This window comes from Bacillus sp. FSL K6-3176 (assembly GCF_038003325.1).
In the GTDB taxonomy this organism is placed as follows: domain Bacteria; phylum Bacillota; class Bacilli; order Bacillales; family Bacillaceae; genus Bacillus; species Bacillus altitudinis.
The window spans coordinates 1,380,335-1,437,266 of sequence record NZ_JBBOOX010000001.1; the positions used below are offsets into that span (position 1 = coordinate 1,380,335).

General features: G+C 40.3%; 65 protein-coding genes (2 of these 65 cut by a window edge). 47 read left to right on the forward strand and 18 right to left on the reverse strand.

Annotated elements, in window-relative coordinates; translation table 11 throughout:
• Window positions 1-231: the 5' end (the start) of an AraC family transcriptional regulator gene (locus tag MHB38_RS07150; protein WP_202734526.1), read on the reverse strand. The gene continues 666 nt to the left of window position 1, outside the view; 231 of the gene's 897 nt are visible here — the first part of the coding sequence; it begins with the start codon at window positions 229-231; the stop codon falls past the left edge of the window.
• 113 nt (window positions 232-344) lie between these two features.
• Between MHB38_RS07150 and MHB38_RS07155 the strand changes: the two genes are divergently transcribed.
• A complete protein-coding gene (locus tag MHB38_RS07155; RefSeq protein WP_046343420.1) occupies window positions 345-1,277 on the forward strand; it encodes a DMT family transporter in 933 nt (310 codons plus the stop codon).
• 169 nt (window positions 1,278-1,446) lie between these two features.
• On the opposite strand, the gene MHB38_RS07160 is transcribed toward MHB38_RS07155, so the two are convergent.
• Window positions 1,447-1,662 carry a hypothetical protein gene (locus tag MHB38_RS07160; RefSeq protein ID WP_008348016.1) on the reverse strand — a complete coding sequence of 72 codons (216 nt, stop codon included), beginning with the start codon at window positions 1,660-1,662 and terminating at the stop codon, window positions 1,447-1,449.
• Window positions 1,663-1,827: 165 nt separating this feature from the next.
• Here MHB38_RS07160 and MHB38_RS07165 point away from each other — a divergent pair, with 165 nt between their 5' ends.
• Window positions 1,828-2,004 carry a hypothetical protein gene (locus MHB38_RS07165; RefSeq protein ID WP_189337190.1) on the forward strand — a complete coding sequence of 59 codons (177 nt, stop codon included), beginning with the start codon at window positions 1,828-1,830 and terminating at the stop codon, window positions 2,002-2,004.
• Between the two features lie 227 nt (window positions 2,005-2,231).
• Here MHB38_RS07165 and MHB38_RS07170 read toward each other — a convergent pair whose 3' ends face one another.
• From MHB38_RS07170 to MHB38_RS07180, 3 genes are all read right to left on the reverse strand, one after another.
• Window positions 2,232-3,509 carry an MFS transporter gene (locus MHB38_RS07170; RefSeq protein WP_017367146.1) on the reverse strand — a complete coding sequence of 426 codons (1,278 nt, stop codon included), beginning with the start codon at window positions 3,507-3,509 and terminating at the stop codon, window positions 2,232-2,234.
• Window positions 3,510-3,582: 73 nt separating this feature from the next.
• Complete coding sequence (locus MHB38_RS07175; RefSeq protein ID WP_008348009.1) at window positions 3,583-4,080, reverse strand: L,D-transpeptidase family protein; 498 nt, start codon at window positions 4,078-4,080, stop codon at window positions 3,583-3,585.
• 156 nt (window positions 4,081-4,236) lie between these two features.
• Window positions 4,237-5,094 carry a metallophosphoesterase gene (locus MHB38_RS07180; RefSeq protein ID WP_017359422.1) on the reverse strand — a complete coding sequence of 286 codons (858 nt, stop codon included), beginning with the start codon at window positions 5,092-5,094 and terminating at the stop codon, window positions 4,237-4,239.
• 138 nt (window positions 5,095-5,232) lie between these two features.
• Between MHB38_RS07180 and fadH the strand changes: the two genes are divergently transcribed.
• The 15 genes from fadH (at window position 5,233) to MHB38_RS07255 (ending at window position 16,292) form a co-directional block, all read left to right on the forward strand.
• Entirely contained in the window at window positions 5,233-5,997 is a 765-nt protein-coding gene (fadH, locus tag MHB38_RS07185; protein ID WP_046527698.1) for a 2,4-dienoyl-CoA reductase, read from the forward strand.
• Window positions 5,998-6,061: 64 nt separating this feature from the next.
• Window positions 6,062-7,282: an EAL domain-containing protein gene (locus tag MHB38_RS07190; RefSeq protein WP_076822023.1), complete on the forward strand. Its 1,221-nt coding sequence runs from the start codon at window positions 6,062-6,064 to the stop codon at window positions 7,280-7,282.
• Window positions 7,283-7,543: 261 nt separating this feature from the next.
• Window positions 7,544-8,440 (forward strand): manganese catalase family protein, encoded by an 897-nt coding sequence (locus MHB38_RS07195; RefSeq protein ID WP_007498675.1) that lies wholly within the window; start codon window positions 7,544-7,546, stop codon window positions 8,438-8,440.
• A 184-nt stretch (window positions 8,441-8,624) separates the two neighbouring features.
• A complete protein-coding gene (locus tag MHB38_RS07200; protein WP_003212254.1) occupies window positions 8,625-8,867 on the forward strand; it encodes a YkuJ family protein in 243 nt (80 codons plus the stop codon).
• Between the two features lie 139 nt (window positions 8,868-9,006).
• Complete coding sequence (locus MHB38_RS07205) at window positions 9,007-9,522, forward strand: ribonuclease H-like YkuK family protein (protein WP_008348001.1); 516 nt, start codon at window positions 9,007-9,009, stop codon at window positions 9,520-9,522.
• A gap of 149 nt (window positions 9,523-9,671) precedes the next feature.
• Window positions 9,672-9,863 (forward strand): antirepressor AbbA, encoded by a 192-nt coding sequence (abbA, locus tag MHB38_RS07210; protein WP_008347999.1) that lies wholly within the window; start codon window positions 9,672-9,674, stop codon window positions 9,861-9,863.
• Between the two features lie 146 nt (window positions 9,864-10,009).
• Window positions 10,010-10,453: a cyclic-di-AMP-binding protein CbpB gene (gene cbpB, locus MHB38_RS07215; RefSeq protein ID WP_007498671.1), complete on the forward strand. Its 444-nt coding sequence runs from the start codon at window positions 10,010-10,012 to the stop codon at window positions 10,451-10,453.
• A gap of 96 nt (window positions 10,454-10,549) precedes the next feature.
• Window positions 10,550-11,431, forward strand: a complete 882-nt coding sequence (locus MHB38_RS07220) for a LysR family transcriptional regulator (protein ID WP_007498669.1) — start codon at window positions 10,550-10,552, stop codon at window positions 11,429-11,431.
• A 93-nt stretch (window positions 11,432-11,524) separates the two neighbouring features.
• A complete protein-coding gene (locus MHB38_RS07225) occupies window positions 11,525-11,932 on the forward strand; it encodes a DUF4275 family protein (protein ID WP_017359420.1) in 408 nt (135 codons plus the stop codon).
• Between the two features lie 199 nt (window positions 11,933-12,131).
• Complete coding sequence (locus MHB38_RS07230; RefSeq protein ID WP_017367153.1) at window positions 12,132-12,608, forward strand: flavodoxin; 477 nt, start codon at window positions 12,132-12,134, stop codon at window positions 12,606-12,608.
• Window positions 12,598-13,491 carry a WD40/YVTN/BNR-like repeat-containing protein gene (locus MHB38_RS07235; protein WP_008347991.1) on the forward strand — a complete coding sequence of 298 codons (894 nt, stop codon included), beginning with the start codon at window positions 12,598-12,600 and terminating at the stop codon, window positions 13,489-13,491. The genes MHB38_RS07230 and MHB38_RS07235 overlap by 11 nt, the downstream gene beginning before the upstream one ends.
• Before the next feature lie 16 nt (window positions 13,492-13,507).
• On the forward strand, window positions 13,508-13,966 hold the full coding sequence (locus MHB38_RS07240; RefSeq protein WP_008347989.1) for a flavodoxin: 459 nt from the start codon (window positions 13,508-13,510) through the stop codon (window positions 13,964-13,966).
• Between the two features lie 109 nt (window positions 13,967-14,075).
• Complete coding sequence (dapD, locus tag MHB38_RS07245) at window positions 14,076-14,786, forward strand: 2,3,4,5-tetrahydropyridine-2,6-dicarboxylate N-acetyltransferase (protein ID WP_008347987.1); 711 nt, start codon at window positions 14,076-14,078, stop codon at window positions 14,784-14,786.
• A gap of 34 nt (window positions 14,787-14,820) precedes the next feature.
• Entirely contained in the window at window positions 14,821-15,999 is a 1,179-nt protein-coding gene (locus MHB38_RS07250) for an N-acetyldiaminopimelate deacetylase (protein WP_051005660.1), read from the forward strand.
• 50 nt (window positions 16,000-16,049) lie between these two features.
• Window positions 16,050-16,292 carry a YkuS family protein gene (locus MHB38_RS07255; RefSeq protein ID WP_003211408.1) on the forward strand — a complete coding sequence of 81 codons (243 nt, stop codon included), beginning with the start codon at window positions 16,050-16,052 and terminating at the stop codon, window positions 16,290-16,292.
• Between the two features lie 24 nt (window positions 16,293-16,316).
• On the opposite strand, the gene MHB38_RS07260 is transcribed toward MHB38_RS07255, so the two are convergent.
• Window positions 16,317-17,126, reverse strand: coding sequence for a mechanosensitive ion channel family protein (locus tag MHB38_RS07260; RefSeq protein WP_079919867.1), 810 nt, complete (start codon window positions 17,124-17,126; stop codon window positions 16,317-16,319).
• A gap of 271 nt (window positions 17,127-17,397) precedes the next feature.
• Between MHB38_RS07260 and ahpA the strand changes: the two genes are divergently transcribed.
• The 3 genes from ahpA (at window position 17,398) to MHB38_RS07275 (ending at window position 19,737) form a co-directional block, all read left to right on the forward strand.
• Complete coding sequence (ahpA, locus tag MHB38_RS07265) at window positions 17,398-17,940, forward strand: biofilm-specific peroxidase AhpA (protein WP_007498654.1); 543 nt, start codon at window positions 17,398-17,400, stop codon at window positions 17,938-17,940.
• A 275-nt stretch (window positions 17,941-18,215) separates the two neighbouring features.
• Window positions 18,216-18,674, forward strand: coding sequence for a TlpA disulfide reductase family protein (locus MHB38_RS07270; protein WP_008345174.1), 459 nt, complete (start codon window positions 18,216-18,218; stop codon window positions 18,672-18,674).
• Between the two features lie 481 nt (window positions 18,675-19,155).
• Window positions 19,156-19,737, forward strand: coding sequence for a Rok-like winged helix domain-containing protein (locus MHB38_RS07275; protein WP_007498648.1), 582 nt, complete (start codon window positions 19,156-19,158; stop codon window positions 19,735-19,737).
• 62 nt (window positions 19,738-19,799) lie between these two features.
• Here MHB38_RS07275 and MHB38_RS07280 read toward each other — a convergent pair whose 3' ends face one another.
• Window positions 19,800-20,717 carry a hypothetical protein gene (locus tag MHB38_RS07280; protein WP_008345172.1) on the reverse strand — a complete coding sequence of 306 codons (918 nt, stop codon included), beginning with the start codon at window positions 20,715-20,717 and terminating at the stop codon, window positions 19,800-19,802.
• An 83-nt stretch (window positions 20,718-20,800) separates the two neighbouring features.
• Here MHB38_RS07280 and MHB38_RS07285 point away from each other — a divergent pair, with 83 nt between their 5' ends.
• Genes MHB38_RS07285 through moaD form a run of 6 tightly spaced genes read left to right on the forward strand, consistent with a single transcriptional unit; the run spans window position 20,801 to window position 24,931 of the window.
• Complete coding sequence (locus MHB38_RS07285; protein WP_207209281.1) at window positions 20,801-21,382, forward strand: molybdenum cofactor guanylyltransferase; 582 nt, start codon at window positions 20,801-20,803, stop codon at window positions 21,380-21,382.
• Between the two features lie 29 nt (window positions 21,383-21,411).
• Entirely contained in the window at window positions 21,412-22,428 is a 1,017-nt protein-coding gene (locus MHB38_RS07290; protein WP_341002993.1) for a MoeB/ThiF family adenylyltransferase, read from the forward strand.
• Between the two features lie 9 nt (window positions 22,429-22,437).
• Window positions 22,438-23,712, forward strand: coding sequence for a molybdopterin molybdotransferase MoeA (locus tag MHB38_RS07295; protein WP_203144297.1), 1,275 nt, complete (start codon window positions 22,438-22,440; stop codon window positions 23,710-23,712).
• Window positions 23,694-24,221: a molybdopterin-guanine dinucleotide biosynthesis protein B gene (gene mobB / locus MHB38_RS07300; RefSeq protein ID WP_129548265.1), complete on the forward strand. Its 528-nt coding sequence runs from the start codon at window positions 23,694-23,696 to the stop codon at window positions 24,219-24,221. The genes MHB38_RS07295 and mobB overlap by 19 nt, the downstream gene beginning before the upstream one ends.
• Window positions 24,214-24,705: a molybdenum cofactor biosynthesis protein MoaE gene (locus MHB38_RS07305; RefSeq protein ID WP_008345161.1), complete on the forward strand. Its 492-nt coding sequence runs from the start codon at window positions 24,214-24,216 to the stop codon at window positions 24,703-24,705. Before mobB ends, MHB38_RS07305 begins: the two co-directional genes overlap by 8 nt.
• The gene (gene moaD, locus MHB38_RS07310; RefSeq protein WP_008345159.1) at window positions 24,698-24,931 is read left to right on the forward strand and encodes a molybdopterin converting factor subunit 1; all 234 of its coding nucleotides are present in this window, start codon (window positions 24,698-24,700) and stop codon (window positions 24,929-24,931) included. Before MHB38_RS07305 ends, moaD begins: the two co-directional genes overlap by 8 nt.
• 47 nt (window positions 24,932-24,978) lie before the next feature.
• Here the strand turns inward: moaD and MHB38_RS07315 are convergent, their stop codons facing one another.
• Window positions 24,979-25,356, reverse strand: a complete 378-nt coding sequence (locus MHB38_RS07315) for a Rok-like winged helix domain-containing protein (RefSeq protein ID WP_008345156.1) — start codon at window positions 25,354-25,356, stop codon at window positions 24,979-24,981.
• 518 nt (window positions 25,357-25,874) lie between these two features.
• On the opposite strand from MHB38_RS07315, the gene MHB38_RS07320 reads away from it, so the two are divergent.
• The 8 genes from MHB38_RS07320 (at window position 25,875) to lepB (ending at window position 34,188) form a co-directional block, all read left to right on the forward strand.
• Window positions 25,875-26,495 carry a YIP1 family protein gene (locus MHB38_RS07320; RefSeq protein WP_341002997.1) on the forward strand — a complete coding sequence of 207 codons (621 nt, stop codon included), beginning with the start codon at window positions 25,875-25,877 and terminating at the stop codon, window positions 26,493-26,495.
• 20 nt (window positions 26,496-26,515) lie between these two features.
• The gene (locus MHB38_RS07325) at window positions 26,516-27,622 is read left to right on the forward strand and encodes an efflux RND transporter periplasmic adaptor subunit (protein WP_116306807.1); all 1,107 of its coding nucleotides are present in this window, start codon (window positions 26,516-26,518) and stop codon (window positions 27,620-27,622) included.
• On the forward strand, window positions 27,619-28,320 hold the full coding sequence (locus MHB38_RS07330; protein ID WP_017367165.1) for an ABC transporter ATP-binding protein: 702 nt from the start codon (window positions 27,619-27,621) through the stop codon (window positions 28,318-28,320). The genes MHB38_RS07325 and MHB38_RS07330 overlap by 4 nt, the downstream gene beginning before the upstream one ends.
• Window positions 28,307-29,500 (forward strand): ABC transporter permease, encoded by a 1,194-nt coding sequence (locus MHB38_RS07335; protein ID WP_202734521.1) that lies wholly within the window; start codon window positions 28,307-28,309, stop codon window positions 29,498-29,500. The genes MHB38_RS07330 and MHB38_RS07335 overlap by 14 nt, the downstream gene beginning before the upstream one ends.
• Window positions 29,501-29,835: 335 nt before the next feature.
• Window positions 29,836-30,591 (forward strand): DeoR/GlpR family DNA-binding transcription regulator, encoded by a 756-nt coding sequence (locus MHB38_RS07340; RefSeq protein ID WP_024719553.1) that lies wholly within the window; start codon window positions 29,836-29,838, stop codon window positions 30,589-30,591.
• On the forward strand, window positions 30,588-31,499 hold the full coding sequence (pfkB, locus tag MHB38_RS07345; protein WP_046343437.1) for a 1-phosphofructokinase: 912 nt from the start codon (window positions 30,588-30,590) through the stop codon (window positions 31,497-31,499). The genes MHB38_RS07340 and pfkB overlap by 4 nt, the downstream gene beginning before the upstream one ends.
• Before the next feature lie 13 nt (window positions 31,500-31,512).
• On the forward strand, window positions 31,513-33,405 hold the full coding sequence (locus tag MHB38_RS07350) for a PTS fructose transporter subunit IIABC (protein ID WP_008345139.1): 1,893 nt from the start codon (window positions 31,513-31,515) through the stop codon (window positions 33,403-33,405).
• A 210-nt stretch (window positions 33,406-33,615) separates the two neighbouring features.
• Entirely contained in the window at window positions 33,616-34,188 is a 573-nt protein-coding gene (lepB, locus tag MHB38_RS07355; protein ID WP_202734706.1) for a signal peptidase I, read from the forward strand.
• A 64-nt stretch (window positions 34,189-34,252) separates the two neighbouring features.
• Here lepB and MHB38_RS07360 read toward each other — a convergent pair whose 3' ends face one another.
• Window positions 34,253-34,528 (reverse strand): hypothetical protein, encoded by a 276-nt coding sequence (locus MHB38_RS07360; protein ID WP_008345136.1) that lies wholly within the window; start codon window positions 34,526-34,528, stop codon window positions 34,253-34,255.
• Window positions 34,529-34,672: 144 nt separating this feature from the next.
• Here MHB38_RS07360 and MHB38_RS07365 point away from each other — a divergent pair, with 144 nt between their 5' ends.
• Window positions 34,673-36,292 carry an ABC-F family ATP-binding cassette domain-containing protein gene (locus MHB38_RS07365; RefSeq protein WP_046343439.1) on the forward strand — a complete coding sequence of 540 codons (1,620 nt, stop codon included), beginning with the start codon at window positions 34,673-34,675 and terminating at the stop codon, window positions 36,290-36,292.
• Between the two features lie 40 nt (window positions 36,293-36,332).
• On the opposite strand, the gene MHB38_RS07370 is transcribed toward MHB38_RS07365, so the two are convergent.
• The 3 genes from MHB38_RS07370 to mreBH all read right to left on the reverse strand — a co-directional run bounded on the left by MHB38_RS07370 (window position 36,333) and on the right by mreBH (window position 38,885).
• Complete coding sequence (locus tag MHB38_RS07370; protein ID WP_202734519.1) at window positions 36,333-37,565, reverse strand: aminopeptidase; 1,233 nt, start codon at window positions 37,563-37,565, stop codon at window positions 36,333-36,335.
• A 106-nt stretch (window positions 37,566-37,671) separates the two neighbouring features.
• Window positions 37,672-37,803: a protein YkpC gene (locus MHB38_RS07375; protein WP_003210922.1), complete on the reverse strand. Its 132-nt coding sequence runs from the start codon at window positions 37,801-37,803 to the stop codon at window positions 37,672-37,674.
• A gap of 74 nt (window positions 37,804-37,877) precedes the next feature.
• On the reverse strand, window positions 37,878-38,885 hold the full coding sequence (gene mreBH, locus MHB38_RS07380; RefSeq protein WP_017359401.1) for a rod-share determining protein MreBH: 1,008 nt from the start codon (window positions 38,883-38,885) through the stop codon (window positions 37,878-37,880).
• Window positions 38,886-39,161: 276 nt separating this feature from the next.
• On the opposite strand from mreBH, the gene MHB38_RS07385 reads away from it, so the two are divergent.
• From MHB38_RS07385 to ade, 5 genes are all read left to right on the forward strand, one after another.
• Window positions 39,162-39,440 carry an AbrB/MazE/SpoVT family DNA-binding domain-containing protein gene (locus tag MHB38_RS07385; RefSeq protein WP_017359400.1) on the forward strand — a complete coding sequence of 93 codons (279 nt, stop codon included), beginning with the start codon at window positions 39,162-39,164 and terminating at the stop codon, window positions 39,438-39,440.
• 144 nt (window positions 39,441-39,584) lie between these two features.
• Window positions 39,585-40,874 carry an ATP-binding protein gene (locus MHB38_RS07390; RefSeq protein WP_270108144.1) on the forward strand — a complete coding sequence of 430 codons (1,290 nt, stop codon included), beginning with the start codon at window positions 39,585-39,587 and terminating at the stop codon, window positions 40,872-40,874.
• 27 nt (window positions 40,875-40,901) lie between these two features.
• Complete coding sequence (locus MHB38_RS07395; RefSeq protein WP_060781034.1) at window positions 40,902-41,744, forward strand: gamma-glutamylcyclotransferase; 843 nt, start codon at window positions 40,902-40,904, stop codon at window positions 41,742-41,744.
• 37 nt (window positions 41,745-41,781) lie between these two features.
• A complete protein-coding gene (locus MHB38_RS07400) occupies window positions 41,782-42,450 on the forward strand; it encodes a potassium channel family protein (protein ID WP_008345123.1) in 669 nt (222 codons plus the stop codon).
• Window positions 42,451-42,712: 262 nt separating this feature from the next.
• On the forward strand, window positions 42,713-44,443 hold the full coding sequence (ade, locus tag MHB38_RS07405; RefSeq protein ID WP_050827229.1) for an adenine deaminase: 1,731 nt from the start codon (window positions 42,713-42,715) through the stop codon (window positions 44,441-44,443).
• A gap of 98 nt (window positions 44,444-44,541) precedes the next feature.
• Here the strand turns inward: ade and rnjA are convergent, their stop codons facing one another.
• Both rnjA and MHB38_RS07415 read right to left on the reverse strand, forming a co-directional pair.
• Window positions 44,542-46,209 (reverse strand): ribonuclease J1, encoded by a 1,668-nt coding sequence (gene rnjA / locus MHB38_RS07410; RefSeq protein WP_008345116.1) that lies wholly within the window; start codon window positions 46,207-46,209, stop codon window positions 44,542-44,544.
• A gap of 5 nt (window positions 46,210-46,214) precedes the next feature.
• Window positions 46,215-46,424, reverse strand: coding sequence for a DNA-dependent RNA polymerase subunit epsilon (locus MHB38_RS07415; protein ID WP_008345114.1), 210 nt, complete (start codon window positions 46,422-46,424; stop codon window positions 46,215-46,217).
• A gap of 394 nt (window positions 46,425-46,818) precedes the next feature.
• Here MHB38_RS07415 and MHB38_RS07420 point away from each other — a divergent pair, with 394 nt between their 5' ends.
• A complete protein-coding gene (locus MHB38_RS07420; RefSeq protein WP_008345112.1) occupies window positions 46,819-47,598 on the forward strand; it encodes a Cof-type HAD-IIB family hydrolase in 780 nt (259 codons plus the stop codon).
• Between the two features lie 38 nt (window positions 47,599-47,636).
• On the opposite strand, the gene def is transcribed toward MHB38_RS07420, so the two are convergent.
• Window positions 47,637-48,194: a peptide deformylase gene (gene def, locus MHB38_RS07425; protein WP_008345111.1), complete on the reverse strand. Its 558-nt coding sequence runs from the start codon at window positions 48,192-48,194 to the stop codon at window positions 47,637-47,639.
• Between the two features lie 112 nt (window positions 48,195-48,306).
• Window positions 48,307-48,486: a YjcZ family sporulation protein gene (locus MHB38_RS07430; RefSeq protein ID WP_026050085.1), complete on the reverse strand. Its 180-nt coding sequence runs from the start codon at window positions 48,484-48,486 to the stop codon at window positions 48,307-48,309.
• Window positions 48,487-48,721: 235 nt separating this feature from the next.
• On the opposite strand from MHB38_RS07430, the gene MHB38_RS07435 reads away from it, so the two are divergent.
• From MHB38_RS07435 to lpdA, 5 genes are all read left to right on the forward strand, one after another.
• On the forward strand, window positions 48,722-49,390 hold the full coding sequence (locus MHB38_RS07435; protein ID WP_008345105.1) for a YkyA family protein: 669 nt from the start codon (window positions 48,722-48,724) through the stop codon (window positions 49,388-49,390).
• A 570-nt stretch (window positions 49,391-49,960) separates the two neighbouring features.
• Window positions 49,961-51,076, forward strand: a complete 1,116-nt coding sequence (gene pdhA / locus MHB38_RS07440; RefSeq protein ID WP_007498599.1) for a pyruvate dehydrogenase (acetyl-transferring) E1 component subunit alpha — start codon at window positions 49,961-49,963, stop codon at window positions 51,074-51,076.
• A gap of 3 nt (window positions 51,077-51,079) precedes the next feature.
• The gene (pdhB, locus tag MHB38_RS07445) at window positions 51,080-52,057 is read left to right on the forward strand and encodes a pyruvate dehydrogenase complex E1 component subunit beta (protein ID WP_007498597.1); all 978 of its coding nucleotides are present in this window, start codon (window positions 51,080-51,082) and stop codon (window positions 52,055-52,057) included.
• Window positions 52,058-52,165: 108 nt separating this feature from the next.
• Window positions 52,166-53,509, forward strand: a complete 1,344-nt coding sequence (locus MHB38_RS07450) for a dihydrolipoamide acetyltransferase family protein (RefSeq protein WP_216099279.1) — start codon at window positions 52,166-52,168, stop codon at window positions 53,507-53,509.
• A 4-nt stretch (window positions 53,510-53,513) separates the two neighbouring features.
• On the forward strand, window positions 53,514-54,926 hold the full coding sequence (lpdA, locus tag MHB38_RS07455; RefSeq protein ID WP_003211097.1) for a dihydrolipoyl dehydrogenase: 1,413 nt from the start codon (window positions 53,514-53,516) through the stop codon (window positions 54,924-54,926).
• A gap of 125 nt (window positions 54,927-55,051) precedes the next feature.
• On the opposite strand, the gene MHB38_RS07460 is transcribed toward lpdA, so the two are convergent.
• Window positions 55,052-55,432 carry a hypothetical protein gene (locus MHB38_RS07460; RefSeq protein WP_223255627.1) on the reverse strand — a complete coding sequence of 127 codons (381 nt, stop codon included), beginning with the start codon at window positions 55,430-55,432 and terminating at the stop codon, window positions 55,052-55,054.
• 317 nt (window positions 55,433-55,749) lie between these two features.
• Here MHB38_RS07460 and MHB38_RS07465 point away from each other — a divergent pair, with 317 nt between their 5' ends.
• Entirely contained in the window at window positions 55,750-55,869 is a 120-nt protein-coding gene (locus MHB38_RS07465) for a GapA-binding peptide SR1P (protein WP_003212464.1), read from the forward strand.
• Between the two features lie 43 nt (window positions 55,870-55,912).
• Here the strand turns inward: MHB38_RS07465 and MHB38_RS07470 are convergent, their stop codons facing one another.
• A protein-coding gene (locus tag MHB38_RS07470) for an aminotransferase class I/II-fold pyridoxal phosphate-dependent enzyme (protein WP_017367175.1) crosses the window boundary here: on the reverse strand, window positions 55,913-56,932 show its 3' portion. Its footprint extends 453 nt past the window's final position; only the last 1,020 of its 1,473 coding nucleotides appear in the window; its start codon lies beyond the right edge, outside the window; the stop codon is at window positions 55,913-55,915.

Sequence of the window (56,932 nt, forward strand, 5' to 3'; positions counted from 1 at the left end):
GATGAATACACCATCTCCTTGCTGAATGTTCAATATCTTCTCGTTAATGTGAAACTCAGCCTCTCCCTCCAAAATAAAGACGAATTGAAATTCGTCGTGCCAATGAAGAGGGATATATCCGCTCATATGATCACGAATCTTTGTATGATATAGAGCAATAGGCCATGTGGTGGTTGAATGCTCCGTTAATTCTTTCAGATTGTTGTCAATAAGAAAATGATGATTGTGCATGGTTCTCCTCAATATTCTTTTATTTTTATGTTCAATTGATATATCAATATGTAAAAAATTGAACTACTATCAACTATATTATCATGATTTTTTTAGAATTGAGGAGAATAAAAATGAAGAGGAGAAAGGGAATTTTTCTTGTACTGATAGGAGCTATCTGTTGGGGAGTAGGAGGAACCGTTTCACAAAAATTGTTTCAGCAATATGGAATTGACGTCAATTGGCTGGTCACTGTCAGGCTACTCATTTCAGGCGGGTTACTTTTATTTGTTCATTACATGACGAAAGAACGCACGCAATTGATTGGCGTGTTGAAAATGAAGAGTACGGCCATTCAAGTGCTGATATTTGGACTAATGGGCATGTTAGCTGTTCAATATACTTATATGGTGTCCATTCATCATGGGAATGCTGCGGTGGCTACATTGCTACAGTATACAGCACCTGTCATGATTATCGTGTATCTAGTATTTCGCCGGCAATCCACTTTTACAAAAAGAGATATGTTGACGGTCGTATTGGCTTTGGTTGGCATGTTTCTCTTATTGACGAATGGTTCCGTTTCCACATTAACTGTTCCAGCTGTCGCGGTATTTTGGGGAATACTATCAGCCGTGGCATTGTCCTTTTATACGTTATATCCAATCAAGCTGTTAAAACAATTCGATTCACTTGTTGTTGTTGGCTGGGCGATGCTTATAGGGGGAGCTGCCCTTAGCTTGATCCATCCTCCATGGAAGGTGAATCTGTCTCAATTACCTTTTGAAGCGTATATTTATTTATTATTTGTCATTGTATTTGGAACGATGGTCGCTTTTTGGTTTTACATCGAAAGTTTGAAGTATTTATCTCCGAAAGACTCAAGCTTAATTGGAAGTGTCGAACCCCTTGCAGCAGTGATAACCACTGTTTTCTGGTTAAAAGAGCCATTTGGTCTTTTCCAGTGGATAGGGACAGCGTGTATTGTATACATGATATTATTCATGGCATTATACCAGCCTAAAATAAGAGGGGAAAAGAAGAAATTGGGTTCATTGGATAGATGATAAGGTAAATTGAATGTGTGAAATGTATATAAAGTGAACTATTAAACATAGATAACTACCTATTTTAAAATAAATGGGTAGTTGATGACTTATATGAGAACGGGATTGCCGGATAAAATCTACCATATGCAAGACAATCAAAGTCGAACATATGGCTTAAAAACATGGACTATTTCGTATGGCTAGAATAAGCACAGTAAAAACAGCCGTTAAAATCAGTTTCACTCGTCATTTTTTTGGCTTCATCCATGGCGCTTTCACTGTTCATGTGTAGACCAATCAATGTACGACTTGCTGCATCACCTAAAAATGCGCAGTCTTCTGTATGTACAACGTATTGTCCTTGATCATTTTTTGTATGAATAAAATAATAGCTTTTTAGCATACCCCTCACCTCCAACCTGACTATATTACTATAAAACTTCCAATATTGTAAAGAATTTTTATTAAAAATGTTGCATTTATAAACATTCCTTTTATTTCATAAAAAGGAAAATTGATTGTAAGATAAGAAGATCAAAGTCAATGAGAACAGAAAGGACGGTTTAGATTGAAAGATATTTTAACGCCTTTATTGGTCGCTTTTGTCGTTGGAGGCATTGTGTACATGGTAGATGATCGGCCGATTCATCCTTTTCTTCTTTTTATCATCTTATTTATCAGCATTTATACAGTCGATAGAATCGTTCATTTTGCTTCGAATCATTTCCATGAGCAGAAAAAATAATCGTCGTTTATGTTACACCCATGAAAAAAGGACTTTCTATAGAAGAAAGTCCTTTCAGCGTGTAGACAAACCCTCGCAATCTTTGTCAGTCCTGCGTGCTGGTGCTCACGAATGTGAAATTCGCTCCGCGCCATTACTCGTCCTTCCTAGACTGCAAAGGTTTTCTATCACGCTGAAAAGAAGAAAAAGGGCTAAAATAATGTATATTTTAGCCCTTTTTGCTTCATCTATTGTACTCCTTGCCCTTTTAATTCACGCTGTACATCTAAGTCGGCAGCTTCTCTGCTGAACTTTGGCAGTGTAATGAAGTAAAAAAGGAAAACGAGTAAAATAATAATACCCATTCCGTAATAAATGTAAGAAACATTGGTGATGAGCTTTGGAAATAACACGGCAATTAAACCTAGCGTCATTGATTGTGCAAACATGGTGAGCGGATCAACCCACCCTGATACGCGTCCCATCAGACGAGGGTGAACAATTCTTGGGAGCCAGCCTCCAATGACAATGTTGACTGGACCAATACATGTACCAATGACAAATGATGTGACATAAAATAACCATAATGTATGGGTAGAACCAAGGACAAAAATTAAAATACCTGCAACTAGAATTGGAATCGACATGAGATATTGCATTTTTACCTTTTTCGCAAGAATAGAGCCAAGTAAGCTTCCAACTAGAAGTCCGGCACCAATCGCGATTGTAAAAAAGGATGTATGCAGTTCAAAATGGTCCGGTGAAAGACCGTATTTCATTGTAAACATCGGAAGAACGGCAAATGCGCCATTCACAAGACCGAAAACAAAAAAGCCGAAAATTAAAGAAGCCAATAATTTATTTTTTAAAATATAGAGAATGCCTTCTTTAAAATCTTTTAGAGACGTTTTAACGGTCATGCCTTTCCAGCCTGCTTGTCCATTTGGCTGTCGTGCTTCAATTGGAATATTGCATGATCGAATGAGAATACCAGAAACAATAAAACTGACCAAATCAATGGTAATGGCACCGTGAAGTCCAATCGTTTTATACATAATGGCACCAATTCCAACACCAAATACCATAAATAAACTAAATAGCATCTGATTTAAACCAGCCGCTTTTGCATATTGATCTTTATTTAAAATGGCCTGAACGAGAGAGGCTTCAGCTGGATAGAAGAATTTCGTAATGGCGCTTCGTATAAACAAGATCAAGAAAATAAGCGGCAGTGAATTAAAATAAATGACGATAAATAAAACGATCGTCAGCCCAGCTCGTATCCAATCACAATTCTCTGCGACTTTTTTACGATCAAAACGGTCTGCGACCACACCGACCATAAAAAAGACAAAGATCGTAGGCAGTGAATACATTAGCTCTGCTAAAGTGGCGTAAGCGGGCTGATGACTAAAATGATCGAGCAAATAAAAGGCAAACGCCATATTGCCTACTGTTGTCCCCATTTGCGAGGCAAGTGCTGCAAAAAAGAGACGAACAAAATTTCTGTTTTTAAAAATATCCATAAATACGCTCCTTAACCTGAAGATCCCACTTTCTATCATATAAAATTTTAACCATTCGTACAATTGATTTCTCCTACTGGCTAATGGTCACAGGTGTTCCATTTGGAACTATTGAAGCAAGTTCGATGACATTCTGATTGTACATGCGAATGCACCCTCTAGACACAGCTTTACCAATTGAAGACGGGTTATTCGTTCCATGGATGCCGTAATGAACTTTTGAAAGGCTCAGCCAATAGGCGCCAAAGGGACCTCCTGGGTTTGGCTGTCTGTTGACAATATAATAAGAACCTGTCGGTGTCATGTTTAATATTCTGCCGGTTGCAATCGGGTATGATCGCAAGAGTTGTGATCCAGAAAACAGCACGAGACGTTTCGCTGAAATTGACACAGATATGCGGTAAGGGATCGTGTTAGGATCCGGTAACCCAGGGATGATGATGACTTCATTTTGTTCTGGCTCGCGGGCTTGAAGTGACGGATTTGCAGCCTTTAAAGCATCTGTCGTTGTTCGAAAATCAAGTGCTATAGAAGCAAGTGTTTCTCCACTTTTTACCGTGTATCGCAGCACGAAAGCACACTCCTTTTACTCAAATAAAAGAAGCCATGATCCCCGCCTCACATATACTATATGGACGGGATCAGGCCCAGTAAGGTTTCTCCTAACATTTGTCATGAGAATGATCTTTGTTTATACATATGCAGGAAAAGGTGATTTGGCTTCTCTTTACACGTGAGATGTTAAGGTGAAAAAAGTGATTTCAGGTTTGGCTAAAAACCGAAGCGGCAGTCTAGTTGTCCCAAGCCCGCGGTTGACATAGATACGGTGCTGATAACTACCGTATAAGCCTTCGACATATGTACGCCCAAAAGGTGCTGTGAGAATCGGTCCATAGAAAGGAAGCTGTATTTGACCACCATGCGTATGCCCAGAAAGCTGCAAGTTAATAGGTATTGTTTCAAGCTCTAGTGCGGCATCAGGCTCATGCACAAGCAATAACGTAAAGAGATCAGAAGAGACTTCTCGTTTAATGAAATGGTAATCAGGCATACTCATCATGAGATCATCCAGTGTAGCAATCTGTATGCGTCCGCCTTCTTTTTCTAAGTGAAATACTTCATTTTTACATAATGTAAAACCGCAAGCTTTCATCGTTTCCTCATATAGATCAATGCCAAATGGTCCGTAGTCATGATTTCCGCATATGGCAAACTTTCCAAACGGAGCATCAAGCTTAGACAAAGAGGCTTTGGCTTTTTCATGTTCTTCAATCGATGATTCAAAATCAACAAGATCACCTGTAAACACAATGAGATCGGGAGATGCAGCGTTGATCTTTTGGACAACAGTCTCTAAATCTTTTGCAGGGAATGTATCACTTAAATGAACGTCACTAAATTGCGCAATTTTAAATTGGTCAAAAGAAGCCGGTAGCTGAGCATCATGAATAGTGAGTGATACGGTGTCGATCATGCGCGGCTCAATGTACCGAGCATAGCCATAACCGGATGTGGTCGCCAAAAGTCCGAGAATACTCGCACCAGCTGCTCCTTTTAAAAACTGCCTGCGGGAAAGTTGCTTCATATAAGTCTCCTTTAAAAATAAAATTAAGTATAGCATGATTTTTGATGAATCTCCCATATGGTGCATGGAGGGGAAATCATGATATGATAGACGGATAATGAATGAATAGTCATTCAAAACCACAAAGGGGGAGAACAAATGACGAAGCAAACAGTGATTGTCACAGGGGGATCAAGCGGAATGGGAAAGGCGATGGCGACTCATTTGGCACTCGGGGGCTGGAATGTTTTGATTACTGGAAGAACAGAAGAGACCCTTGAAACAACGGCAAATGAAATCAAACAGCAAGGTGGTTCGATCGCTTATTTTCAAATGGACGTGCGACATCCAGAAGATGCTGATCAAATGGTGAAGTTTGCAGTAGATACATTTGGTGATGTGGATGCACTTATTAATAACGCAGCAGGCAACTTTTTAGTTCCAGCAGAAAAACTTTCTCCTAACGGCTGGAAAGCGGTCATAGATATTGTGCTAAATGGCACCTTTTTTTGCAGCCATGCAGTGGGCAACTATTGGATTCGTCAAAAGAAAAGCGGAAGTATGATCAACATGGTCGCCACATATGCATGGGGGGCTGGTGTTGGTGTAGCGCATTCAGCAGCCGCAAAAGCAGGCGTACTGTCGCTTACCCGAACGCTTGCAGTCGAATGGGGAAAGCAATATCGCATTCGCGTAAATGCCATTGCGCCGGGGCCAATTGAAAGAACAGGTGGTGCAGATAAACTGTGGGAATCAGAAGAGGCTGCCCAAAGAACATTAGATAGTGTTCCGCTCGGTAGACTTGGCACACCAGAAGAAATTGCAGAACTTGCGAGTTTCTTATTATCTGAGCATGCATCTTATATGAATGGAGATTGTATCACGATGGATGGGGGGCAATGGCTCAACCAATCACCATTTTGAATGACCGTGTAAGACCTGCTTTTGATATGGTATAATCACACAAAGAGAGAAGCAGGTGATGAAAATGGTCGATCCATTGGATATTTTAACGAATATTGAAGATGTTTTCCCGCACTATCAAGCGATCTTCAGTGCGGAGGAACAAAAAGTGATAGGCTATGAGATTCTTGGAAGAATGAAGCTTGAGTCGGGAACAGTTAGTCTAGGCTCCTTCTTTACGGATTCATCTATTCCTGACGAATATAAATTGGAAGTAGATCACAAAGTATTAAGTCAAGCGCTTGATCTCTTCACAACCGCAGATGAAGATTTGCTCATCTTTATTAATCATGATGCGAACGTCCTCATGCTTGATCATGGCGAAAGTTTTTTAGAACTTTTAAAAGAATATGAAGCAAAGGGTATTCAGCTTAGCCGGTTTGTCATTGAAATTACTGAACATACGTTTAGCGGCGACATTGAACAGCTTTACCATACGTTAACGTATTATCGTACATATGGGATCAAAATCGCCGTATCTAATATAGGAAAAGAAAGCAGCAATCTTGACCGGATTGCTCTGCTTTCACCTGATCTATTAAAAATAGATCTACAGGCTTTAAGAGCTTCGTCTCCATCTCCTTCCTATGAATATGTGTTATACAGCATTTCACTTCTTGCAAGAAAAATAGGAGCGGCTTTAATCTATGAAGACATTGAAGCGAATTTTCAGCTGCAATATGCATGGAGAAATGGCGGAAGATATTTTCAAGGCTTCTATCTTCACGAGCCTGCGGCACAATTAATTGACCGGAACAAACGAAAAGAACAGCTTAAAGAAGAATTTCAGCAATTCATTGCCCATGAGAAAAAGAAACTCCAAGCTGTCTATGAACATTCTGAAACCTTTTATAAACGAATACATCAAGCCGTCAGTACGTTAAAAAAATCATGCAGCACAAATGATGAACTTATACAAAAACTGGCACATGAACTAACCGATTGCAGCTTTCGCATTTATATGTGTAATGAAGAAGGGTTTCAAATCACTGGGAATGTGTTTAAGAAAGAGAAAGAATGGCTGTTTCAGCCAGAGTATATAGAGAAAAACTGGAGCTGGCGCCCTTATTTTCTAGCGAATATTCTTCAAATGAGAATTAGCGGAAAAGGATTCTTCAGCGATATCTACAGTGATTTAGAAACTGGAGAACGAATACGTACGTTTTCTTATCCGTTAGAGGGAGACGTGTATTTGTTTGTAGATCTTCCGTATGCTTATCTATATGAGCAGGAAGGATTAATTTAAAAACAGCCGTCATGGCTGTTTTTTTTATTAGAAAAAAGATAGAAAAAATGGTTGACAATGAAACTGATAATCATTATCATTTAGTTATAGAGAGAAGCTACTCTCTGTTCCCCAACCCCTCTATCAGATCAAGATCCAAAAAACTTGGCGCTACCCCCGCCAAGTTTTTTTTGTGCGCCAATCATTCCCTTCATGCATAGGACATCCCAATTCATCCATACACCTTAAATGATGATAGTTAGACAGTAGGAGGGAAAAGTCATGATCAAACGTGACAAGCGGCTGCTGATTGATTTACCAATGCCTGATCACCCAGATGCAAATGGTGCAGCGGCTGTGCAAGAATTACTCGGCGGAAAATTTGGTGAAATGTCCACATTAAATAACTACATGTTTCAATCGTTTAACTTTAGAGGGAAACGAAAGCTCAAACCATTTTATGATCTTGTATCAAGTATTACAGCTGAAGAATTCGGTCATGTAGAGCTTGTGACAACTGCAGTCAATCTCATGATTACGGGAACCACCCATGGGGGCGATCCAGATACGACCCCGATGAAAGCGGCTGTTGATAAACGAAATACGCAGCATTTTATCCAAACGGCACAAACAGGCTATCCGTTTGACTCCATGGCAAAGCCGTGGACAGGTGAGAATGTGTTCTCAAGTGGTAATCTGATTCTGGATCTTCTTCATAACTTCTTCCTAGAGTGCGGAGCTCGTACGCATAAAATGCGCGTATATGAAATGACGGATCACCCTACGGCAAGAGAAATGATCGGTTATTTACTTGTCAGAGGCGGCGTACATGTTGTGGCGTATGCAAAAGCCCTTGAGGTAGCGACAGGAGTAGATGTTGGGAAGATGCTGCCGATTCCAAATCTCGACAATAAATACTTTGATTCTGCAAGAAAGTTTGAAGATCAAAATGTTCATACAAAGCTGTATACATTTAGTGACACGGATTATAAGGATATCAATCAAATTTGGAAAGGAAACCATCCGATTGATGGAAAGCCGCTGACAGTTATTGAGGGCACGCCAAAAGGTGCACCCGTGCCAGATTATAGAGATTTGCCGGAAGAGTTTGCTCCAGGTATTTCAAAAGAAGATTTTGACGAAATTGCGAAACGCCTGATGAGATCGGCTGGTTTATAAAAAACAAGATGCATGAGATAAGAAAAAAGACTCAAAATAAAAAAACAGATTCTTTTTCTTTTTTTGAATTCAAGAGGAAAAATATCATCTGAGAACACTTTATGGTATGATGCTTTGTAGGACTTGTGTATAATCAATACGGGTTCATCTTGAGTTGTTTTTTTGAAAGGAGTCTTTTTTTAGAATGTCACAATTAATGGGTATCATTACAAGGCTGCAAAGTCTTCAAGAGACAGCAGAAGCTGCAAACGAGCCGGCACAGCGTTATTTCGAAGTGAACGGTGAGAAAATCTGTAGTGTTAAGTATTTCGAAAAGAATCAAACGTTTGAATTGACTGTTTTTCAACAAGGGGATAAGCCAAACACTTTCCCATTTGACAACATTGATATGATTTCGATTGAGATTTTTGAGCTTCTACAATCCTAAGCTGAATCGTATGAAATGTTTTTTCTGAGAATTCCTTCGTTGATTGCGGAAGCATACACTTCATAAGTGATGAACAAATGGAAGATGATCATTCAGTGCAATATTCGGATAAGAGACCATTAAAAAGGAGTTCCTTTCTGTGAGTGATTCTTTTTTCTTTAATCTTTCTGAAGAGCATTTAGCGTTTTCTGATGTTGTCATGAGAATGAAAGACTTTATTCAAAAAGACCCGAGATCTGTTTATGTACTATCAATTGGTACGGACTCTCAGGTCAATCAGAATGTCACAACATTTATGACTGCAATTCATCTTCACCGGATCGGCAAAGGAGCTTGGGGCTGTCTCACGCAGCAAGTGTTGAATCGGCCTGTACAAAGTCTTAGAGAAAAAATTTCATTAGAGACAGCGTTTAGCCAAAAGGTATGTGCAGACATCCTTGAGGGACCTTTAACAGAACTGATGGATTTGCTTCTTCCGTTTGCTGAGGAAGGGGCAGACCTTCGTTTTGAAGTCCATCTAGATATTGGCAAAAAAGGAAGTACAAAAGAGCTGATCCAGGAAATGACCGGAATGATCACAGCCATGGGAATTGAAGCAAAAATAAAACCCGACTCATACGCAGCATTTTGCTACGCCAATCGATACACAAAATAAATTCCGTCATTTTTCTCCAAACGTTGTCGAAACGTGCGGTTGACGATTCGATTCTAGTTCCTTATTCTAGCTGTATAGAGAGGAAGCAGACATTCAAACGCCTGCTAATCAATATAAAAGCATATATGAAACAGGGGGCCTGATGTTGAATGAGCGTCATCGAAAATCGTTTTAATGAAGAAGAGAAAAAGCTATTATTAAACGTATTACTGAATCAGGAATATGCTGTCGAATTACTAAGCAGTGAGATCAATGATATAGAATGTGGAACAAAAAATGTCGACGACAATACGTATAAGAAATTGATCACATTGTATGACAGAGTAAGGTTTGAGAATTAATATCGATTGAACATTCTATTAGATACTCTACGCTGAGTATCTTTTTTATGCAGAAAAAAATCTTTCGACAAAATTCGTTTTAGTTTATGCTTAATGTTAAAGGGGAATGTATGATTGATGATTGAGAGAAAAGGGGTCGAAGAAACATGATAGAGATAGAACCGGCTCAATTACTTGAGTCAACAGTAGCTGAGCATATGATTGATGCAGATAAAGTGGCACACGTTCAAATTGGAAATAATCTTGAGCACGCCCTATTGGTCCTGACAAAAACAGGATATACAGCCATACCTGTTCTGGATGCTTCTTATCACCTTCACGGGTTAATTGGAACAAATATGATCATGGATAAAATCTTTGGTTTAGAACGAATTGAATTTGAAAAGCTCGACCAATTGAAGGTAGAAGAGGTCATGCTATCAGATATTCCAAGACTGAAAACGACGGATCCTGTTTTAAAAGGTGTTCACGCTGTAACGAATAATGGATTTGTTTGTGTGGAAAATGAAGAGCAAGTATTCGAAGGAATTTTCACTCGGCGTGTTGTATTAAAGCGCTTAAATGAGGTCATTCATTCCGCAAAAAAATGAGCTGCAGCCCAGCTTATTTTTTTTGCCTTCATAAGCTATTATTTATATAATGACTATATAAAATAAGAAAAACTTATCAAGAGAAGGAGGGCGTTCATGCAGCTTCAAGAGTTACATATGCTTGTTGTACTTAGTGAGGAATTGAATATGAGAAAGGCTTCAGAGCGGCTCTTTGTCTCTCAGCCTGCCTTATCTCAAAGACTGCAAACGATTGAAAAAGAGTGGGGAACCAAAATCTTTTTTCGTTCACAAAAAGGCTTGACAGTCACTTCAGCTGGCGAACAGATTATTCAATTCGCCAAAGAGGTCACGACTGAGCAGGATCGAGTGCGAGAGAGAATTGACGAGCTTGAAGGAGACATTCACGGTACACTCAAGCTTGCAGTTGCGTCCATTATTGGTCAGCACTGGCTGCCAAAGGTGTTGAAGCGGTATGTCGAGAAATACCCAAATGCCAAAGTATCTCTTGTGACAGGCTGGAGCAGTGAGATGCTTAAAAGTCTGTATGAAGACCATGTCCACATCGGCATCATTCGCGGGAATCCTGATTGGAAGGGCACAAAGGAATACTTAATGACCGATCATTTATATTTAGTCGATTCTGTCATCAAGGACGTGGATGAGTTAATTGAGACAGAACGCCCGTTTATTCAATTTAAAAGTGATAGCACCTATTATCAAGAAATTCAGCACTGGTGGCATCAAAAGTTTAAAGTGTCGCCAAAACAGACGATTCTTGTGGACCAGATTGAGACATGTAAACAAATGGCCTATCACGGTATCGGCTACGCCATTTTGCCTTCGGTCACCCTATATGATCATGAGAAAAGCGTACACAAAACCCCGCTCGTAGACGCAAATGGAGAGCAAATCGGACGTGACACGTGGCTGTTAGGATATGAAGCCTCTTTTCAGTTAAAACAAGTTCAAGCATTTGTTGGTGTGGTGAAAGAAATGCTTGAAAGTGAGGCAGTGTAAGTACTTCTGGAAGAGGAGGTGCTTTTTTAGGATATTGGGTTTTTAATAGATTTACATGTTTCATACTGAAAAAGAAGAAAGCTGGAAGAAATGATGACAAATCAACAAAAAAAGAAGACGGATATACCGAAGTGGGGAACTTATTTACGCGAGAGATGGCGTGGACGTTTTGCAAGTCATCTTTCTTTAGAAGAACAAAAAGAGATTGGAATGGATGGCTTCCTATGGCACTTATGTAGCTGGGGAAAAGTTGAATGCCTTGAAAAAGAGGCAGCGATAAACGCCTTTCATCAGCAATCAAAGCATACATGTACTCTTTTTTATCAATTTACTCAAGAAGCGTATCTGTTTGAAAACGCCGCTGACCTGTCAGTGAAGGAATTGCCATATACAGACGGACACATGGACTATAGCGATCTGTATGTCATGGATTGGGAAGAAAATTGGACATTTGTGATGACGCACGAAACCGATTGCGGTCCATATTTTATTCAGAAATAAAAAAAGAGTACATCACAAAGAGATAGAGTGATGATCAATTAAAGCCGCCTTCCAATTGGAATGAGCGGTTTTTTGATGTACGTCATGTGTATTTTGAACAGCACCTTTTCATAAAACATTTGACAATGAAAATCATTATCATTTAAAGTGTACATATAATAATTGAAAATGATTATCATTTAGATGAGGTGACCAATAGATGAAAGCACTAATTGCATTTGCGAGTATGTCTGGCAATACGGAAGATATGGCAGCGATCTTAAAACAAACGCTTGAAGGAAAAGGGATAGAGACAGAGATGATGGAATTTGACGACACAAGTGCAGAAGATCTTTCTTCATACGATTATGTCATGATCGGCTCTTACACATGGGGTGACGGTGATTTACCTTATGAAGCTGAAGATTTTTATGAAGAGGTCTCATCCCTTGAACTTTCTCACATCAAAGCGGCGGTATTTGGATCAGGCGATTACAGTTATCCGAAGTTTTGCGAGGCTGTTCATACCTTTCATGACATGCTGAAATCGACAGGTGCATCCGTATTTCCTGAAACATTGAAAATGGAACTTGCGCCAGATACAGATGAAGATGTGGCGTGCTGTGAGGAGTTTGCAACGAGCTTTTTAACGTGGGCATCATTGTCTGAGAAAAGAGTTGAAAATCATGTTTCATAAAGGTGCGACAGCTGTTGCTGCGTCTAAAAGTGGCGGCTACTTTGTTGCTGTCAAACGAGAAGGTATTTTTCATTACAGTGTGGAGGGCGGATGGCAGCAGCTTTTTAAGCTTAAGCATAAAATCCACGCTATCAGTTATATTGGTCCGTATTTGTTCGGTGTTGGTGAAAATGGAACTGTCATACGATCAGGAGATGAGGGCCACACATGGGCGCTATCATCTTTTCCGACAAATGCAGTTGTTTGGTCTATTACAGGACGCAAAGATGGGTTTGTATGCGCACATGGAAAGCATAGTATTTATGTGTCAACCGATTTCGGAATTTCCTGGGAAATTATGAAGCCATTTGCTCATGTAAATCAGCCCCCTGTGATTCGCTCATTATGTGTAGCCGGTGATTATCTTTATATTGGAACACAGATTCATGAGGTGCATGGAGGAATATGGGTGTATGACTTGCAAAGTGAACAGATTTTTCTCCTAAACAGAGAAGAGCACCGAATGACTGCTTCTATGTTGCTTTGCGGGGAACACCTCCTTGTCTGTGCGATGGGCTCTAAAAAAGGGAAAAGAGGATCTGTTCAAATTTTAGACTTACATACAAATATGCTGCATGATATTCAATCACAAGCTTTTGCGCGAGAGGAATCATTTTTGGATGTGTCAGAGGATAACGGCATTGTGTACGTGACCACCTCACAGGACGAGCATGGATTTTCTAAGGTGTATCAGCTTGATATAGAGCAAAAAGAGCTCAAGTGGTTTGATACGATCAAAGGGCATGGTTTTCGTGTCGCCAATCAAAAGGAGAATTTTTTCTGTGCGGGTTTATATGAAAGTAAGTTTGTCAGGCCTTATGAGGAACCTGCACTGATTCATTAATAAGGAGGAAGAAAAAGTGACGAAAAAAGTTTTATTGGTGTATGCCACAATGTCAGGAAATACAGAAGCAATGGCTGATTTAATCGAAAAAGGGTTAAAGGAAGCTGGGGCTAGCGTGGACCGGCATGAAGCGATGGATATTGATGCTGAACTTCTTCATGATTACTCGCACATTCTGTTAGGTGCATATACTTGGGGAGATGGTGATCTTCCAGATGATTTTATTGATCTATATGAGGAAATGGAAGAGCTGGATTTGACGGGTAAAGCATTTGCTGTATTCGGTTCTGGAGATACATCTTATGAACATTTTTGCGGAGCTGTGGATTTAATTGAAGAAAAAGTGAAAGAACTGGGCGGTGATATCGTCCTACCATCCATCAAAATTGAGCTGAATCCAGAAGGAAACGAGGAAGAGGAATTGATTTCTTTTGGTAGACAATTTGTTCATCTTCACCAGCAAGAAGCGGGATAAAGAGGCCCGCTTGTTTTATTTGCCAAGGCGCAGACGATTCTTTCACTTGTCATTAAAACTCTCCTTTGGTACAGTAATGAAGTATAAATTAAGAGGAGGACATACATACATGAAACAAATGGACGCTAATGAAATTATTTCATTTATTCAAAATAGTACAAAATCAACACCTGTGAAAGTCTACATTAAAGGGGACTTAGAAGGTATTGAATTTGGTGAACATGCAAAAACATTTATCACAGGTAACACTGGTGTTGTCTTCGGTGAGTGGAGCGAAATTCAAGAAGCTCTAGCATCAAACAAAGACAAAATTGAAGATGTTGTCGTGGAAAATGACCGTCGTAACTCTGCGATTCCTATGTTGGATTTGAAAAACATCAAAGCACGTATTGAGCCAGGTGCAATCATTCGTGATCAAGTGGAAATTGGCGATAATGCAGTCATCATGATGGGTGCTTCTATTAATATCGGTTCAGTCATCGGTGAAGGTACGATGATTGATATGAACGTTGTTCTTGGCGGCCGTGCGACAGTAGGTAAGAACTGTCATATCGGTGCGGGATCTGTTCTTGCAGGTGTTATTGAGCCGCCTTCTGCTAAGCCAGTTGTAGTAGAAGATGATGTTGTCATCGGTGCAAACGCTGTTGTTTTAGAAGGTGTGACAATTGGAAAAGGTGCAGTTGTAGCAGCTGGAGCGATCGTTGTGAACGATGTCGAGCCTTACACGGTTGTAGCAGGTACACCTGCAAAGAAAATCAAAGACATTGATGAAAAAACAAAAGGTAAAACTGAAATCAAACAAGAACTGCGTCAGCTTTAATTGACACAATTCGCAGCTGAAGACATAGACGTGGATGATATATCCACGTCTTATTCGTATAGAGGAAAGGAAGCGAGTTCACTTGTTAAATCGTGAGCAATTAATATCCATTCGAAGAGATTTGCACCAAATTCCTGAGCTTGGTTTTAAGGAATTTAAAACACAAGCTTACCTCATCAAGCATCTCGAATCGTACCCAACAGATCGAATTGAGATGGAAACATGGCGGACTGGACTTTTTGTGAAAGTAAAAGGGACAAATCCTGCGCGTGTCTTTGCGTATCGTGCAGATATGGACGGATTATCTATCCCTGAAGAAACGGGCTACCCATTTCAATCGGTACATGAAGGCTACATGCATGCATGTGGACATGATCTTCATATGACCATTGCTCTTGGTATCATTGATCATTTCGTGCATCAGCCAATCAAAGAAGATCTGCTATTTATTTTCCAACCGGCAGAAGAAGGGCCAGGCGGAGCTGAACCAATGCTTGCAAGTGATGTTCTAAAAAAGTGGACGCCAGACTTTATTACAGCGCTGCATATTGCACCTGAATATCCAGTCGGCACGATTGCAACAAAGCCGGGCCTATTATTTGCTAATACGAGTGAGCTTGTGATCGATCTTGAAGGAAAAGGCGGGCATGCCGCATACCCTCATTTAGCAAATGATATGGTGGTGGCTGCAAGTGCACTAGTAGGGCAGCTGCAATCGGTGATTTCACGTAATGTGGACCCTCTTGATAGTGCCGTCATTACAGTTGGCACGATTACAGGTGGCACTGCTCAAAATATCATTGCGCAGCACGCAAAGCTTGATGGAACCATTCGCACGCTCTCGCCAGAGTCTATGGAAAAGGTGAGAAAACGAATTGAAGCACTTGCAAAGGGAATTGAAATTGGCTATGAATGCAAGGCGACAGTTCGATACCCTTCATCTTATTACGAAGTGGACAATTCAAAGGATTTGACAGAAGAATTTATGTCATATGTAGCCGAAGAAGGTCTTGCGAACGTCATTGAATGCAGAGAAGCGATGACAGGAGAAGATTTCGGCTACATGCTGAAAAAATACCCTGGGTTCATGTTTTGGCTAGGGGTAGATTCAGAATATGGTCTGCACCATGCAAAACTCACGCCTGACGAAAATGCGATTGAAACAGCTGTGAACGTCATGACGGCTTATTTTAAAAAGCAAGCAGGTGAATGAATAATCAAATGGTCTCCTGTACACTTTATGAACAGGAGGTGTTCTTGATTATGACAAGAATTGGTGTAGAACCATCTTTATCCGATGTAGAAGAACTTTTGAAGCAAAAAGGGTATGATGTCGTACGAATTCAAAATGAACAGCAAATGGATCAGTGTGACTGTTATGTGGTCACAGGGTTAGATTCAAATGTTCTTGGCATTTCAGACACAACGACAAAGGCATCTGTTATTACAGCGTCAGGTATGACGGCTGATGAAATTTGTCAAGAAGTAGAACAGCGTGTTCAATAAAACTAACAAAAAAGAACCAGGATATTAATATCCTGGTTCTTTTTGCTCTTTGGCTAGATCGAGTACGTCTTTCATTTTTTTACGCAGAATTCGTTCGACACGCCACTGCTCCATCGTTTCAGTTTTTGCAATGATGCGAAGGACGAGGGATGAGGAGCCAAATGATTCCACTCCAACGACTTGAGGACCTTCGATGATTTGCGGCATGCTCTCACGAACTTCATCACAGGCTGTTTGCAAAGTGCTGATCATCTGATCCACATTTTCATCTGGGGATAATTCGATATCAACGAGTGCCTGCATCGTCCCTCGTGAATGATTGCTTACATTCAGTATACTTCGGTTCGGAATGAAATGAAGAGTGCCATCAAAGCTTCTAAGCTGTGTTGTTCTCAGTCCAATTTGTTCAACGATCCCATCGAAACCAGCAACCGTTATATACTCGCCGACATCAAATTGTTTTTCGAGCAGTATGAAGAAGCCTGTCACAATATCACTCACTAATCCCTGAGCGCCAAATCCAATGGCAAGTCCTACAACACCTGCGCCAGCCAGCAAGGCGGTTGGGTTATAGTGAAATAAGTCGAGGATCATCACAACTAGAATAAAAATCAGCAAGTAGGCGAAAATATTTAAGGTAAGACTTTGCAGCGTTTGAGCTCGTGATAAAGAGACATCGTGCTTCTCAGAGAATGCTGAATAGGCACGCTTAATCATCTTGTTTCCAATCGCTCTGATGATAAAATAAATCACAAAAATAGCAATGAGTTTTAGAAAAATCATACTGATATTCATGATGATGGAAACCCAATCTACTTGTTCAAGTGCTTTCATGATCTTCAAAACCTTTCTATGTATGTGCGAAATGAGAAGCTAATCATTTGTTCCCTTATGCAAGTCATGTTAAACTTTTAATAGTTGGAGCGAGAGATTGTGACAAATCGTTAATTAAATTTATTATTAATTAATATTGACTAAAAATCGCTTAAGTATTATAATTATATTTGTGAAGTTATTAACTAAATGAGAATTCAACCTATTGATTCTCATTTTATATACAGCTAAGAAGTCTGTATAAAGATATTATTTTTGGAGGGATTTACATATGGCAGAGCGTTTTGTAGGAAAACAAGCTCCACGTTTTGAAATGGAAGCAGTACTTGCTAATAAGGAATTTGGTAAAGTGAGTTTAGAGGAAAACATCAAGAATGACAAATGGACAGTTCTTTTCTTCTATCCAATGGATTTCACTTTTGTTTGTCCAACTGAAATTACAGCAATGAGCGATCGTTATGATGAGTTTGAAGATTTAGATGCAGAAATCATTGGTGTATCTACTGATACAATCCATACGCATCTTGCTTGGATCAACACAGATCGTAAAGACAATGGTCTTGGTGAATTAAAATATCCACTAGCTGCTGACACAAACCACACAGTATCTAGAGAATACGGTGTTTTAATTGAAGAAGAAGGAATTGCACTTCGTGGTCTATTCATCATTAACCCAGAAGGCGAACTTCAATATCAAACAGTATTCCACAACAATATCGGTCGTGATGTAGATGAGACACTACGTGTTCTTCAAGCATTACAAACTGGTGGACTTTGCCCAGCGAACTGGAAACCTGGTCAAAAAACACTTTAATTGATAGTTGAAGAAACAGTCTAACGGGTGTTAGACCTTCAGATTGTTGACAAAGGGCTAAAATGAACTTGATTTTAGCCCTTTGTCTTCTTTTCAGCGTGATAGAAAACCTTTGAAGTCTAGGAAGAACGAGTACTGGCGCGAAGCGAATGTGACATTCGTGAGTACCAGCACGCAGGACCGAAAAAGAATGCGAGGGTTTGTCTACATGCTGGGGTCTAACTGATGTTAGACTTTTTTGTTTCGAGACATACAATGGATGGAGGCGCTTCAAAATGAAATTACGTCAACCAATGCCGGAACTAACTGGTGCAAAAGAATGGTTAAATGGAGAAGTAACAAGAGAAGAATTAATTGGTGATAAACCAACATTGATCCACTTCTGGTCAGTTAGCTGTCACCTTTGTAAAGAGGCGATGCCGCAAGTGAACCAATTCCGTGATGAATACAAGGATCAACTAAACGTGATCGCAGTTCATATGCCACGTTCAGAGGATGACCTTGATCTAGAAAAAATCAAAGAGGTTGCAAATGAGCATGAAATCACACAGCCAATCTTTGTAGACAGCGACCATAAATTAACAGAAGCATTTGAGAACGAATATGTACCAGCTTACTATGTATTCGATAAAACAGGTGCTTTACGCCACTTCCAAGCTGGCGGAAGCGGTATGAAAATGCTTGAAAAACGTGTCAATCGAGTTCTTTCTGAGTCTGAAAAGGCTGCAGAATAGGCTTTCCCCCCATGAATGGGGGTTTTTTCATGGGGAAAAATAGGAGACATATTGCACTGGATGAATATGATTGTAGGTGGAATGCCTAAGAAAAGAGAAAATGAGGGATTTCATTAAAAAAATTTCCTGAAATAAAAAGGTATTATGACCTATTTACATTTTTATTTTGAAATGAAAATGTAAAGATTTTAACTTTTTACTATTCAGAACGTTTTTGCACAAAAGAAATTTCAGTTTGGTAAATAACTATATAAATCAAGTAGTATAAGCATTTATTCAAAATTTTTACAATATTTTAAAGGTGGTCAAAAGCCTATAGTGGCAATGAAATGGGTGCCGATTTTTCTTCTTTGGCAAAATTTTAGTTGGAAATACCTATCTGATAGCAAACTGTAAAATGATAAAAAAATAGTTGATAAAATTAGTTTTCTAATCTAATATTTACTATAGAATATTTTTTATATGATGAGGGGGAAATCCATTGTTTAATGAGAGGGAAGCGTTACGTTTACGATTGGAACAATTAAATGAAGCAGAAGTAAAGGTCATCCGTGAATATCAAATTGAACGAGATGCGATTTACGCAAAACTAAGAGAATTAGACCGTCAAGGTACAGGTCTCGTCACAGATACAAAAAAAGAAGTACGTACAGAGAGAAAAACAGATTCACTGCCTGTATTAGCTGAGCTGGCTGCACAAGAAATGAGAAGCTACAATCAGCCTGCGCAAACGCAGTCAAACGTTACATCATCTTTAGGAACAGGTCAGCTAAATGGTGCACCTGTAGGTATTCCTGAAGGATCTACAAGACGCAGAAGAGGCACAGCTAGACCTGGATCAAAGGCAGCTAAGCTTCGTGAAGCTGCAATCAAAACATTAAAGCGTCATAATGCGGCGATTAAAAGCTCTGAACTTCAAAAAGAGATTGAAAAAGAGAGCGGTCTTGAAATTCCAAATATGACAACGTTTATGCAAAGCTTAATTAAAATGTACCCAGAAGTGAAGAAACCTTATCGCGGACAGTATATTTTAGAAGGCGACATTCAAACAGAAGACGAATAAATAAAAAAGAAACTGCTGGGCGTAAATGCCAGCAGTTTTTTCTTGCGTACGTGATGAATGAATCACTTTTTTTGATCAACTGTATAGACAATCTTTCGTTCTTTGGGCATGTTGTCGCGCTGTTTTTTAAATCCATCGATCTTCACTGTCATGACCTCTCCACTCCGCTGCACCGCATCAACTTTTGCCTGGAGCGTTTCTACTTGTTCGTTTAGTTTCTTCAAAATCGGTCCTATTTCTTCGGTTGTTTGTAAAATAGGGTCTTGTGAGAACGGCTCGGCATTTGTTTGGGCTGACTGGTCGATATCAGCAAAATGAGAAGCGATCCATTCCTCGCTTTCGGCCAACTGTTTTTGGTAGCTCGTGAGCGTTTCATAAAAAATGGCTTCTTTTGCTTTTTCGATTTGCAGTAATTTTTCTTGTGTTTCATAAAAACGCTCCTGTAGATGCCGGACGCCTTCTTGTAATAAATGAAGCTCTGCGTTTTTATCGCCTAGAGTTTGCTGCAGTTTTTCAATCACGGCGGATAAAGTATTTCCTTTTTTCTCCTCTTTTGCAAGCTGTTTATCTTGGTCTAGTAATCGCTCCTGTAGTTGCTGAGACATTTCTTTATATTTTACAACCTTCAAATGCAATCGGTGCTTTTCCTCTGTTTCTTTTCGTCTATGATAGGTTTCCTTTTGCAGCATTTCATGAAGAAGGACGATTTTATGTAATAATTCCGATTTGCTATAAGAGAGATCTTGTATTTTAGATGATGCTTCGTCTTGGTCAATGGTCATTTCATCCAATTGTTGTTTTAATTGAGTGAAATCCTTTTTCATCTCATGATATTCTTGAGATAGCTTCTTGTTTTTAGCATAGGTATACGTGGACTGTAAATCTGAAATCATCTGTTGATATTTGGCCGTTTCAGCTTTTAAAAATAGATTTTCTTGAGACAGATCATGGAATAGGGGAGAAGCATGGCGCCGGTTCATAGGTAGACCCTCCTTATTCATGTTATCAATAAAGTATGCGAAATGAGTGCGATTAGAACAACCATATCAAAGGGGATGAGATGATGAGAATAGTGAATGTGATACTAGCCGGAGGTGCTTCTAGGCGTTTTGGAGAGCCAAAGGCAAGTCATGTCTATCAGGGGAAACCACTATATGAACATGTGAAAGAGCAACTTTTGAAAGGGGAAACCGTCATCATCAGTCACCCTAAGCTTCTGCCTTTTTTCAAAGCAAGAGGGGAACAAGCTGTTTGGTTAGATGATGAACAGGTGCGTGGGTATGGCCCGCTTGCAGGTATATATACCGCTATGCAAAAGCAAGAAGCAGAGTGGTATTTAGTGACGGCATGTGATATGCCATTCATACGAAAAGAGACAGCCGTCGCTTTATCTTCTTATTGCCATGAGCATGTAGATGCTGTGGTTCCGATGGTGCAGGGAAGATTACAGCCGTTATTTGCGCTTTATCACCGCCGCAGTCTTCCGTTTATTTCTGCGTGTTTAAAAGAGAATCAATTAGCTATCAAAGATTTATTACAAAAACTTCACGTCCAGGTTGTTCCAGCCGACGAACTGAACGTGGCACCAAATGAATTTCACAATATCAATAAAAGAAGCGATTTACCTGAAAACGGTATGATATGATACATAAAAACGAGGAGGAGAGAACAATATTGAACGAGCGATATTCAAGGCAAATCTTGTTCCCTCCGGTAGGGAAAAAAGGGCAGTCTGCGCTTGCCGAAAGTCATGTCCTTATTGTTGGAGCTGGTGCACTTGGAACAGCGTCTGCTGAAGGGCTTGTCCGATCTGGAATTGGTACTTTGACGATTGTAGATCGTGATTATGTCGAATTCTCAAATTTACAGCGGCAGCAGCTGTACACTGAACACGATGCAAAGATGCATGTGCCAAAAGCGGCAGCGGCGAAAAAACGTCTCGAAGAGATCAACCATGAAGTGACCATACACGCCATTATTGAAGATGCAGGAGTAGAGCTGTTAAGACCTTTATTCCGAAAAGCAAATATCGTCATTGATGCGACTGATAATTTTGAGACAAGAATGGTGATGAATGACTTATCCTTAGAAACAAATACGCCTTGGATTTACGGTGCCTGTGTGAGCAGTCAGGGAATGTATATGACCATTTTGCCGGGCAAAACACCTTGCTTATCATGTGTGTTTACCTCAGTGCCTGTTGGGGGTTTGACATGTGATACAGCTGGTATTATTTCTCCGGCTGTCCAAATGGTGTCGGCTTATCAGCAAACAGAGGCATTAAAATATTTAACAGGGCATGAAGAGCAAATGGAGCGAAAGTTTGTCACGTTTGATTTGTGGCAGTCGTCTTCGTTTAAAATGGATGTATCTCTTACGAAGCAGGAAAGTTGTCCATCTTGCGGCACAAATAGAACGTATCCATATTTACAGGAACAGCGCAAAAAAACAGCGGTTCTTTGCGGACGTGACACCGTTCAAATCATATCTAAGGATTTAGAAAACCTTTCATTTCAGCATGTAAAAGAGCGTCTGTCCTCTATTTGTGAGGTGGAAGTGAACGATTTTTTAATTCATATACGCTATGAAAGACACCGTATCGTTTGTTTTAAAGGAGGACGTGTATTAATCCATGGGACAAATGATGAAAAAGTAGCCAATTCATTACTAGCAAGACTGCTAGGCATATAGGAGTGAGAAGTGATGGAAAGACGACAGCCAATTCCAGTAGAAGAGGCAGTAAAGAAAGTCCACCAATTTCAAAAACATGGACAAGTCGAATGGGTTCCTTTAAAGAACAGCCTTGGAAGATGGATTGCAGAGGATATTTTAGCAGATCACGATGTTCCTGCCTTTGATCGTTCTCCGTATGATGGTTTTGCACTTCGAGCAGAAGATACAAAGGATGCATCGAGCGAGCATCCGGTTGAATTTGAGGTCATTGATCATATAGGGGCAGGTATTGTTTCTGCAAAAACGATCGGCCCTTTTCAAGCGATTCGCATCATGACAGGAGCGAAGATTCCAAAAGGAGCAAATGTTGTGATCATGCTCGAATTGACGAAAACGTTTAAAAAAGACGGCAAATCAATGATGTCACTTAAAAGACCTCTGAAAAAGGGTGACAATATTTCTCGGCAAGGAGAAGAGACCCTCAAAGGGAACGTCATGATCAAAAAAGGCTCAAAAGTAACCCCAGGCGTGACGGCGATATTGGCAACGTTCGGGTATGCGGTTGTGCCAGTCGCCAAAAAACCGGTGATCGGTATCATCTCAACAGGTACCGAGCTCCTACAAGTAAGTGATGCCATGGTGGACGGTAAAATTAGAAATAGTAACCTAAGTATGGTGTACGCCCAGGTTCTTGAAGCTGGAGGAGAACCGCTTGATTTAGGCGGTGTATCCGATGATTTTGATCAAAGCTATGAAGCAGTAAAAGCAGCCTTAAGCAAAGTTGATATGCTCATCACAACAGGCGGTGTATCGGTAGGTGATTTTGACTTTTTACCTGCTATTTATGAAAAACTAGGTGCAGAGGTGTTGTTTAATAAAGTGGCCATGAGACCTGGAAGTGTGACGACCGTTGCGGCGTTGCCAAATGGTCAATTGCTTTATGGGCTGTCAGGAAATCCAGCTGCCTGTTTTGTTGGCTTTGAACTATTTGTCAAACCGATCATTTATAAATGGTGTTTGAAAGAAAATCCATTTCCCGTTTTTTCTGAGGCGAAGCTGACACATGATTTTCCAAAAGCCAATCCGTTCACACGATTTGTTAGAGCATCACTTGATTTCACTGGCAGTCAGCTGAGTGTGACGCCAACAGGTCTTGATAAATCTAGTGCTGTGACATCGATTGCTCATGCTGATTGTTTCATTGTATTGCCCGGAGGAACAAGAGGGTTTAGTGCAGGTGACCAGGTCAGCGTTCTGCTATTTCACCACGAAGGCGGTGCTCCATGTTGGATGACAAATTAAACATTCTACAAGTCGTGGGCTATCAAAATAGTGGTAAAACGACGCTGATCGAAAAATTATGTCAGCTGGCGGATGAAGAAGAAATGCAGCTAGGCTGCTTCAAACATCACGGACATGGCGGAAAGCCAGACCGTCTGTTCAAACAAAAAGATACGGATCGATATGTTCAAGCGGGTGCATTTGCCGCAGGTGTGGAGGGAGAAGGTGAATGTCACTTTTTCATAGGGCACATGACATTCGCACAACTACTCAACATGTGTCAGCATCTTCCTTTAGATGCCGTCTTGATCGAAGGATACAAACAGGCGCCTTACCGCAAAATCCTGTGTGTCAAAGACGAACAGGAACTCATTGATCTTTCAACACTTTCTCATATACAAGCAGCCATTTATTTCAATAAAGAAATACAATTCACTGAGAAATACCCGTTTCCTGTGTTTTCAGCATTTGATAAGCGCGGGATCACATTTGCTTTTAATTTATTGAAGGGGGAAGCCTTGTATGAATGAACTTTTTAAGATCACAAAAGAGCCAATTGATGTGAATGAATTGATTCAGCATGTCACAAGACGCAAAGCGGGAGCCATTACGACATTCATAGGCACGGTAAGAGAATGGACAAATGGCAAAAAAACGCTGCGTTTAACATATGAAGCATACATACCAATGGCGGAAAATATGTTGAGTCAAATTGGACAAGAAATAAAAAAACGCTGGCCCGATACAGAAGCTGCTATTGTGCATCGTATTGGCACTCTTGAGATATGTGACATTGCAGTGGCAATAGCTGTTTCATCACCTCATCGGAAAGCTGCATACGAAGCCAATGAATATGCGATTGAACGAATAAAGGAAATAGTTCCTATTTGGAAAAAGGAATACTGGGAAGATGGAGAGGCTTGGATAGGTGATCAGCTTGAAACCGTTTCATACCCGGAAGGAAAACCTAGTACTCTCCAACTTAACGAGAAAGAAGGGAAGCGGCATGATTAGCGTATTATTGTTCGCCGGCCTTGCTGAGAAGGCCGGTAAACAACAAATCATCATTCAAAAAGATCAAACAACGGTTGATGAGATTAAAATAGAATTACAGGAGGTATATGGTGTTGATACTGCACAAAACGTGATGGTTGCAGTCAACGAAATATATACGAGGGGAAATGCTGAAGTGCGTAGCGGGGACACTGTTGCACTCATTCCTCCTGTAAGTGGTGGATAATAGATATTAGAGGATTTGGTTATGGCCGGCGGCTGTAACCAATTTTTTTATGTGTGAAAAGATTGTAGAGGTACTTGGGTATGATCTTCGTAAATAAAACATCCCCGGCGTGCTTTAGAAATGTGAGGATCGAGCTGTTGAATGAGATCATACAATTCGCTGATTCGTCTCACATTGAAATCTGTTTGAGCTTGAAGCTGTTCTTTTAGTTCTTTTGTGCTCACGATGCTTCCCTTTTTTTCTTTAATAATATCTACACACCTTGCTGCGTAGTATATTTTGTCATTAGAAGGTCTGCTCTCTTTCATATCAAGTAATTTGAGCTCATGATAAATCAGTTCTCTTTCCTTTCTAAAGTATTGCCATGCTTCTTGTTCCTTTTCATAAAGTAAAATCAATTGCATTTTCAATTTTTCTCTTAACATTCACTTGACTCCATTTCCACTATCATTTAACCTACCTCTATTTTACATTATATGAAAAAATAACATTTGATCAAGTAAAATCCTTTTATTTTTATTTTTTTAATATGAAAGTATTGATACTAAAGGCTCATCTGTTCTATAAAAGGCGCTAAACATAGTCCTATAAAGCCGGGATTCATTGAAATTACTAGGAATATTTTAACAAAAAATTGTTGTGTCTAACTGAGACCATCTGAATCCAAAGGAAAAGGATATTTATTCCGAAAGACATGTTGTTTACTTCATAAAATGTTTTTCAGTCAGTAAAATCATGATTTTTTCATATGAATATGGTCGGATCAAGGTATCATTTGAAGGATGTCGTTCATGAAAATAGAATAATAGATTCAATCCTATCACTATGAAAATAAGAAAATCAAATGATCTATCACTTATTGGCAATCTTTTGATAAAATAGGAACAACAAGAGTATGAAAAAACGATTCCATACTTACAGCACATGGAGAGGATGACATTTGATGAAAGAAACAACGCCAAAACCCACAATGATTGGAGTAAGCACAAGACCATCAGAGCATTTAAAAAGAGTGTGGGAGCAGCCATTCGTTTGGTGGCCTTTATCATGTGTGCTTGTATTAACAGTTGTTGTCACTTATTTGTCTCAGCTAGTGAATGAAGGATTGTGGGCAGATTTAATTTTACCAATCCCTTTCGTTTATGTGATCACGCTCATTGGTCTGGTCATTGGGATTGTCATTAATACTGCTGTATACAAGTTCATCGTCTTTTTGGCAAAAGGTGATGCAACATTTCATCAGCTGTTTTCAGGTGTACTGTATATCACGCCTATTACGATCATTGGTACGATTATTTCTCATTTGGCGATCATTTTTTTTCATGTGCCAAAAGATATCACGGTTACCTCATTAAACGCATTCATTCGAATGTCTGGTCCATGGCATGCCGTGTTAGCCAATATCGATCTTTTTGTGATCTGGAATCTTGTTTTAACAGGCTTTTTATTGATCAAAGTCGGCCGCATTTCGCCAAGAATATCTTGGATTATTGTGAGTGTCTTTTATGTATTATCTTTAATTTTTCAATATCTAGGAACTACGATCACCATCAACATGCAGTAAGCTGGGGGTAGAATGTTTTTATGAGAAAGAAAATCATTATCGGATCCATTATCATTATTGTGATTGGTCTATTCATTGGATTTAATATTGCAAAAAACCAATCAAAGCCTGCCTCTACGGCATCATTTAAAACAGTCCAACTTGCATCAAAAGAAATAACTTCTACGGTGATGACGCCTGGAACACTTTCATTCTCGGAGGAGCAATTCATTTATACAGAAGAGGAGAAGGGAAGCCTGAATCATATCGCTGTGAAAGAAGGAGAAAAGGTGAAAGTTGGAACACCGCTCCTAACATATGAAAATAAGGAACTGGAGCTTGAAGAACAGCAGCAAGCACTTGCGGCTGAATCAAGTACACTAAAGCTTGAACAATTACAAAATAGACTCAATACATTAGATGAAAATCAGGGAAAAAAGGTGGGCTCTGATTCGAAAAACGAGCGAGATCAGCTTGAACTCGAACTCAAAGCTGCTGAATTAGAACAAAAACAAGCGGAGCTTAACCAAGAAAAAGTAAAGGCACAAATAGAAGATTTAACGATACATAGCAAAATTGAAGGAACAGTCATCTCCATCGAGCAAGATGCTGGCGCAGGGAAGCTAGAAGAGAGACAGCCGGTGATCCATATTGGCAATGAGAAAAAAATGATCGTACGAGGCTTAATCACTGAGTATGACGCTATGAAAGTCAAAAAGAAACAAAAAGTAAAGGTAACGTCTGATGTCATTCGCGGAAAGAGCTGGCAAGGAGTGGTGAAAAAAGTGGGCGCTGTGCCTGCCCAGTCAACAGCAGAAACAGCTGCAAGTGATCAAACGGTACAATATCCAGTCGAAATTGAAATAAAAGGGAAAAAACCGGATGCAAAACCAGGCTTTAAAATGATCATGGAAATTGAAACGGACAAGCGTCAAGTGCTCACAATTCCTGAAACAGCCGTGAAAAAAGAGAAAGATGGTTCATACGTTTATGTTGTTGAAAAGAATGCATTGAAGAAAGTAAGAGTGACATTAGGTGAAACGTCAGGTCATGATCTTGAAGTGACGAAAGGTTTAACAAAAGAAGATCAAATCATTGCAGAGCCATCAGATGAGATGTATGACGGAATGGAAGTGAATGCTGAATGATTCAGCTTTCAAACGTGACAAAAAGCTACGAAGTCGCTGAGGAGACATTTGATGTATTAAGTGATGTGGACCTTGTCATTGGTAAAGGCGAGTATATGTCCATTATGGGCCCGTCCGGCTCTGGAAAATCAACGTTAATGAATATCATCGGCTGTTTGGACCACCCGACCTCCGGACAGTACCATTTTCAAGGTATGGAGCTGTCGGCAGCAAAGGATCAAGAACTGGCAGTGATTCGAAATCGATCCATTGGTTTTGTTTTTCAACAATTTTATTTACTGCCTAGATTAAATGCGAGGCGAAATGTTGAACTTCCAATGATTTATGCTGGTATCAGTCAAAAGGAAAGAAAAGAACGTGCGGAAATGGCACTTGAAAAGGTTGGTTTGGCAGATCGAATGAAGCATATGCCAAACGAGTTGTCAGGGGGTCAAAAGCAAAGAGTAGCCATCGCACGTGCGATTGTCAATGAGCCGAAGCTCATCTTGGCAGATGAACCAACAGGCGCTCTTGATTCAAAAACGAGCGGCTCGATTATGGAACAGTTTACAAAGCTCAATGAGGAAGGAACAACGGTTGTGCTAGTTACTCATGAAGAAGAAATAGCTGCGTATACAAACCGGATAGTCGTTGTAAGAGATGGACGCCTCGTTCAAGATAGATTGATACAAGGAGACGCAATGAATGAAACTCTTTGAAAATATCAAAATAGCGCTGAATTCTGTCTTAGCTCATAAATTGCGGTCTATTTTAACAATGCTTGGCATTATTATTGGGGTTGGATCAGTGATTGCAGTCGTTGCCATCGGTCAAGGCGGAGAGCAAATGCTGAAAGAATCAATTTCAGGGCCAAACAATACCATTGATATGACCTATACACCCTCTGATGAGGAGTTAAATGCGAATCCTAATGCGTTATTTGAAGCCACATTTACTGAAGAAGACATTCAAAGTGTTCAAGCATTGAATGGGGTTAAACAGGTTGCCTCCTCCACTGCACAAGGCATGCAATTAAGATTCCAAGATACAACAATAGATGCAACGGTCAATGGGATTAATGAAGGCTACACGAATGTACACTCATTACATATAGCAGAAGGACAGGACTTACGTGAAATCGATTTTAGGAGCGGAAGAAGGGCAGCTGTTATTTCAGAAGGGATACAAAAAGAATTGTTTAATGGAGAGAAGGCAGTAGGCGAGTTGATTTGGATGAATGGACAGCCGGTTGAGGTGATCGGAGTTTTAGCAAAACAGGAAGGGCTGTTTTCATTTGATATGAATGAAATATATGTCCCTTTTGCAATGCTGACAACTGCATTTGGTGTGAAAGAATATGATAAGTTGTCTATTCAAGTCGCACATGCTGATCAAATGAAAGAAGTGGGAAAGAGTGCGGCTGCACGCTTAAATGAAAATCACCATACAGAAGATGCTTACGAAATGATCAATCTGGAAGAGATTGTAGCAGGCATTGGTCAAATTACGTCAGTCATGACAACAATCATTGGCTCAATTGCTGGAATCTCATTACTTGTCGGCGGCATTGGTGTCATGAATATTATGCTCGTATCTGTCACAGAAAGAACAAGAGAAATCGGAATTCGAAAGGCACTTGGGGCAACTAGGGCTCAAATACTCGTTCAGTTTTTAATTGAGTCTGTCGTCCTTACACTGATCGGTGGGTTACTTGGAATTGCGCTTGGCTTCGGAGGTGCTTCACTTGTGTCACTGTTTGCAGGGTGGCCTTCTCTTGTATCGTGGCAAATCGTATGTGGAGGCGTCCTATTTAGTATGCTCATTGGTATTATTTTTGGACTGATTCCTGCCAATAAAGCAGCGAGGCTCGATCCTATTGAATCACTTAGATATGAATAATCCTAAAGTTAACTTTCAAAGTGCTGACAAGAAGGTAGAACGAGATATATTGCCTGCTGCTCCACACCTGAAGCTTTTATGCAAAACGCATAAAGGCTTTTTTTCGTTCAATTGAATGAAATGAAAAATGATAGAAATGCTAATATCATGACTTTCTTCTCAATGTCACATATTTTTCAGTTTACAAATGGTACATATAAAGGTAAGATGACCATTGTGAAAGATTTTGATAGTTATTGAATGTATTTGATTGTTTTGTATTGATAATGTTGAAAAAAGCGATTACAATAAAGGTGCGCGCAAAATGAATACGTTTTCAAAAGGGGGTGTTTTCAATGCTCACACCAGAAAGACATCAACTCATTATCGACTATTTAGAAGAAAACGATGTCATCAAAATACAGGACTTAACGATTATGACGGATGCGTCTGAATCTACAATTAGAAGAGATTTATCAGCCCTCGAAGAAAAAGGCTTTCTTAAAAGAGTTCACGGAGGAGCTGCTAAAATATCTAGTATTCGTCTTGAACCAGATGTGTTTGAGAAATCTGCCAAAAACCTTCATGAAAAGTCATTGATTGCAGAGGCAGCTGCATCACTTTTAAAACAAGGCGATTGTATTTACTTAGATGCTGGTACGACAACACAGCAAATGATTGACTTTATCGATCCAGATCAAGATATCGTGGTGGTGACAAATGGTGTCATGCACATTGAAGCACTCATGAGAAAAGGCATTTCTTTTTACCTGATAGGCGGATCAGTGAAACATCGAACAGGAGCCATGGTGGGAGCCGCAGCTTTGACAGCTATGGAAAATTACCGTTTTGACAAGAGCTTTGTTGGGACGAACGGCATTCATCCCGAGGCAGGGTTTACAACACCTGATCCAGAAGAAGCGCTCATTAAAAAAAGAGCTATAAAGCAGGCGAAAAAAACCTACATCTTAACAGATGCCTCAAAGTTTGGCGAAATATCGTTTTCAACCTTTGCTAGTTTACAGGAAGCCACCATTATCACAAACGACGCAAAAGAGGATTCATTCGATAATTACCATGAAAAAACGGTTATAAAGGTAGTGAAAACATGATTTATACAGTTACTTTAAACCCATCAGTTGATTACATCGTACACGTGGAGGATTTTGCGGTCGGTGGTTTAAATCGTTCAACCTATGACAAAAAATATCCAGGTGGTAAAGGAATCAATGTCTCAAGGCTTTTAAAACGGCACGGTGTTGAATCAAAAGCACTTGGATTCATTGGCGGTTTTACAGGCAAATATATTCAAGACTTTTTACAAAACGAACAATTACAAACAGCCTTTCATGAGGTGTCAGAAGATACACGTATCAATGTGAAACTAAAAACAGGCGAAGAAACAGAAATCAACGGGCTCGGTCCAAGTATTACTGAAACGCAGTTCGATTCGTTTTTATCCCAATTCACTTCATTAACAGAAGGCGATGTCGTTGTATTAGCAGGTAGCATTCCTTCTTCACTGCCTCATAACACATATGAGCGCATTGCTGAGGTATGTGCGAAGCAAGGGGTAAGAGTAGTACTTGATATTTCTGGAGAAGCCTTAAAAAAAGCAGCAGATCTGAAACCATTCTTAATGAAACCAAACCATCATGAGTTAGGTGAAATGTTTGAAACCAGTATTTCATCTGCAGAAGAAGCCATTCCTTATGGGAAAAAGCTGTTGGAACAAGGTGCTGAACATGTCATTGTATCTATGGCTGGAGACGGCGCTCTCTTATTCAGTAAGGAAGGGATCTTTCAATCTAATGTTCCAACAGGCAAGCTGATCAACTCAGTTGGTGCAGGGGATTCAGTCGTTGCAGGATTCTTAGCTGGCGTTTCTAAAGGCCTTTCCATAGAAGAATCATTTAAGCTTGGCGTCACATCAGGAAGTGCTACAGCATTTTCTGAGGAACTTGGAACAAAAGAGCTTGTCGATACATTATTGCCACAAGTAAAAGTCACACGCATTTAAAGGAGGAGTCATCATGAAAATTACAGAACTACTCACGAAGCATACGATTAAGCTTCAATTAGACAGCCAGCAAAAAGAAGCCGTTATTGAAGAACTGGTCACTGTATTAGATACAGCTGGTAAATTAAATGATAAAGAAGGCTACAAAGCAGCTGTTGTTAATCGTGAAAAACAAAGCTCTACGGGAATCGGAGAAGGAATTGCGATTCCTCATGCGAAAACAGCAAGTGTGAAAGAACCTGCCATTGCATTTGGTCGTTCAACAGCTGGTGTAGATTATGAATCATTAGACGGACAGCCAAGTCACCTTGTCTTTATGATTGCAGCAACTGAAGGCGCAAACAACACGCATTTAGAAGCACTTTCTCGTTTATCCACACTTCTCATGCGTGAAGAGATCCGAAAGCAGCTTCTTGAAGCGGCTACTGAAGATGAAATCATTGAAATTATCAATACACATGATAAAGACGATGAAGAAGAAGAGGAAGTCAAAGAGGAACCGGCTGCACCGGGAAAACCTGCTAAAATTTTAGCGGTGACAGCTTGTCCAACAGGCATCGCGCATACATTTATGGCCGCAGATGCTTTAAAAGAAAAAGCAAAAGAAATGGGCGTTGACATTAAAGTTGAGACAAACGGCTCTAGTGGAATTAAACATGCCCTGACAGCAAAAGAAATTGAAGAAGCGCCAGCTATTATTGTGGCAGCTGATAAACAAGTTGAAATGGAACGCTTTAAAGGCAAACATGTCATTGAAGTACCTGTGACAGCTGGAATTCGCCGTCCGCAAGAATTGATCGAAAAAGCCATCAATCAAGATGCGCCGATTTATAAAGGTTCAGGCGGCAGTTCTTCAAAAGATGAAAATGAATCGTCAGGTAAGGGAAGAAGTGGATTCTATAAGCACTTAATGAGCGGTGTAAGCAACATGCTTCCGTTTGTTGTTGGGGGCGGTATCCTCGTTGCGATTTCATTCTTCTGGGGAATTAACTCAGCTGACCCTAAAGATCCTTCTTTCAATTCATTTGCAGCTGTATTAAAAGGAATTGGCGGAGATAATGCACTTGCCTTAATCGTTGCTGTATTAGCTGGATTTATCGCAATGAGTATTGCAGACCGTCCAGGTTTCGCACCAGGTATGGTTGGCGGATTCATGGCCTCAGCAGCAGGTGCTGGATTCTTAGGCGGATTGATTGCTGGTTTCCTTGCTGGTTACATCGTGGTGCTGCTCAAAAAAGTATTCACTTTTGTACCACAGTCGCTCGATGGTATTAAACCAGTTCTGCTCTATCCATTGTTCGGTATTTTCTTTACAGGGATTATCATGCATTACATCGTCAACACGCCTGTTAAAATGGTCATGGACGGATTAACACACTGGCTTGAATCACTTGGTACTGGAAACCTTGTATTAATGGGGATTATTTTAGCTGGTATGATGGCCATTGATATGGGTGGTCCAATTAACAAAGCGGCCTACACATTTGGTCTTGCGATGATTGCTGCTGGCAACTATGCACCGCATGCTGCGATTATGGCAGGTGGAATGGTGCCGCCGCTAGGAATTGCCCTAGCGACAACGATCTTTAGAAACAAATTCTCTAAACGTGACCGCGAAGCAGGTATTACATGTTACTTCATGGGAGCTGCGTTCATTACGGAAGGGGCGATCCCGTTTGCAGCGGCAGATCCTCTGCGCGTCATTCCTTCAGCTGTGATTGGTGCAGCAGTTGCAGGTGGATTAACAGAATTCTTTAGAGTGACGCTTCCTGCACCGCACGGCGGACTATTCGTTTTCTGGGTAACAAATCATCCAGTTCTTTACATCATCAGCATCTTAATCGGTGCCATTGTTACAGCGCTACTTCTCGGAATTCTAAAAAAACCAGTCCGACAAGAAGCTTAATTTGAAAAGAAGCATCGTGAAGAGCGGTGCTTCTTTTTGTTTAATCATTAGCAAATTAGGAAAAAATATCTAATTGAATGGTTGTCTTGTGAATTTTTAAATGACATGTGATAAAGTAAAGTTATTCAATTCACGTTTCAAGTCTTTTAGCAGAAAGTCTTAGGAGGAAGCAGTATTTTGAACGAAGAAAACAAACAAAACGAAAATGACATTCAATCTGATGAGAAACAAGCCAAAAAAGAGAAGAAAAGTTCTCTGTTTGAATGGATCAAAGCCATTTTAATTGCACTTGCCCTCGTCCTCATCATCCGTACGTTTATTTTTGAGCCGTATGTGGTGGAAGGAGAGTCAATGGAACCAACCCTTCATGATGGAGAAAAGCTGTTTGTTAACAAAACCATCACCTATCTCGGTGGAGTCAAACGTGGTGACATCGTGATTATTAATGGAAAAGACGGTCAGAAAATACATTATGTCAAACGATTGATCGGCCTTCCAGGCGACACGATTGAAATGAAGGATGATACGCTTTACATTAATGGTAAAAAAGTAGATGAGCCTTATTTAAAAGAGAACAAGGCACATGCCAAAGAGTATGAGGTACATTTAACAGGAGATTTTGGTCCAGTGAAAGTACCGAAAAACGATTACTTTGTTATGGGTGACAACAGACTGAATTCTATGGACAGTCGAAATGGACTCGGACTCATTGAAAAGGATCGGATTGTCGGCACATCAGAATTTGTTTTCTTCCCATTTGGCGATATTCGACAAACACAATAAATACACCTTTCTCAATTGCGTAAGAAAGGTGCTTGATTGGACGACCCTTCATGTAGGGTCGTTTTTAATTTGGTGTGAGCATCGTGACAATGATGACAATGGCCAAAACAGAAGCGAAAACGGACCCGGTAATCGCCAAAACAGAACGGAATAATCCAATTTTCACATTGTCTTTTCCGCGCTTTTGTAAAAAGCGTTTTGAAAAGATGTGGACCAGTGTGTAAATGAGGACAAGCCCAATATAAAGGCCAAAGTCTCTTGCATTAAAGCCTGTCGCCGATAAATAAATGCCCATAAAGAAAATCAATAAACAGTATTCCATGAGTGTGAGTAATCTCAAATCGCCCGAACTCCTTCAACAAAAACATTCCCACTTATTATACCATATTGGACAAAAAGCCTTTGTTCTTAGCGAGAGACGTTTCTATCAATCGTTATTCATGTTATACTTCATATTGATGAATGAGTGATGGAGGATTAATAAATGATTGCAGTGAATAATGTTAGTTTGCGATTTGCTGATCGTAAATTATTTGAAGAAGTAAATATTAAGTTCACTCCTGGCAACTGCTACGGACTAATTGGTGCCAATGGAGCTGGTAAATCAACGTTCTTAAAGATTCTTTCTGGAGAAATTGAAGCTCAAACGGGCGATGTTCATATGAGTCCAGGTGAACGTTTAGCGATTTTAAAACAGAACCACTTTGAATACGAAGAGTTTGAAGTGTTAAAAGTCGTCATCATGGGTCACAAACGTCTATATGATGTGATGCAGGAAAAAGATGCGATTTATATGAAACCTGATTTCTCAGATGAAGACGGGATTCGTGCAGCAGAGCTTGAAGGTGAGTTTGCTGAGTTAAACGGATGGGAAGCGGAAAGTGAAGCTGCGATCCTATTAAAAGGTCTTGGCATTCCAGAGAGCCTGCAATCGAAGAAAATGTCTGAGCTTGGCGGATCTGAAAAGGTAAAAGTGCTTTTAGCACAAGCTTTATTCGGTAAGCCTGACGTTCTACTTCTCGATGAGCCAACGAACCACTTGGACTTACAAGCCATTCAGTGGTTAGAAGAGTTCCTCATTAACTTTGAAAATACCGTCATCGTCGTATCGCATGATCGTCATTTCTTAAACAAAGTATGTACGCATATTGCAGACCTTGACTTTGGAAAAATTCAAGTGTATGTCGGAAACTATGATTTCTGGTATGAATCAAGCCAGCTGGCATTAAAACTCAGCCAGGATGCCAACAAGAAAAAAGAAGAACAAATTAAGCAGCTTCAAGAATTCGTTGCTCGGTTCAGTGCGAACGCATCTAAATCGAAGCAAGCGACATCAAGAAAGAAATTGCTTGATAAGATTTCGCTAGATGACATTAAACCATCTTCTCGTAAATATCCTTATGTTCATTTTGCGCCAGAGCGTGAAATCGGAAATGATGTCCTTCAAGTAGAAGGTCTATCAAAAACGATTGACGGTGTAAAAGTACTGGATAACGTCAGCTTTATTATGAATCGTGAGGATAAAATTGCGTTCTTAAGTCGTAATGAACTTGCTGTCTCTACTTTATTTAAAATCCTTGCTGGTGAAATGGAGCCAGACAGCGGGACGTTTAAATGGGGCGTGACAACATCTCAAGCCTTTTTCCCTAAAGACAATAGCGAATACTTTGAAGGAAATGATGTCGATCTAGTGGATTGGCTTCGTCAATATTCTCCGAATGATCAAAGTGAAAGCTTCCTGCGTGGTTTCTTAGGCCGTATGCTTTTCTCTGGGGAAGAAGTGAAGAAAAAAGCAAGCGTCTTATCAGGTGGAGAAAAGGTTCGTTGTATGTTATCAAAAATGATGCTGTCTGGAGCGAATATTTTGCTGTTAGACGAGCCGACGAACCATTTAGACCTAGAGTCCATCACAGCGCTGAATAACGGTCTAATGAGCTTTAAAGGGGCTATGCTCTTCTCATCTCATGACCATCAGTTTGTTGAAACAGTTGCAAACCGGATTATCGAAGTGACGCCAAACGGCATCGTTGATAAACAAACAACTTATGATGAGTTCTTATCAGATCAAGACATCCAAAAAAGGCTACAAGAGCTGTATGCATAAACATAAAGAAAAGACATCCACATGAGGATGTCTTTTTTCTTTAAAAAGCCCAATTTCCATTACGGAAAATCGGTTCACGTTTACCATCTTTTGTGATCCCATCAATATTCATTTCCTTTGAACCAATCATGAAATCGACGTGTGTAATACTGCTGTTCACACCCGCTGCGTCTAATTCCTCACGTTTCATCTCTTTACCGCCTTCGATATTAAATGCATAACCGCTGCCAATGGCAAGGTGATTGGATGCATTTTCATCGTAAAGTGTATTGTAATAGAGGATATTTGAATTAGAAATTGGTGAATCATCTGGTACAAGGGCAACCTCACCTAGATAATGTGAGCCTTCATCTGTTTCAACGAGAGAGGTTAAAATGTCTTCGCCCTCTTTTGCTTTCACATCTACAATACGCCCATTTTCAAAGGTTAACGTAAATTCATCGATAATGTTTCCTGCATAACTAAGTGGCTTTGTGCTAGAGACAGTCCCGTTTACACCATCTTTTTTAGGTACGGTAAAGACCTCTTCTGTCGGCATATTGGCCATGAATGATACGCCGCGTTCACTCACGCTGCCAGCACCTACCCAAATATGCTGCTCTGGAAGTTCAATCGTTAAATCTGTACCTGGTGCTTCATAGTGCAGCTTGTGGTAATGACGTTCATTTAATACTTTTACTTTTTCATTTAGTGATTCATCATGCTTTTTCCACGCTTCAACAGGATCTGGCTGATCAGCGCGGGCGACTTTAAAGATTTGGTCCCATAATAATGAAACAGCTTCTTCATCGGCATGCTTAGGGAAAATCTTTTTCGCCCAATCTTTTGATGCAGCACCGACGACTGTCCATGCGACTTTGTCAGATTGAACGTATTGACGATATGTATGAAGTGCTGAACCTGCAGCTTTTTGCTGTGAAGCAATTTTTTTCGAGTCAATGCCACTTAGAAGATCAGGGCTTTCTGACAAGATCGTAATAAAAGCACCGCCACGTTTTGCGATGGTTTCCATCATCTGTGCTTCCCATTCTGGAAATTGCTCAAACACATCTTGTGGGGCATGTTCATATTTTAAACGGGTAAGAACACCATCACTCCAGCGGATATGTACGTTTTTCGCTCCGCGCTCATATGCGTGTTTTGCCACAAGGCGGATAAGATCTACAGATTCAGTGAACGCAGATACGACCACTTCTTGACCACTTTGAACATTTACACCTACTTCAACGATGGTTTTTGCATATTGATCTAGTTGTTTTTCGAATGAACTCATAAAAAACCCTCCTTTAGTCATGTTCATCATATCAGATTTAAGACCGAAAAGGAAAATAGGGAGCCGTCCCGAAGCAAAATAAAAAAGCCGCTTTCGTGCGGCTTTTTTAGCGGTTCAGTTGTTTCACAGGCTGTGCATTAGAAGGGGGCATATGTGAAAACGACAGGCTCATTCCTCCTAAAATAATACCGGTTAAAATGACTGTGACAACGACCCGTTTACCTAAATCAAGCAACATGTTCTTCCTCCTTCACGTTTATCCATTCATCACGATATGATCGAAATGATGAAAAAAGAAGTAGAACATGAAGATTATTTTAATGTTTTTTGCAATTTGTCGATGACTTCTAATGAACGACCTGTTCCAATTGCGACAGATTCAAGAGGATTTGCTGCGATATGAACTGGGACGACAATTTCTTGAGAGAGCCATTCTTGAATGCCGTTTAATAGTGCACCACCGCCAGTTAGAATGACGCCGCGATCTACGATATCACCACTCAGTTCTGGAGGGCTGTCTTCTAATGTAGCCCGAATCGCCTCTAAAATATGAAGAAGTGATTCACGCATAGCACCTTGAATTTCTGTTGATTCAAGTGTAATTGTTTTTGGAAGACCTGTGACAAGGTCGCGTCCACGTACTTCTAATGACTCAGGTTCGTGTTCAATGAGTCCATAACCAATTTCCATTTTTACTTGTTCAGCTGTCCGTTCACCGATCAGTAAATTGTATTTCTTTCTCACAAAAGTAATGATATCTTCATCCAGTTGATCTCCGCCAATTCGGATCGAATGGCAAGAGACAACTCCGCCAAATGAAATGATCGCTACCTCTGTCGTTCCTCCGCCAATGTCTACAACGACGTTGGCAACAGGCTCGTCCACCGGGAGATCAGCACCGATTGCAGCTGCGACGGGTTCTTCAATTAAATGCACATGCTTGGCCCCGCAATTTTTGACAGCATCGCTGATCGCGCGGCGTTCGACAGCTGTTGAACCTGAAGGTGTACAAACAACCACAGTCGGCTTTCTAAAGGTAAACCCAATATTTTTTCCTGCTTTTTTCATAATTTGTTTGAGTAAATCGGTTGTCATATCGTAATCAGCGATGACACCATCTTTCATCGGACGGATCGCTACAATTTTTCCAGGTGTTTTCCCAATCATCTCTTTTGCTTCTGACCCCACTGCAAGGACAGTTTTTGTTTCCGTATCTACTGCCACAACGGATGGTTCATTGAGAATAATTCCTTTATTTTTACTGTAAACCAATATGTTAGCTGTTCCTAAATCAATTCCAATTTCGGCATTTTGAAACATGTTTTCACCCAATCTCTAATTTTGCTGTTTTAAACAATTTTACATTTAAAAGTTCAGAGGGTTGAGGTCATTTGTGGGGGTGTGTGATCATCTTGAAATGAATCTGTAAAATTCAAGTCTCATTTTGACATTCACAATAAATTTTCCCTTTGGTTTTTCGATTTTGAAAAAAATTTTTATGCAGGAGAAACCTTTTAAGAATCTCTTACGTCTACGATATATCAATTGGTGAAAAACAGATTGATCTTGAGCTAATGAAAGAAAGAGGGAACGAAATTGAAATCTATCGGAGTTGTAAGAAAAGTAGATGAACTAGGGCGTATTGTGATGCCAATCGAATTGAGAAGAGCACTTGATATCGCTATTAAAGACAGTATGGAATTTTTTATAGATGGAGATAAAATCGTCTTGAAAAAATATCAGCCAGAGGGCGTCTGCCTGATGACTGGTGAGATTACTTCTGAGAACCACGAGTATGGAAATGGTCAAATTACATTAAGCGCTGAAGGCGCAGAACTACTGCTAAAAGAGCTTCAAGAAGCCCTTCAGCAGTAAATAAAAATAGCCTGTTCTCTCCCATTGTGCTGAGAGCAGGCTTTTTTTTCTAAAAAAGTTCCTTAAAAATGCCACATCTTCCTCAAAAAATAAGTGGAAAATGGTACAATTGACAAAGAATCTCAGGGCGGCAGGTGGAATTATTTGAACAAAACTTATCAAGTACGGATCCTGTTATCCGTTCTTGCATTTATATTAATTTTGAGCTGGGATTTCTTTTATTATCTTAGCGGCTATCACATTAATTGGCCGCTCGATCTAGCCTTTACAGTCGTTGTTTTGGCCGGTATTTGGACCATCTCAGGCTACGTGGACCGGTTGAATTTGATTGTATCAGATTTAAATAAACGAGAAAAAGAAGCACACGAACTGACAGAGCGGCTGAATCGAATCACAGATAACTTGCAAGAAATCGTTTTTGAAACCAATGAAAAAGGTGAAATCATTTTTTTAAATCAAGCATGGAAACAAATGACGGGTTACGACATAGAGGAGTGTCTAGGTACGATGTACAATCAGTACTTTGATCAAGAAGAGCATGTCGTTCAGCATTTGTTGTCTGTGATCAAAGAGCATAAGGATGAGGGGCGGGTGGAGCTGCAGCTTCTCCATAAAGAAGGAAAAAAGGTATGGGGAGATGTGCATTATAAGCTTTATTTCGATGAACAGCACCAGTTTACTGGAGGTATTGGAACGGTTGCAGATATCACGAAACAAAAGCAGGCAAAGCTTGAACTTGAAAGATCAAATCAGCAATTGCAAATGCAGGCACAAAAGCTGGCTGTTGCAGGACAAATAGCCGCTGGCATTGCCCATGAAGTCAGAAATCCGCTCACCTCAGTCAATGGATTTTTGCAGCTGATGAAAACGCAATATCCTGAAAGAACCGATTATTTTGATATCATCTTTTCTGAAATTAAACGCATCGATTTTGTTTTAAGTGAACTGCTTGTCTTAGCAAAACCTCAATCGGTTCAATTTCAAGAAGTACAGCTCCATGATTTGCTAGAGCAGGTGATTACCTTATTAAACACAAATGCCGTTCTTTCAAATATTGATCTCAAACAGCCATTTAAAAAGCAGGATGCTGGCACGATATTAGCAGACGCCAATCAAATGAAGCAGCTGTTCATTAACTTAATCAAAAATGCGATCGAGGCAATGCCTGAAGGCGGCAGTATATACATATCAACAGAAAAAGTGATAAATGAATGGAAAATCACGATTCAGGATGAAGGAAAAGGAATGTCCGAAGAGGACATTCTGAAAATATATGATCCTTTCTTTTCGACTAAAAAAGAAGGTACAGGACTTGGTTTAACGATCTGTGCGACGATCTTAAAAGATCACCATGGAAGAATGGATGTAAAGAGCGAGCTCAGCAAAGGGACGGCTTTTGATATTTACTTACCTGTGTATCAAAAAAGCAGATAGTAGCAAGGTGAGAGGATGTGATGTGTGATGACGAAGGAGACAAAAACGTTATTTGTGTATGGGACACTTTTAAAGCACGAAAAGTATCACGAGACATTGATGAAAGAAAGCAGTCCATTAGCAGCATCTGCTTGGATAAAAGGGAGACTGTACGATACAGATGAGGGTTACCCTGTGTGTGTTGTCTCGGAACAAAACACAGTATATGGAGAATTGTATGAGGTCAGTGATGAAACGCTGCATAAGATAGATGAGCTAGAGGAAGGGTATGACCAGCAGGAAATAGAGGTTATGACAGACCAGGGGCCAAGATCAGCCGTTGCTTATACAATATGTAAGCAGAAGGCATCGAGTCTGAAGGAGATTGAAAGCGGCTGCTGGAAGTCATATCAACTATGGGAGCGCAAACCGTCTTCCTTCTATTATTTTGCCTATGGGTCCTGCATGGATGATGCAAGGTTTAAGCTTGCGAAAGTGGATCATTATTTTAAACAAATCATCGGCGGCGGCACACTTGATCGTTTTACCACAAGGTTTACATTGGTGCGTCCTGATGGATCAAGAGCAGATATGGTAGAAGACGGCGGAGAAACAGAGGGTGTTCTATATGAAGTGCCTTTTGATGCCATTCGTTATTTGTACAAACGAGAAGGTGTAAATGAAGGGACTTATCGTCCAGCATTTGTCGATGTCACAGTAGGTGATCAAGTGTATGAGGACTGCTTAACGTTTCTCGTTTTAAAAAAGAGCGAAGAAATTGCGCCTCCTGGTCATTATCGCAGTGAAATCGAAAAAGGAGCAGACCTTTACTTAAGTGAAGCGTTCCGCAAAAAAATACGGTCGCATATGGATTCATTAATCAAACCGTAGTAAAATGCATGGTAAGTGATATAAAAGGAGTCTGAACATGAAAAAGGAATATGCAGTCATTGGTCTTGGACGCTTCGGCGGAAGTATCTGCAAGGCGCTAAGCGAAGAAGGACTTGAAGTCATGGCCATGGATATGAATGAAGATCGTGTGAACGAATATGCTAAAATTGCATCACATGCCGTGATTGGTGATTCGACGGACGAATCTGTTTTAAAGAACCTAGGCATTCGCAATTTTGATCATGTGATCGTGGCGATAGGTGAAAACATTCAGGCGAGTATTTTAACAACGATTATGCTGAAAGAACTTGGTGTCAAAATGGTCACAGTGAAAGCTCAAAATGACTACCATGAAAAGGTTTTGAATAAAATTGGTGCGGACCGTATTGTCCATCCAGAACGAGACATGGGCAGACGGATTGCACATAAAATTATTTCTAACAACGTGCTTGATTATTTAGAGCTGTCAGATGAGTACAGCCTTATTGAAATCGTAGCCAACAGCAGACTTGCTGGGCACTCTTTGTTAGATCTCGACATTCGTGCAAGGTACGGGATCAATATCGTGGCAATTAAGCGAGGGAAAGAAGTGATCGTTTCACCGCTCGCAGATGAAATGATTCAAAAAGAAGATATTCTCATTGTCATTGGGGCAGTAGCAGATATCGGGCGCTTTGAAAAACGGGAAATGCAGAACGACTATTAAACACTCCGAGAAGGGGTGTTTTTTTGCTTTAGAAGTGTACATATCGAGCGGACATTGAGGAAGAGAAAAAAGTGGAAATGAGCCGTTTCCTTTCTGAAAAACAGCAAAATAGATCACGATTATTTTTCAGCAAATTACCACTATTCAGAAATAAAAATCAATCTTTTGATATGGTTGATTTTCTCTAAATGTCATTGACTGGACAAACAGATTCGTTTACGATAAGAAACATTATATTGTTTACTCGGAGGAGGCAGTGTCGTTGGATAAGGAGCTTTTCAGACATCAAATTGAGGTAGCTGCAAAGAGAAAAAAAGCAGCCCTAGTGATTAAACATGCGAAGGTTATGGACGTGTTTAACCAGGAATGGATAGACGCTGATGTCGCTGTTGAAAATGGAAAAATAGTAGGAATTGGGGAGTATGAGGGGGAACAGGAGCTGGATGCAACAGGTCAAATACTTGTTCCCGGTTTCATTGACGGCCACGTTCATATCGAATCCTCGATGGTGACTCCTGCTGAATTTTCCAAAGCTGTCGTTCCTCACGGCGTGACAACTGTTGTAACAGACCCGCATGAAATTGCCAATGTATCCGGTGTTGCAGGTATCCGTTTTATGCTCGAAGAAGCGAGAAAAGCTGCTCTAAATATATATTTCATGCTGCCATCCTGTGTACCGGCAGTCAGCTTTGAACGATCAGGTGCTACACTAAAAGCAAAAGATTTAAAGCCTCTTTATCAGGAGAAAGAAGTGCTTGGTCTTGCCGAAGTGATGGATTATGTCGCGGTGGAACAAGCGGAAGAAGATATGCTTCAAAAACTGCTTGATGCTCAACATGAACATAAACTCATTGATGGCCATCTAGCAGGATTAACGGACCGATTAATTAATGTGTACCGAACAGCTAATGTCCAAACAGATCATGAGGTGACAACAGCTCAAGAGGCCCTTGAACGTGTCAAAAGAGGGATGTATGTCATGCTCAGAGAAGGCTCTGTTGCTAAAAACGTGAAAAACGTATTACCTGCTGTCAATGAGAAGAATGCGAGACGCTTTTTCTTTTGTACGGATGATAAACATTTAGATGATTTAATGGCTCAAGGAAGTATTGATGAACAAGTACGGATGTCGATACAGGAAGGATTGGACCCCTTTTTAGCATATCAAATGGGAAGTTTAAACGCAGCGGAGTGCTTCGGTCTCAAAACAAAGGGAGCGATTGCACCAGGCTTTGACGCGGACTTTATGCTCATTTCTGACTTACATGAGGTAGGAATTACAAGCGTCTTTATCGCAGGAGAATTGGTCTCTGAACATGGAGAATATTTGCCAAGTGTCGACAAGATCACGCCAAGTTCTTCGCTCATGCAATCGGTACATGCAGTGGACGTTCAAGAGAAAGATTTAACGCTGCCTATAACAGATCATCAAAAGATGAATGTCATTCGCATTATACCGAATCAGCTTGAAACGAAATTAGAACAAATATCTCCATCTGGAAGCGATGGACAATTTACGAGTGATATTGATCGAGATGTATTAAAAATAGTGCTTGTCGAACGCCACAAAGGTCTATCTGAAATTGGGATAGGGGTTGTCAGCGGATTCGGCTTAAAAGAGGGGGCAATTGCAACAACAGTTGCCCATGACTCGCATAACCTAATTGCCGTTGGAACAAATGATGCTGATATGATCAAAGCCATTGAAACGTTAAAAGAAGCAGGGGGTGGTTTGACCGTTGTAAAAGACGGAGAAGTTCTTCATACGCTTCCATTACCGATTTCCGGTTTATTATCAGATCAACCTGCACATACGGTCAATGAAAGCCTTCATGCACTCCATGATGCTTTAAAGGAAACAGGCTTTGTCTTAGACTTTAATCCGTTTTTGACATTATCCTTTTTGGCACTGCCAGTCATTCCTGATGTGAAAATGACAACACAAGGATTGTTTGATGTGAGAAGTTTTCAGCATCTCCCGATTCAATCGTAAAACAATGACTGAACCCGCACGTATCGTACAGATATGCGGGTTTTTTATTGCGCATAAAAAAGAGACACAGCCAATTGACTGTGTCTCCTTGTACGTCATTACACTTCCATAATAATCGGTAAGATCATTGGGCGGCGTCTTGTTTTTTCATAAAGGAAAGGAGCAAGAGTGTCAGTAATCTCGTTCTTAATTTCTGACCATTGAGTCGTCTTGCGTTCCATTACTTTTTCAAGATGCTTTGAAATGAGATCTTGCGCGTCATTAATGAGGTCTCCAGATTCTCTCATGTAGACAAAACCTCTTGAGATTAAATCAGGCCCTGCAGAAATTTTGAATTCTTTCATATCCATGCTGACAACAACAATGACAAGACCTTCTTCTGAAAGAATGCGGCGGTCTCTTAACACGATGTTACCAATATCACCAATACCGCTACCGTCGATATACACGTTGCCTGATGGAATTTTGCCAGCGACACTTGCTTCGTCACCTTTCAGTGCAAGAACTTCACCGTTATCCATGATAAAGCAGTTTTCCTCAGGGATTCCGCAATCATTCGCAAGTTTAATATGCGTTTTTTGCATGCGGTACTCACCGTGAATCGGCATGAAGAATTTTGGTTTAATTAAACGGAGCATTAGCTTTTGTTCTTCCTGCCCGCCGTGTCCAGAGGTATGAATATTATTGAGTGAGCCATGAATGACTTCAGCACCAGCACGATAAAGCTGGTTAATAGTACGGCTTACGCTAATATTGTTACCTGGGATCGGTGAAGATGAGAAGACAACAGTGTCTCCAGGGTTAATTGAAATCTGGCGGTGCGTACCGTTGGCAATACGAGAAAGAGCGGCCATCGGTTCACCCTGACTACCAGTACAAAGAATGGTTACTTTGTTTGCTGGAAGGCGGTTGATTTCATTGTGTTCAATGAATGTGTTTTTTGGACATTTGATATATCCGAGCTCTTGTCCAATATCAATGGCAGACTCCATGCTGCGCCCAAACACAGCGACTTTTCGGCCGTTGGCAACAGCTGACTCGATCACTTGCTGAAGTCTGTGAATGTTAGATGCAAATGTAGCAAAGATAATACGTCCATCTACTTTTCTGAAGATGTCATCAATGCTTTCACCTACACGTCTTTCGGACATCGTAAATTCTGGAATTTCACTATTTGTACTGTCAGATAGAAGACAAAGAACGCCTTCTTTCCCGATCTCAGCCATTTTCGTTAAATTGGCAGGCTCGCCAACAGGAGTAAAGTCAAACTTGAAATCGCCTGTATGTACGATGTTACCAGGAGGTGTCTTCACGACAATTCCATAAGAATCTGGGATACTGTGCGTCGTTCTAAAGAAAGACACAGCTGTTTTTCTAAATTTGATCGTATCTTCTTCTTCAAAGATGTGAAGTTTGGTCTGTCTTAATAGACCATGCTCTTCCAATTTGTTACGAAGTAGGCCGATTGCGAGTTTGCCTCCGTAAACTGGAATATTCACTTGCTTGAGAAGGTAAGGGATACCGCCGATGTGGTCTTCATGTCCATGAGTAATAAAAAGACCTTTGATTTTATCTTCGTTTTTAACTAAATACGTATAGTCAGGGATGACGTAATCAATTCCAAGAAGTTCATCTTCAGGGAACTTAATACCAGCATCAATCAAAATGATTTCATCTTGAAATTGAACGCCATACGTGTTTTTACCGATCTCGCCTAATCCGCCGAGCGCAAAAACTGCCGCCTGATCGTTTTTTACAAATTTCATTCCTCTCATAGCTCCAATACTTTAAAATTTTCACTTTCTCGTTCATAGTCTAAAAAAGCACCGTCTACAGGCTGAATGAATTCAATATTGTAGTTATGTTTTTTCAACTTATCGCGTACGTCTCTTTCAGAAACCGCTTCAACGTATAGTGAATCTGTGTGTTCTCTCACAGGTACCTCAGTCGTACTTGCCTGAAAAAATACCTTATATATCATCCAAATCTCTCCTTAAATACCGTATGTTACACTCGCTTATTCTATTATATTAAAAAAACGCGCATAAGAAAAGTCTCAGAGAAAAAAGGACCTTCAGCAAATGTGCGGAAGATCCTTTTAAGCAATCGATTTTTTACGAAGCATGTCCTTCCATTGTCTTCGAATTTTCTTGCGCAGACGACGAAGCATCGCGGATCGCCTCCTTTCGGTATGAGTCTCATTCAGCCATTTGTTCCGTTCTCTCTATATACTTGTATTATATGATGTTTCCACTTAATGTTACATGGTTATATGTGGGAAATGGGCGTTTTAAGAGGAAGTGGTTTCGTCAGTGAAGATCTTTCTGTATGATGAAGGGGAGAGGGTATACATAACAAGAGACAGGAGACGAGATATGAATAAAAAAGTCATCTTCTTTGATATCGACGGTACTTTATATGACCATGATAAAAAAATACCTGAATCAACGAAGCGAGCTGTTCGTTTATTAAAAGAAAAAGGGCATCATCTCTTCATTGCATCTGGCCGTTCGCCTTTTCTCATCCAACCTATTTTAGAAGAAATAGGGCTTGACTCATTTATTGCTTATAACGGTCAGTATGTCATGTACGAAGGAGAAGTCATTTACGGCAATCCGCTTAAGCAAGAGCTAATGGATAAAATTTATGAAACAGCGGATCAACATGATCATCCGCTTGTTTTCATGGGAGAGAAGACGATGAAGGCGTCTGTGCCGAACCATCCATTTATCCACGAAGGGATTGGCACTTTAAAAACAGAGCATCCCGAGCATGATTTGTCATTCTTTAAAGAAAACGTCATTTATCAAATGCTGCTATTTTGTAAAGCAGAAGAGGAACACCAATATGAAGCGTTCCGTGAAGAAATTGATCTCGTCAGGTGGCATGAGCTGTCTACTGATGTCCTGCCAAAAGGTGGATCAAAGGCTGAAGGAATTAAACGAGTCATTGAAAGACTTCCGTACGATCAAAAGGACACAATTGCCTTCGGTGACGGGCTGAACGATCGAGAAATGATTTCGTTTGTTGGAACAGGCGTTGCAATGGGGAATGCAGTCAATGAATTAAAAACATTAGCTGACTTTGTCACCAAACCTGTAGATGAGGATGGCATATTCCACGCTGTGACTGAATTAGGCCTTATTGAAGAATAAAAAACAAGACCCGCTGATGGACGGGTCTTGTTTTTATTTTATGATCTGCCGATCGCAACCGCGTTGTCTGGCTCGGCGAATGGATGATCTTTTTGAATATGATCATAAAACATAATGCCATTTAAGTGGTCAATTTCATGCTGAAAAACGATGGCCGGAAACCCTTTGAGGCGAATATCAATGTCTTCACCTTCAAGCGTTGTACCTTTCACCCTGATTTTTTCATAGCGCGGGACGAATCCAGGGATGGCTTCATCAACAGATAAACAGCCTTCTCCAGTAGCTAAATAAGCTCTTTTGACTGAATGGCTAACAATGCGTGGATTGAATAATGCATAGCTGTAAAGTTCTCCGCCCTCGTCTTCACAGTGAACAGCGATCATTCGTTTACTGATATTGATTTGAGGAGCTGCTAGGCCAACACCGGGTCTAAGTTCATATTTTTCAGCAATGTCTGCATCCTGACTGTTTTTGACAAATTCAATCATGTCAGCTAATTGCTGTTTTTCTTCTTCTGTTGGCGGGAGTTCGACCGCTTCAGCTGTTTGTCTTAAGACGGGATGCCCGTCTCGTACGATATCATCCATGGTAATCACAAAACTTCACTCCTATTTCCTTTGTATGTAAAGTATATAAAATGATACACGACATATGCAATGAAATAAAGAAGACCGGTCGTATGAGACCGGTCAGAGGCTTATTCAGCCATTAGCAGCAGCCACCGCCGCCTAAGAATGCTGCGCCAACAATGATCAATAGAATGAATAGGACGACGATTAAAGCGAATGTACGTCCACCACCGTAACCGCAACCGTATCCACCACCATAACTTGGATAGCAACAACCGCCGCCGTATCCATAACCGTAACCGCCGTATCCACCATACATACTTCCATGACTATAATTAGACATACTTTTGACCTCCTTTGGAAATACACTCGGCCTCTCATAAGTGAAGGCGAAGCGTGTAATATAAACTATGTATGAATGCACTATTTGTATAGTCATGAGCCTAGAGCATGAAAAAAATCTTCTTTCCCCTCAAAAACCCAGCCTCTTTCCTTGTCACAACCGCCCTGAAAAATTATAGTGGTATGTGGAGATGTAAAGGGGGACCTTGTAATTGAAACAGATGAAAAGAAGAATAAAAGCAGGTGCAGCTTTAGCGGGGATATGTACCCTCTTGCTTGCGGGTTGCGGAGGTCAAAATCCGCTTTATGAGATGCAAGATGCCATGACGAAAATGAGCGAAAAAGAAGCATCCTTTGAAAAAGAACAAGGCGCACTGCAAAGCTATGAGAAAAAAGAGCAGCAGTTGTATAAAAAAATGATTCAAACAACAAAAGACCACACAAAAACAGTCTCAAGCTTGTCTGATCAAGCATTAGCATCGGCAGAAAAGCGTGAAGAACATTTAAAAACAGAAAAAGACAGCATGGATCAATCGAAAAAAGAATTTCAATCTGTAAAAGAATTCGCTGGACAGATAAAAGATGCGGAAGTAAAAGACAAAGCAGAACAAACAGTCAAATCAATTGAAAAAAGATATGCATCGTATGATCAGCTTTACCGTGAGTATCAAAAGGCGCTGAAACAAGACAAGCACTTGTATGAATCTTTAAAAAGAAAAGACTTAGGATACGCTGAACTGAAATCCAAACTGAAAACAGTCAATCGTTCCTATAGTAAAGTGAGAAAAGAAAGCAAGAAGTTCAATCAATATACAGATCAATTGAACGAATATAAACAAGCTTTATACAAAACAGCTCAGAAAGAATCACAAAACAGTTAAAAACAGTACTTGCATATTTGCTGCTAGTTTTGTTTATCGCTGCTACTCACAAAGTGCCTGCGTGTCGTTACTCGTTTTTCCAAGATGTCAAACTGAAAAGAAGAGAAAGGGTTAAAATGAAGTTCATTTTAGCCCTTTGTCCATCATGATCAAAAGAGCTAAAAATAGCTCTTTTTTTATTTTTCGACAAAAACAAACATGTGCTATTGTAGTACACTGACCCACTCTATACTAGTACAGTTTATGCTGTTGATTAAACAGATTGATACAGGTCACCATAAAAAGTAAAGCGAATACATTTATTTAAATAAAGCCGTTAAATCAATTGACGGACTATTTTTCTTGTTGTAAACTATTCCTTGTTAACAGAAGTTGTATTAGTTTTTTGTGAACTATCGTTAATACAGTTAGAAAAACTCAAAAGCAAGCGATCATCCAATGTTTCGACAATGATCTTTGTGGCTATTATATACAGGAGTCATATGAGCATTTTGGGTTATCCTATATCTGTATGTATAAATGGATTCACGACAAATTGACTGTTAAAAGAAAGGAAGAGGTGACTTTAGAATGGCTGCAAAAACAAAAAAAGCAATTGTTGATAGCAAAAAGCAATTCGATGCCATCAAAAAGCAGTTTGAAACGTTCCAAATTTTAAACGAAAAAGGCGAAGTCGTAAACGAAGCGGCAATGCCAGATCTTTCAGATGACCAATTAAAAGAATTAATGCGCCGTATGGTGTTTACACGTGTATTAGATCAACGTTCAATTTCATTGAACCGTCAAGGACGTCTTGGCTTCTATGCGCCAACAGCTGGACAAGAAGCTTCTCAGCTTGCAACTCACTTTGCACTTGAGAAAGAAGATTTCATTCTTCCAGGATATCGTGATGTACCACAATTAATCTGGCATGGTCTTCCACTAACAAAAGCATTCTTGTTCTCTCGTGGACACTTTGTTGGAAACCAAATGCCTGAAGATGTGAATGCACTTTCTCCGCAAATCATTATCGGTGCACAAATCATTCAAGCTGCTGGTGTAGCTCTTGGTTTGAAAAAGCGCGGTAAAAATGCTGTTGCAATCACTTACACTGGTGATGGTGGAGCTTCACAAGGTGATTTCTACGAAGGTATTAACTTTGCAGGGGCTTACAAAGCGCCAGCGATTTTTGTTGTCCAAAACAACAGATATGCGATCTCTACACCTGTTGAAAAGCAATCTGCTGCACAAACGATTGCACAAAAAGCAGCTGCAGCTGGTATCGTAGGCGTACAAGTTGACGGTATGGATGCATTAGCTGTATACGCAGCGACTGCTGAAGCTCGTGAGCGTGCTGTAAATGGTGAAGGTCCAACATTAATTGAAACTCTTACATTCCGTTACGGCCCACATACAATGGCTGGTGACGATCCAACAAGATATCGTACAAAAGAAGATGAAAATGAGTGGGAGCAAAAAGATCCATTGGTACGCTACCGCAAATTCTTGGAAAACAAAGGCCTTTGGTCTGAAGAAGAAGAGAATAAAGTCATCGAAGATGCAAAAGAACAAATCAAACAAGCAATCAAAGAAGCTGACGAACAGCCTAAGCAGAAAGTCACTGATTTGATTGAAAACATGTACGATGTGAAACCATTTAACTTGGTTGAACAGCTTGAAATCTACAAACAGAAGGAGTCGAAGTAAGCCATGGCGCAAATGACATTGATTCAAGCGATCACTGATGCGTTACGCACAGAACTGAAAAATGACGAAAACGTTCTTGTTTTCGGAGAAGACGTTGGTAAAAACGGCGGCGTATTCCGTGCGACTGAAGGATTGCAAAAAGAGTTTGGTGAGGATCGTGTATTCGATACTCCACTTGCTGAATCTGGTATTGGCGGTCTTGCAATTGGCCTTGGACTACAAGAATTCCGCCCAGTAATGGAAATTCAATTCTTCGGATTCGTTTACGAAGTATTAGATTCTGTTTCTGGACAAATGGCTCGTATGCGTTACCGTTCTGGTGGACGCTGGCATTCTCCAGTGACAATCCGTTCTCCATTTGGCGGAGGAGTTCACACACCTGAGCTTCACGCTGATAGCTTAGAAGGTCTTATTGCACAACAGCCTGGTATCAAGGTTGTTATTCCTTCAACACCTTACGATGCAAAAGGACTATTAATTTCTGCAATCCGTGACAACGATCCGGTTGTATTCCTTGAGCATATGAAACTTTATCGTTCTTTCCGTCAGGAAGTTCCTGAAGAAGAGTACACAATTGAAATCGGTAAAGCTGACGTGAAACGTGAAGGTTCTGACCTTTCAATCATCACTTACGGTGCAATGGTTCACGAATCACTTAAAGCTGCTGAAGAACTTGAAAAAGAAGGCGTTTCTGCTGAGGTCGTTGACCTTCGTACAGTGAGCCCGCTTGATATTGAAACAATCATCGCTTCTGTTGAAAAAACAGGTCGTGCGATCGTTGTTCAAGAAGCACAAAAACAAGCTGGTATTGCAGCAAACGTAGTAGCTGAAATCAATGATAGAGCAATTCTTAGTCTAGAAGCACCAGTACTTCGTGTAGCTGCACCTGATACTGTATTTGCTTTCTCTCAAGCTGAGAGCGTATGGCTTCCAAACCATAAAGACGTGCTTGAAACAGCTAAGAAAGTTCTTGAATTTTAATTAAATGACAGAGGGGAAAAGAATTTATTTCTCTTCCCCTTTATCAATTACATGACTGTGTAATGTTGACAGAACAAGGGTTTAACATAATCTAGGAGGCGAAAAACAGTGGCATTTGAATTTAAACTTCCGGACATCGGAGAAGGTATCCACGAAGGTGAGATCGTTAAGTGGTTTGTAAAACCAAACGACGAAATCAATGAAGATGACGTTTTAGCAGAGGTACAAAATGATAAAGCAGTTGTAGAAATTCCTTCACCTGTTAAAGGAAAAGTATTAGAATTAAAAGTTGAAGAGGGAACAGTTGCAACTGTAGGACAAACAATCATTACGTTTGATGCACCTGGTTACGAAAATCTTCAATTTAAAGGCAGCGAAGAAGAAGGCGAAGCGAAAACTGAAGCTCAAGTACAAGGTACTGCTGAAGCTGGTAACGAGCCTGAAAAGAAAGAAGTTGCTCAAGAAGAAGCGGCAGCAGCAACTGGTGCTGGCGCACAAGAGCAAGTAGATGCTGATCCTAACAAACGCGTTATTGCTATGCCATCTGTACGTAAATATGCGCGTGAAAAAGGCGTTGAAATTTACAAAGTTGCAGGTACTGGTAAAAATGGCCGCGTGCTAAAAGAAGATATCGACAGCTTCCTTAATGGCGGTTCTGCAGCAACTCAAGAAGCAGCACCTCAAGTAGCTGAAAGTGCGAAAGAAGAAGCAGCTCCAAAAGCGGCAGCAGCTCCAGTTCTAGAAGGAGAATTCCCAGAAACTCGCGAGAAAATGAGCGGAATCCGCAAAGCGATCGCAAAAGCAATGGTGAACTCTAAGCACACAGCTCCTCACGTAACATTAATGGATGAAGTTGATGTAACAAACCTTGTTGCACATCGTAAACAATTCAAACAAGTTGCAGCTGATCAAGGAATCAAGTTAACTTACTTGCCTTACGTTGTAAAAGCTCTAACTTCTGCTTTGAAAAAGTACCCAGTACTTAACACTTCTATCGATGATAAAACAGATGAAGTTGTTCAAAAGCATTACTACAACATCGGAATTGCAGCTGATACTGAAAAAGGCTTGCTCGTTCCAGTTGTGAAAAATGCAGATCGCAAAGCGATTTTCGAAGTATCTAATGAAATCAACGAGCTTGCAACAAAAGCACGTGATGGTAAATTGGCTCCAGCTGAAATGAAGGGTGCATCTTGCACAATCACAAACATCGGTTCTGCTGGTGGACAATGGTTTACTCCAGTCATCAACCACCCAGAAGTAGCGATCCTTGGTATTGGCCGTATCGCTGAAAAAGCGGTTGTTCGTGATGGCGAAATCGTTGCAGCTCCAGTCTTAGCTCTTTCCCTAAGCTTTGACCACCGTATGATTGATGGAGCTACTGCGCAAAATGCCCTTAACCACATCAAGCGTTTATTGAATGATCCACAATTAATTTTAATGGAGGCGTAAATTCATGGTAGTAGGAGATTTCCCAATCGAAACAGATACTCTTGTCATCGGTGCAGGTCCTGGTGGATATGTAGCTGCTATTCGTGCTGCACAGCTAGGACAAAAAGTAACAATCGTTGAAAAAGGAACACTTGGCGGCGTATGTCTAAACGTCGGCTGTATCCCTTCAAAAGCATTGATCAATGCTGGACATCGTTTCGAGAATGCAAAGCATTCTGAAGACATGGGTATCAAAGCTGAAAACGTAACAGTTGATTTCACAAAAGTTCAAGAGTGGAAAGCTTCTGTTGTCAACAAATTAACAGGTGGAGTTCAAGGTCTTCTAAAAGGAAATAAAGTAGACATCGTCAAAGGTGAAGCTTATTTCGTAGACAGCAACTCTGTACGTGTCATGGATGAAAATTCAGCGCAGACTTATACATTTAAAAATGCAATTCTTGCAACTGGATCTCGTCCAATCGAATTGCCTACATTTAAATACACAGACCGCGTGATCAACTCAACTGGTGCTTTAGCGCTTAAAGAAGTACCTAAAAAGTTAGTTGTCATCGGTGGTGGATACATCGGTACTGAGCTTGGTACTGCTTATGCGAACTTTGGAACAGAAGTTGTCATCCTTGAAGGTGGAGACGAAATCCTTCCAGGTTTTGAAAAGCAAATGAGCTCATTAGTGAAACGTAACCTGAAGAAAAAAGGCAACGTTGAAATTCACACAAACGCTCTTGCAAAAGGCGTTGAAGAAAAATCTGACGGTGTCACTGTTACTTTCGAAGTAAAAGGTGAAGAAAAAACTGTCGATGCTGACTACGTACTTGTGACTGTTGGTCGTCGTCCAAACACAGATGAGCTTGGTCTTGAGCAAGTTGGTGTTGAATTGACAGACCGCGGAGTTGTCAAAACTGACAAACAATGCCGTACAAGCGTTTCAAACATCTATGCAATTGGTGACATCGTTGATGGACCACCACTTGCACACAAAGCTTCTTACGAAGGTAAAATTGCTGCTGAAGCAATCGCTGGAGAGCCAGCTGAAATTGATTACCTTGGTATTCCTGCTGTTGTATTCTCTGAGCCAGAACTTGCAACTGTTGGATACACTGAAGCAGAAGCAAAAGAAGAAGGAATCGACATTGTTGCAGCGAAATTCCCATTCGCAGCAAACGGACGTGCACTTTCTCTTGATGCAACTGATGGCTTCATGAAAATGATCACTCGTAAAGAGGATGGTCTTGTGATCGGTGCACAAATCGCAGGTGTTGGTGCTTCTGATATGATTTCAGAGCTTAGCCTTGCAATTGAAGCTGGTGTGACAGCTGAAGATATCGCAATGACAATTCACGCTCACCCAACTTTAGGTGAAATCACAATGGAAACGGCTGAAGTAGCAATCGGAAGCCCAATCCATATCGTAAAATAATGAACGTTGAAATCCTCTCCACACGGAGAGGGTTTTTTTATGTATGTGAAACCTCGCTGAAAACGAAAAGCCCTCATGAGCTGAGGGCTTTTTTCATATGGATATATAAGTGCAAAGTCGAACCGTTAATTTGTATTCACTCGATCTAATGCTTGGCATATGGGTGATAAGATATCCTCTTTACTTCGGACATTACCTTCCACCTTCACAATGACCTTTTCATTATTGACAAGTAAAATAGCCGGCAGTTCGTCTACTTCATTTTTCCAGCCTTTACGATCTTCTTTGACAATCATCTTGGACATTTCCTTCGGATATTCATTTTTTAAATCGAGCACTGCGTCATAATAAGGACTTTCTTTATCAAGATTTTCTGCATCAGTAAAAAAGAGAATTCTTGGTTTTTGAATATGACTGACCTGGTCTGTCTGATTCGGTATGATATACGCAAATGAGCATGAACTAAGTACAAAGAGCATAGGGAATATAATGAGAAGGGTCCTCATAAAATTCAATCTATTCACCTCAAAATCCTTTGGGGTTGTACCAACATTTTTAGGAGCCAGTTCCCTGTTAGTCACTCTAGTGTATCACGTCCTTTTTGACAATTTTCGATTGTTACTCAATTGTTACAGAATTGATATGAAGCAAAATACATTTGAAACGTTTCCTCAATATGATGAGAAAAAAACATATTTTTATAAAAAATGATTAAATGTGTCATACAATTAACCGTTGACAACTTAAATATGACATCATATTATAGAGATATGAAATAGATTAAACGCTTTCAAACTTTGAGTAAAGAAAAGGGGAATGTACTGTGGGTACAATTATTTGTCAAGATTGCAATGAAACCATTGATCAATTTGAAAATGAAAAAGTGACAACACTTTATGGAACATGTGGTCACTGTCATTGCTGTGATGAAGCCTCTGAATAAATAAAAAAGCATGCAGCTCCAATTGGGGCTGCATGTTTCTTTTTTATAAAATGGCTTTTTGTTCTTTAATGACACGAATCATATCTAGTGTGGAATCTTCTGGTCCTTGAACAGGAAGACCGATTTCGATATTTTTAAAGATATAGGAGATATTTTCTTCTGTGATGATTTCACCTGGTATAAAAATAGGAATACCAGGCGGATAAACCATGACAAATTCTGCAATGATACGGCCAGCCGCTTCTTTAAATGGAATGACTTCCGTTGTTGCGTAAAAAGCGTCACGCGGTGTCATCGCAAGCGAAGGGATCTCAGGCAGTAACACTTCTGTCACGGCTTGTTTGCCGCCTTGACGTGCAGAGGTTGCCGCAATTTCCTTCATAGCCGTTACAAGCGTATCAATCGTCTCATCACAATCGCCAGGCGTCACGATACATAAAATGTTGTATAGGTCAGAGAGCTCTACTTCAATTCGGTAGCTTTCTCTCAGCCATTTCTCCACATCATGGCCATTCAGTCCAAGGTCTTTAATGGAGATGATTAATTTTGTTGGGTCATAATCGTAAGTAGAAGGTGAACCGAGAATTTCTTGACCAATACAAGTAATACCTTCAATTTCGTTTAAACGAGTTCTTGCTGATTCAGCTAATCGAATGGCTTCATCTGCAAGTGCCTTTCCTTCAGTCGCTAATCGCTTTCTAGCGACATCCAGGGAGGCTAAAAGCAAATAAGAAGTAGACGTAGTTGTCAGCATGCTTAAAATAGATTGTACTCGATCCTTTGAAACAAGCCCTTCTTTTATATTTAAAATCGAGCTTTGGGTGAGAGAGCCGCCAAGTTTATGCACACTTGTTGCTGCCATATCAGCTCCCGCCTGCATCGCAGACAATGGAAGCTCATCGTGAAAATGAATATGCACACCATGTGCCTCATCTACAAGAACAGGTACGTCATATGAATGAGCAATGTCTACAATGGTTTTTAAATCAGCTGAAATGCCAAAATACGTTGGGTTAATCACAAGCAGCCCTTTCGCATCTGGGTGTTTAGTCAGCGCTTTTTT

Coding starts and splice junctions, on each gene's coding strand:
- mreBH (WP_017359401.1), bottom strand. CDS start 38,885: ATGTTTCAAAATGCCGAAATTGGAATTGATTTAGGAACAGCTAACATA.
- MHB38_RS07340 (WP_024719553.1), top strand. CDS start 29,836: ATGCTCACACCAGAAAGACATCAACTCATTATCGACTATTTAGAAGAA.
- MHB38_RS07350 (WP_008345139.1), top strand. CDS start 31,513: ATGAAAATTACAGAACTACTCACGAAGCATACGATTAAGCTTCAATTA.
- MHB38_RS07225 (WP_017359420.1), top strand. CDS start 11,525: ATGACAAATCAACAAAAAAAGAAGACGGATATACCGAAGTGGGGAACT.
- MHB38_RS07420 (WP_008345112.1), top strand. CDS start 46,819: ATGAATAAAAAAGTCATCTTCTTTGATATCGACGGTACTTTATATGAC.
- fadH (WP_046527698.1), top strand. CDS start 5,233: ATGACGAAGCAAACAGTGATTGTCACAGGGGGATCAAGCGGAATGGGA.
- MHB38_RS07250 (WP_051005660.1), top strand. CDS start 14,821: ATGATATATCCACGTCTTATTCGTATAGAGGAAAGGAAGCGAGTTCAC.
- MHB38_RS07315 (WP_008345156.1), bottom strand. CDS start 25,356: ATGTTAAGAGAAAAATTGAAAATGCAATTGATTTTACTTTATGAAAAG.
- pfkB (WP_046343437.1), top strand. CDS start 30,588: ATGATTTATACAGTTACTTTAAACCCATCAGTTGATTACATCGTACAC.
- MHB38_RS07180 (WP_017359422.1), bottom strand. CDS start 5,094: ATGAAGCAACTTTCCCGCAGGCAGTTTTTAAAAGGAGCAGCTGGTGCG.
- MHB38_RS07220 (WP_007498669.1), top strand. CDS start 10,550: ATGCAGCTTCAAGAGTTACATATGCTTGTTGTACTTAGTGAGGAATTG.
- MHB38_RS07330 (WP_017367165.1), top strand. CDS start 27,619: ATGATTCAGCTTTCAAACGTGACAAAAAGCTACGAAGTCGCTGAGGAG.
- MHB38_RS07460 (WP_223255627.1), bottom strand. CDS start 55,432: ATGAGGACCCTTCTCATTATATTCCCTATGCTCTTTGTACTTAGTTCA.
- MHB38_RS07370 (WP_202734519.1), bottom strand. CDS start 37,565: ATGAGTTCATTCGAAAAACAACTAGATCAATATGCAAAAACCATCGTT.
- ahpA (WP_007498654.1), top strand. CDS start 17,398: ATGGCAGAGCGTTTTGTAGGAAAACAAGCTCCACGTTTTGAAATGGAA.
- MHB38_RS07170 (WP_017367146.1), bottom strand. CDS start 3,509: ATGGATATTTTTAAAAACAGAAATTTTGTTCGTCTCTTTTTTGCAGCA.
- mobB (WP_129548265.1), top strand. CDS start 23,694: ATGTTGGATGACAAATTAAACATTCTACAAGTCGTGGGCTATCAAAAT.
- MHB38_RS07335 (WP_202734521.1), top strand. CDS start 28,307: ATGAAACTCTTTGAAAATATCAAAATAGCGCTGAATTCTGTCTTAGCT.
- rnjA (WP_008345116.1), bottom strand. CDS start 46,209: ATGAAATTTGTAAAAAACGATCAGGCGGCAGTTTTTGCGCTCGGCGGA.
- MHB38_RS07160 (WP_008348016.1), bottom strand. CDS start 1,662: ATGCTAAAAAGCTATTATTTTATTCATACAAAAAATGATCAAGGACAA.
- MHB38_RS07375 (WP_003210922.1), bottom strand. CDS start 37,803: ATGTTGCTTGATTTAGGTAAACGGGTCGTTGTCACAGTCATTTTAACC.
- MHB38_RS07365 (WP_046343439.1), top strand. CDS start 34,673: ATGATTGCAGTGAATAATGTTAGTTTGCGATTTGCTGATCGTAAATTA.
- MHB38_RS07235 (WP_008347991.1), top strand. CDS start 12,598: ATGTTTCATAAAGGTGCGACAGCTGTTGCTGCGTCTAAAAGTGGCGGC.
- MHB38_RS07195 (WP_007498675.1), top strand. CDS start 7,544: ATGATCAAACGTGACAAGCGGCTGCTGATTGATTTACCAATGCCTGAT.
- pdhB (WP_007498597.1), top strand. CDS start 51,080: ATGGCGCAAATGACATTGATTCAAGCGATCACTGATGCGTTACGCACA.
- MHB38_RS07255 (WP_003211408.1), top strand. CDS start 16,050: ATGACAAGAATTGGTGTAGAACCATCTTTATCCGATGTAGAAGAACTT.
- moaD (WP_008345159.1), top strand. CDS start 24,698: ATGATTAGCGTATTATTGTTCGCCGGCCTTGCTGAGAAGGCCGGTAAA.
- dapD (WP_008347987.1), top strand. CDS start 14,076: ATGAAACAAATGGACGCTAATGAAATTATTTCATTTATTCAAAATAGT.
- MHB38_RS07280 (WP_008345172.1), bottom strand. CDS start 20,717: ATGAACCGGCGCCATGCTTCTCCCCTATTCCATGATCTGTCTCAAGAA.
- lpdA (WP_003211097.1), top strand. CDS start 53,514: ATGGTAGTAGGAGATTTCCCAATCGAAACAGATACTCTTGTCATCGGT.
- MHB38_RS07190 (WP_076822023.1), top strand. CDS start 6,062: ATGGTCGATCCATTGGATATTTTAACGAATATTGAAGATGTTTTCCCG.
- MHB38_RS07285 (WP_207209281.1), top strand. CDS start 20,801: ATGAGAATAGTGAATGTGATACTAGCCGGAGGTGCTTCTAGGCGTTTT.
- MHB38_RS07400 (WP_008345123.1), top strand. CDS start 41,782: ATGAAAAAGGAATATGCAGTCATTGGTCTTGGACGCTTCGGCGGAAGT.
- MHB38_RS07155 (WP_046343420.1), top strand. CDS start 345: ATGAAGAGGAGAAAGGGAATTTTTCTTGTACTGATAGGAGCTATCTGT.
- MHB38_RS07305 (WP_008345161.1), top strand. CDS start 24,214: ATGAATGAACTTTTTAAGATCACAAAAGAGCCAATTGATGTGAATGAA.
- MHB38_RS07320 (WP_341002997.1), top strand. CDS start 25,875: ATGAAAGAAACAACGCCAAAACCCACAATGATTGGAGTAAGCACAAGA.
- MHB38_RS07200 (WP_003212254.1), top strand. CDS start 8,625: ATGTCACAATTAATGGGTATCATTACAAGGCTGCAAAGTCTTCAAGAG.
- MHB38_RS07325 (WP_116306807.1), top strand. CDS start 26,516: ATGAGAAAGAAAATCATTATCGGATCCATTATCATTATTGTGATTGGT.
- abbA (WP_008347999.1), top strand. CDS start 9,672: ATGAGCGTCATCGAAAATCGTTTTAATGAAGAAGAGAAAAAGCTATTA.
- MHB38_RS07430 (WP_026050085.1), bottom strand. CDS start 48,486: ATGTATGGTGGATACGGCGGTTACGGTTATGGATACGGCGGCGGTTGT.
- MHB38_RS07230 (WP_017367153.1), top strand. CDS start 12,132: ATGAAAGCACTAATTGCATTTGCGAGTATGTCTGGCAATACGGAAGAT.
- pdhA (WP_007498599.1), top strand. CDS start 49,961: ATGGCTGCAAAAACAAAAAAAGCAATTGTTGATAGCAAAAAGCAATTC.
- cbpB (WP_007498671.1), top strand. CDS start 10,010: ATGATAGAGATAGAACCGGCTCAATTACTTGAGTCAACAGTAGCTGAG.
- MHB38_RS07415 (WP_008345114.1), bottom strand. CDS start 46,424: ATGATATATAAGGTATTTTTTCAGGCAAGTACGACTGAGGTACCTGTG.
- MHB38_RS07270 (WP_008345174.1), top strand. CDS start 18,216: ATGAAATTACGTCAACCAATGCCGGAACTAACTGGTGCAAAAGAATGG.
- MHB38_RS07395 (WP_060781034.1), top strand. CDS start 40,902: ATGACGAAGGAGACAAAAACGTTATTTGTGTATGGGACACTTTTAAAG.
- MHB38_RS07260 (WP_079919867.1), bottom strand. CDS start 17,126: ATGAAAGCACTTGAACAAGTAGATTGGGTTTCCATCATCATGAATATC.